Below are 42414 nucleotides of genomic sequence, written 5' to 3' on the forward strand. Positions count from 1 at the left end.
ACTAAAAACTGTAACAAACTATACAATTCAGGAGGCGTTTTTTTTGTCACAATCTTTTTATAATGAATCAAATGATGCAACAACACCTAACCAACAACAAAGCCTAAATCATGGTGGCCACGAAGTTATGGACATGCATGAAACAATTGGCGAAATTATCGCTGGACTAAACCTATCCATTATTTTACGTCCGCAAGTAAAAGATCCAGAACTACTTAGCATTTTGGATAATCAATATAATTTCACGCTCGGTATGTACAATACGATTGTGGAATCTTTTAAAACAGGGCATGATCCTTCAGTTCCAACTGGTCGCTATGAAATGCAGACAGGGAACAACTTCCAATATGGCATTAAGCCCTCTCAGCCGAAAAAGCCAATGCAAAATGCAAGTGAGATAAATGATGAAGTTATTTCCGGCTTCTTACTTGGTGCACATAAAGGCTCAGCTAAATGTATGACTGCAGCAGCGACAGAAACAACAAATCCAGTTGTCCGCCGTGTTGTTGCTGATAGTATTCCCAACTGTATCGAGATGGCATACGAAGTATCTATTTACCAAAATAAGCATGGCTATTATCAAGTGCCACAATACACGCAACAAGATATGCGTGCAATGCTTGATGCCTATGCGACAACTACAAATCCCCTCCATTAAATGCAAAAAAACCATTCATCGCTTTCGCTTTGAATGGTTTTCCATTTTCATTATAGAACTTTTCCTAAAAAGGCTTTTGTACGCTCATTTTTCGGGTTACCAAAGATTTCTTCTGGCGTACCTTCTTCTACAATATAGCCACCATCCATAAACACAACACGATCCCCTACTTCTCGTGCAAAGCCCATTTCATGTGTCACGACAATCATTGTCATTCCTTCAGATGCTAGATTTTTCATAACATCTAAAACTTCTTTCACCATTTCTGGATCAAGTGCTGAAGTTGGTTCATCAAATAAAATAGCTTTAGGTTTCATCGCTAATGCTCTTGCAATCGCTACGCGTTGTTGTTGTCCACCTGAAAGCTGCTCAGGATAGTTGTAAGCCTTACTATCTAGACCGACTTTTTGCAGTAGCTCATGGCCTAGTTTCTCTGCATCCGCACGATTCATTTTACGAATTTGCATTGGAGCCATTGTTACATTATCAATTACATTCATGTGAGGGAACAAATTAAATTGTTGGAATACCATACCGACCTCTGCTCGTATAGCATTAATATTCGTTTTTGGGCCATTTACCTTCACATTCTCAATATAAATTGCACCATCAGTCACTTCTTCTAGCATATTAATGCAACGTAAAAAAGTACTTTTTCCCGATCCTGATGGTCCAATAACACAGACAACTTGCTTTTCGTGTATTTCATAATCGATACCCTTTAACACTTCTAATTTTCCAAAGTATTTGTGTAAGTTTTCAATTCTAATCATCTTGCTTCTCTCCCTTCTGCTTTACGAGGGATATAGCTATTGCTAAATCGTTTTTCGATAAATGCTACTACTTTTGTTACCACATATGTTAATACCAAGTATAGTAATGCGGCTACAATATACGGTTCCCAGAAACGGAAGCTCGCACCTGCCACAACTTTACTTGCATATAAAATATCTGGCGCTGCAATAACCGTTACTAAAGAAGAGTCTTTTAATAATGCAATGAATTCATTACCAAGCGGCGGAATCATCCGTCTAAAAGCCTGTGGTAAAATAACTTTTTTCATCGCTTGATTGTGTGTTAGGCCAAGCGAACGCGCTGCTTCCATTTGTCCCTTATCAATGCTTTGAATGCCCGCACGGAATATTTCTGCATTATAGGCTGCACAGTTTAGTACAAGTGCGGTAATACCTGACACCATATAGCCTAATGAATGACCAAAAATCGTTGGAATAACCGCTAAATGAATTAATAAAATTTGCACTAGCATTGGTGTCCCACGGAATAAATCTACATATAGTTTACATGGCCAGTAAATAAACTTATTTTTAGATACTTTCCCTAAACCTAATAGTAAGCCTAAAATAATACCACCAAAATAACCACTGAGCGTTAAGATGATTGTTATACCAATACCACGAATAAACATATCACGGTAGTTCCAAACTATGTCCCAGCGTAAATCAAAGATGTCCATTAGAACCCCTACTTTCCCTATCAATTTCTCTACTAAATACGCTAATAAATCAAATGAGCCGCTAGCATGATTAGGCTAACGGCATCATCCATTACTTAAAGTCCTTACCAGTAATTTCTTTTAATTTACCATTGTCTTTAATTTTTTGTAGACCTTCGTTTAATAGGTTTAATAATTCGGTATTGCCTTTTTTCACCATAAAGCCGTAGTATTCTTTTTCAAATGCATCATCTTCAATTACTTTAAGTTTTGCTTTTGGGTTAGCTTTAATATATTCGTAAATAACTGCATTATCGCCAATTGTTGCATCAACGTTACCGTTTAACATTTCTTGAATAGCAACAGGTTGGCTTTCGAATGCCATAATGTTTGTGCTTGCATCACCTTGTAATTTTTTTGCAGCCATATGACCAGTTGCATTTATTTGTACTGAAATCTTTTTATCTTTTAAATCTGCTAATGACGTAATATCTGAATCCTCTTTAACTACGATTAATAATTGAGATTCATAATATGGCTCTGTAAAATCAAATGAAGCCTTACGTTCTTCATTAATCGTAATCCCCGATGCACCGATGTGTGTTTCACCATTTTTTATTGTTTGGAATACAGGCTCCCAACCAATGTTTTCCCATTCCACTTTAATGCCCATTTCGTCTGCAATCGCTTGCAAAATATCGACATCTAACCCTACAATATTCCCTTTATCGTCAATCGATTCAAATGGTGCAAAAGTAGCCTCTGTACCTACCTTATAAACTTTATCCTTCCCGCCGCCACCAGAACCTGCGTCGCCAGATGATGCATCATCTTTTGCACCACAGCCAACTAGCACAAGCGTAAATGCTGCTACAATCATCAATAACGTCCAAAAACGTTTTTTCATAGTTTTTCCCCCTATACAATTAATATTTTCCGACTAATTCAATTTTATTAATTCGGAAATGTTAGACTATTAGGTCAATTATAGTGTCAATAGAGGTGATATACAATACGATTTCGTATAAAAGTGATTATTTTTTCATAATAATGAATTTTACGATACAGAACGTAGAGAAATTATGTAATAAAAACAATATCCGTGTCGAAAAATGTATACTTATGCAATTCTAAGATGATTTTTATGCTAATTTTAGATATTTTTGCCCACAAAAAAAGAATCCCCTCAGATGGGATTCTTCTTTTGGGCTAGCATGCTAGCCTCACGATCAGTATGTTCACTAAAAAACTTTTTGGAGTTATTGCTTTTGATGGTTTAGAAAGGAATAATTATGGGAATAATGCCTACGGGGCAGATTTCCACCATATTCCTCTCTTTCTCCACTAAGAAGGCTGCTAAGCTACTTATTAGGAGAATCGAGCTATAAAAATAAATCAATAAATCAGTAAATGGCGCCCTCGGAGGGAATCGAACCCCCAGTGCAAGAACCGGAATCTTACGTGTTATCCATTACACCACGAGGGCAATTGAACATAAAAAAAAAGTACTCACTCTTAGGCTTTACGGTAAAGCATCATGTAGATAATCCTCATTGTAGAAGCATACCTGCAAAATAGTGTACTGTACTTAAACATGCGACCTTTCTATTATACAAACGTATTACCCATAATTCAACTATAAATATTAATTTTTATGATGGATTTAATTTCTTAATATCAGCGTTAATATTTGACCTTCCCTGACTATAATGTGTATGATAAGGTTACAACTGAAATATAATGGATGATTTCAGTAAAAGTATTCGAATTTAGCTTTTTAAGGAGGATTTAACATGAATTTAATTCCTACAGTTATTGAACAAACAAGTCGTGGTGAGCGTGCTTATGACATTTATTCACGACTACTAAAAGACCGTATTATCCTATTAGGAAGTGCAATTGATGACAACGTTGCAAACTCAATCGTTGCGCAGCTTCTATTTTTAGAAGCAGAAGATCCGGATAAAGACATTTCTCTTTACATTAACTCACCAGGTGGTTCTATTACAGCTGGTATGGCAATCTACGATACAATGCAATTCATCAAGCCAAAAGTACAAACAATTTGTATTGGTATGGCTGCATCAATGGGTGCTTTCCTACTTGCTGCTGGTGAACCTGGTAAGCGCTATGCATTACCAAATGCAGAAGTAATGATTCACCAACCACTTGGTGGTGCACAAGGTCAAGCGACTGAAATTGAAATTGCTGCAAAACGCATTTTATTCCTTCGTGAAAAATTAAATGGTATTTTATCTGAGCGTACTGGTCAGCCACTAGAAGTCATCTCAAGAGATACTGACCGTGATAACTTCATGACAGCTGAACGCGCAAAAGAATACGGCTTAATCGACCATATTTTTGTACGTAACGAACGCTAATTAGAAAAAACCGTTAAGTCCATGCGACTTAGCGGTTTTTTTATGGGTGCCAGGCACTCAAACAATTCAGAATATTTTAAATTAAACTAGTGCCAGGCACTCAAATAAAGGCACTCAAATAATTGTGCTGAGCGGAAAGCGACGGCGATAATGATAAAAAACCTCTAAGTCCAGGTGACTTAGAGGTCTTTTAATTTAGTCTTCCTTTTCAATAAGAGCAGCTAATGATGTAACCGCTTGCTCTGCATCGCTACCTTCACTGCTTAAAACAACCTTTGTACCTTTAGCAATAGCTAAGCTCATTACACCCATAATGGATTTGGCATTTACTTTTTTCTCGTCTTTTTCAAGAAAAATATCAGCACTAAAACGATTTGCTTCCTGTACAAATAACGCTGCTTGTCTAGCTTGTAGTCCTAATTTTAATTTTACCTGGACTGTTTTCTCAGTCATTCGCAATTCTCTCCTTCACTACCGTTCATCTATTAGTTTTATATTACCGCACTTAGCAGTAGAAGAACAATAAGCGATTGCACTAGCTTTCTGTCTTTTGTATGAAAGCTTAACCGCCTATTTTTTCACCTCTTCTTAATGCATCTGCTATTTCGTCTATTTTACGCAATCTATGGTTAACTCCTGATTTACTAACCGTTCCACTTGATACCATTTCACCAAGTTCTTTTAACGTTACATCTTGATATTCCACACGTAAGCGTGCAATTTCACGAAGCTTTTCAGGCAGCTGATCCAGCCCTATTGAATTTTCGATAAAGCGAATATTTTCTACCTGGCGTAGTGCAGCGCCTATCGTTTTATTCAAGTTTGCTGTTTCACAGTTTACAATACGATTAACACTATTTCGCATATCGCGTAATATACGAACATCTTCAAATTTCATCATTGCTTGATGAGCTCCAACAATGTTTAAAAAATCGGAAATCTTTTCCGCTTCTTTTAAGTATGTCACAAAGCCCTTCTTTCGTTCAATTGTTTTTGCATTTAACTCGAATTCATTCATCAAATCCATTAATGCTTCACCGTGTTCTTTATACAAAGAATAAATTTCTAAGTGATAGGCAGACGTTTCTGGGTTATTTACCGAGCCACCTGCTAAAAATGCTCCACGTAAGTAAGCTCTTTTATGGCCACTCTTTTTAATAAGCTCTTTAGAAATCGTGTGATTGAATTGGAAATCATCCGAAATTATCGCTAAATCAATGAGTAACTCACGCGCCCCTTCTCGCACACGACATATATAAACGTTGTTCTTTTTCAAACGCATTTTTTTACGTACAAGTAGCTCGACGTTATAGGGATACAACTTCTTCATAATTGTGTAAAGCCTTCTAGCGATTGCAGCATTTTCTGTCTGCACGTCTAAACTAAGTTGCTTGTTAGCAAAAGATAATGAACCATTCATACGAATTAAAGCAGATACTTCTGCTTTCATACAATAATCGTCCGCTTCTACTTGCGTTAGCTCTTTTTTCGTTTCTGAAGCAAATGACATATTACGCCCTCCTTTCGACCTTTATTTCTATGTATATGTTCATCTTACCATATACAACAAGCATTCTTTAGGACTCTATTGTAGGCTCCCTTACTTTTTCGGTAAGATTTTTGCATAATCCACAAGCCATTGTGCTACATTTGCAGAATTATGGCGAACTGTCCCATCTGGTCGAATGGTTGCAATATCACGTTTAATAACCTCTAATCCCATACTTTCCAGCTTACCAACATCAAATGTTACGGGCTCCGCACATTCTTCTTTATATAGCTCTTTAACAGGGTGCGGAAGCTGTTCATCATTTACTAAAATAGCATCAATAAAAGAATCTCCAACATGCTTGTGAATAGCCTCAACATGGTCACCTGCTGTATAAGAAATCGTTTCACCTTTTTGGGTCATTAAATTACATACATAAATTTTTCGTCCTTTGGCTCTTACGACAGCTTCTCCAATTTCTTTTACTAGCAAATTAGGAATAATACTCGTATATAAGCTTCCAGGTCCAATTAAAATATAGTCAGCTCGATTAATTGCTCGTATTGCCTCCGGTAGCGGTTGCACATTGTCAGGCACTAAAAAAACGCGGTTAATGCGCTTTCCAGCAGTTGGGATTTTCGACTCGCCTTCAATAACTATCCCATCTTCTAACTCGGCATTTAAAGTAATTTTTTTATTAGCCGCTGGAATTACTCGACCATGTACTTTTAAAACTTTTCCCATTTCGCTAATAGCATGGCTAAAATCCCCGGTAATATCTGTTAATGCCGTTAACATTAAATTGCCAAGAGAATGACCATTTAAATCCTCTGATACTGAAAAACGATATTGAAACATTTGCTCAACGAGTGGCTCCACATCCGATAATGCAGCGATGACATTGCGAACATCACCAGGCGGAGGGATATCGTAATCATCACGTAAACGTCCTGAGGAACCACCATCATCCGCAACTGTTACGATTGCAGTGATATCAAACGGGTGATGCTTTAAACCACGTAGTAACGTAGAAAGGCCAGTACCACCACCTATTACAACTAGCCTTGTATGCTTTTTCCCCATTCACTCAATCCTTTCTTCGATTGATGTCACGGTGCGATATCACAGCATTTTCTTTTTTGGCTAAGCAAGCGCCAAAATATTCTGCTAAAGTCACCGAACGATGCTGTCCTCCTGTACAACCAAAAGCAATGACAAGTTGTGATTTCCCCTCTTGTTTATAAAGCGGTATCATAAATTCAAACAAATCCGTTAGTTTTTGAATAAGGATTTGTGTATCCTCTAACGCTAATACATAAGAAGAGACTTCAGTTTGCAAACCAGTTTTAGGGCGCAATTCCTCTACATAATAAGGATTTTTTAAAAAGCGCACATCAAATACTAAGTCTGCATCTATTGGCATACCGTGTTTATATCCAAAGGACATAATATTAATTGAAAAAGTATGATCTGCATCACTTGCAAATTCTTTAACGATTTTCTCGCGTAGCTCTTTTGGTTTCATGTTAGACGTATTATAAACAAAATTAGCGCGACCTTTTACTTCTGATAGAAGTACGCGTTCTTGTTTAATACCATCTAGCGGTAAACCAGTTACAGCTAATGGATGTGCACGTCTTGTTTCCTTATAACGTCTTACAAGCGTTGCATCATCTGCATCTAAAAATAAAATGCGGACAATGATGTCGCCTTCTTTTAATATTTGGTCAAGCGCACCAATAAGCGAATCAAAAAAGTTGCCGCCACGCATATCCATGACAGCTGCAATACGTGTAATATTTTTACCTGAATCCCTAAGTAAAGTTAAAAAAGTCGTGAGTAACGCTGGTGGTAAATTATCAATACAGTAATACCCTAAATCCTCAAAGCTTTGAATAGCTACGGTCTTCCCAGCTCCAGACATTCCTGTAATAATGACCAATTCATGTGTACATTGTTGACTTTCAACCACCACTGTCATGCAGCTCCTTTATTGTTCTATTGATATTTGTATTTTCTCATGAAGCAATTCAAAATCCTTCGTGTATTCGAATGTGCCGTACTGAATGCCTGATTGCGAAACAGCAAATTGTAAATTTGTTCGATCACCTTCAGCCATCGGCAAATGTTTTAAATCCCCAACTGGGTGCCATGCAAGCTTACCTTCTCTTGTTTCTTCGAATGGTACTCCTTCTATATCTTTCGCCATAAAAGTATAGAGCATCCATTCATCCACCTTAACGTTATCTTCTTTAATTATCATCGTATATACACCCTTTAGATGCGCGTTCAATGGTATAACATTTGTTTCTTCCTGAAACTCACGTAAAGCAGCCTCATAAATCGACTCACCGCTCTCCATTTTTCCGCCTGGTGCTACATACCAGCCCCGTCTCGGCTTTTGAAGTAATAATACTTTGCCGTCTTTTACGGCAATTAAGTTTGCAATTCTTTGCATAGACACACCTCTAATCTCTTTTGCATTATATTTTTTATTATAGCAAGACCTATCAGAGTTTGTCCTCATTTCACAACTATGGTATCTTGCGCAAAAAATTGATTATATTAGATCATCATTTAGGGTTTTTGTTTCTTTTGCATAAAGGCTCGTCGTACTCCCAATGACAGTTATTTTACACGAATCATCATACTTATAGTATACAGTTTTCTATCGTTAGACATGACACATTCAAAAATAATAAGCCTAAACGTCAGGCTTATTATTGCATAAAACTCCACTTCGCTTTCCGTACAACAAACGTTAACCGCAACTGTCGCTATCGCACGGTTGTTAGTTGCCCCTTACTTTTTGTACTGTTGCTGTAGGAATTTACATGGAGCGATTCACTTAAATTCAGAATTGTTTTAGTGACTGGTACTGGCACAACTCATAAGAATTCTGAATTGTTTTAGTGACTGGCACTAAAACAAATATCAAAAATAGGTTGCTCCCACCTAATTAGGCGGAAACAACCTACTAAAAAAATAAAAGGGGGATTGCTAATTACACTCTAAATAATACACCTTTTATATGTCATTCAAGTTACAGCAATATTAAAACCGTATTAAAAAATTGTATTTTTTTCCGGTAATAACGGCCAATAGCAATCAGCTTTTTGTCGCTGAACGCTGGCATTCGATACGAACTGTTTTTTTAGGCCTATTATGCGTTAATTTTTTCTAATAATTCTTCCACATAATGTTGTGCTGCTTGTGCTGCAATACTACCGTCACCAGTCGCAGTTACGATTTGGCGAAGTGTTTTTTCACGTACATCTCCTGCAGCAAAAATACCTGGTACTTTAGTTTCCATATTATCTTTTGTCACAATATAACCAGCTTCATTTAAAATTCCTAATGCTTCAAAAGGTTTTGTTAATGGAAGCATACCAATATAGATAAACACGCCATCAGCATTAAATTCTGATTCAGTGCCGTCAACAGTTGATTGTAATGTAACGCTGCCTACTTTACCGTTAGCTTCGTTAATTTCTGTTACTGTTGAATTCCAAATGAAATCGATTTTATCGTTTGCAAATGCACGATCTTGTAGAATTTTTTGAGCACGTAGTTTATCACGACGGTGAACAATTGTTACTTTATCAGCAAAACGTGTTAAATAAACACCTTCTTCAACAGCTGAATCCCCACCACCTACGACAACGAGATTTTTTTGTTTAAAGAATGCACCATCACATACTGCACAATAGCTGACACCGCGTCCACCAAGCTCTTTTTCACCTGGTACACCCATTTTTTTATATTCTGCACCTGTAGAAAGGATAATTGCTCGTGTTTTATATTCTTTAGCACCAGATTTAATGATTTTGTATTCTTCTCCATCGATGATTTCTGAAACATCACCGTATGCATACTCAGCGCCAAATTTTTTCGCATGGTCGAACATTTTAGTAGATAGCTCAGGCCCTAAAATAGTATCAAACCCTGGATAATTTTCTACTTCTTCTGTATTCGCCATTTGTCCGCCAGGAATACCACGCTCAATCATTAGCGTTGAAAGGTTTGCACGTGATGTATAAACAGCCGCAGTCATGCCGGCAGGTCCTGCTCCGATAATTACAACATCATAAATTTTTTCTTCTGACATACATACTTCCTCCTAAACTTGTAAAACTTTTTTATAATAACGTTAGTATGTTCATCGTATGTGAAAGCATTAAGTTATTCAACTATGTTGCTCACAACCTAAATTTAACTCGTTGGTAAAAACGTTAACATTTCTTCAATATATTTAGATAATGTAGACACAGATATCCCATACTGCTCTGCAATTTCCTTTTTCGTCACCTTCAACATGCGAGATGAGCGGAATAAGAAATCATTTGCACCTGCAATTGCTGCTGGATTTGTAAAGCGATAATTTTCACTAAGTGCTTGTTCACAAAGCACAAACCACATTTGAAACATCGGTGCAACTAATGTTGTCATTTTCCCATATTGCTCTAATAATATCTCTGATACACGGACGGCTCTTAAAAAGCTTGCCTCGACTTTGTTTTTCTCATCAAACTGATGACCAAGTGCATAAGCTAAAAAAAGCTTTTCAAAAGCATCAAATTGTTCAACATCTATCCATTTAGGATGAGCAATGATTTCCTGTTTATGCGCTGTACCTTTTAGTAAAAACAAACCGAATAGGCGATCACTTATATATTCACTTTCAAGTTTAGCTACAATGAAATCACGATCATGTTCTAATGCGTCAAGCTCATATGTATTTTCATGCTGACGCCAAGGTTCAAATCCCTCTTTCTCTGGATCAAGCTCAAGCAACTGCTCCCAAGCACCCTTTGAAATTTCATCATAACCAGAGAAATATGCCGCATGCGATAACCAAAAGTAAAATCCTGGATCACCTAAATAGCCACGTTTTTGCATGCTTCGTAGCCATTTAAAGGCTATTTCATATTGACCAATAAGTGCAAGCGTTGCACCTAGTTTATAACGATGATCCCAAGCATAAGGCTGTATTTTCACCAATACTTCTAACAGGGCATTTAATTCTTCATCATTTTTCTCATAATACGCAATAACCGTTAAATTGCATAACGCATGTAAATTTCCTTTATTTTCTCGCAGTACAGTGTTTAAGATTGCTTTTGCCTGCTCTGCTTCACCGACATAAAAATAAGCCAAAGCTAAATTATTGTATGCAGACCAAAATTCTGGTCTATCTTCTACTAGTTGTTCTAAAATGTTTATCGCTTCTGGAAAATCTCCCTTTTCCATACAACGACGAGCTTGCTCCTGACGATATAAATCCTCGCCACTGCCTTCAAGCTCTTCATAATCATCTTGTTCAAAAGCTACAAACTCCAATATTTCCGCCGCTTCATCTGCATAAGCACCCTCAGGTTCCATTTCTAAGTACTGCTCCGCAAAGCGTTTGGCATCTTGAATAATGCCGACACACCCAGACACTTCCGCCATATAAAATATAATTTCCGGCTCATTTGGATCTAATTGATAGGCACGACGAAGTAAATCATAGGCTTCTTCAAAACCTTGACCTTCTAATTCTACAATCGCTAATTGCAATAAAATCATTGGATCATCTGGACTTAAATCAACAGCACGCTGTAAATATTTATAGGCTTTATCCATCTGTCCGCTATTCATCGCTTGAATTGATTTTTTATAATAATAGTCGCCTGTTGGAATGAACGATACGACATTCGTTTGCTTCTCTTTTTGACGTTTCTTTTCCAAAATATTTCCTCCGAAACAAGAAATAAGGAACGCATCATACGTTCCTTTTTACAGTAACTTATATTATACCATACAATAAGCGATATGCTGTTATTTCTCCTCGTGACGTTTTTCCAACACATGCAATACATCAAAAACATTTACTTTTTGTTCTTGTAGTAAAACTAATAGATGGTAAATTAAATCTGCCGCTTCCCATTTTACCTCTTCTGCATCACGATTTTTTGCACCGATGACAACCTCTGTTGCTTCTTCTCCAACTTTTTTACAAATTTTATCGATGCCTTTATCGAATAAATATGTAGTGTATGCTCCCTCTGGCATTTCTTGCTCACGCTTTTCAATTACTTTGACTAGTTCAGGGATAATACCAACAGAGCCAACTTTAGCGTTTTCCTGAAGTACATTAGTAAAGCAAGAAGTCGTTCCATTGTGGCATGCTGGGCCAGCAGGAAGTACTTCTACAACTAATGCATCGCCATCACAATCGGCTTTAATAGATACTACCTTTTGTACGTTTCCACTTGTAGCTCCTTTATGCCATAGCTCTTCGCGAGAACGTGAGTAAAACCATGTTTCGCCAGTTTCCAATGTTTTTTCTAATGACTCTTTTTTCATATAAGCTACTGTTAATACTTCTTTTGTATTGGCATCTTGCACAACAGCTGTCACAAGACCTTTATCGTCAAATTTAATGTTATCAATCATCGAACTGCCACTCCTTTTTCACGTAGGTATTGTTTTACTTGCGCTACTCTCGTTTCCTTGTAATGAAAAATGGATGCTGCAAGTGCTGCATCTGCATCTACATCATCTGCTAATACTTCGTAAAAATGTTCGGCATTCCCTGCACCACCACTTGCAATGACGGGGACTGTCACGGAATCTCTTACCGCCTTTGTTAACGCTAAATCAAAGCCAGATTTTTCTCCGTCCTGATTCATACTTGTTAATAAAATCTCACCAGCACCTAAGCGAACAGCTTCTTTTGCCCACTCTATCACTCGCCATGATGTTTTGTTGCGGCCTCCGTGCGTATACACCATCCACGTACCGTCTTCTTCACTGTAGCGGGCATCGATCGCAACCACTACACACTGAGCACCGAAGAAGTCAGAACCTTCCTTAATAAGCTCTGGACGTTCTAAAGCAGATGTATTAACGGATACTTTATCGGCACCTGCTCGTAAAATACGTTTCATATCCTCTAACGAGCGAATACCACCGCCAACGGTAAATGGAATAGCTAATGTCGCCGCTGTTTGACGCACCACATCGACCATTGTTTCGCGACCTTCATGCGATGCAGATATATCTAGAAATACAAGCTCATCTGCCCCTTGCTCATCATAAAACTTTGCAAGCTCTACCGGATCTCCTGCATCGCGCAATGAAACGAACTGTACACCTTTGACAACACGCCCATTCTTTACATCAAGACACGGAATAATACGTTTTGTTAGCACGCCGCCACCCCTTTTAACCATTGTTCTAATAAGTACACGCCTAACTCACCCGACTTTTCAGGATGGAACTGCATACCTGTAATAGAGCCGTTTGCAACTATTCCTGGCACTTCAATACCATGATAGTCTGCATAAGCCACAAGCTCTGTTGTATCAATATTTGTCGCATAAAATGAATGGACAAAATAAACATGCTCAGCAGTTGCTTCATCTTTTAACCATGCAGGGCGATTCGTCACAATCAGTTCATTCCAACCCATATGAGGTACTCGATATGATTGTTTCCCTTGAACACCACTAAAGCGCTGAATACTCCCTTTGAAGAACCCAAGCCCCTTCGTTAACGTCACTTCTGCACTTTCCTCAAATAGTAACTGCATCCCTAAACAAATACCGAGCAATGGTCGATTTTCTGCCTTTACTTTTTGTAGATAGTTATCTAATTTTGTTTCCGCTAAGCGTTTCATAGCATCTGGAAAAGCACCCACACCTGGCAGTAAAAGTGCATCGACTGCATCTAGCTCGTTTTCATCTGCTGTTACAACGACCTCACAGCCAAGGCGTTTTAATGCTTCCTCGACACTAAATAAATTGCCCATCCCATAGTCGATTACACCGATTTTCACGTTAACAGCCCCTTTGTTGAAGGTACACCTTTAACACGAGGATCAATCTCAACTGCCGCATCAATCGCACGGGCTAACGCCTTAAAGATAGCTTCAATTATATGGTGCGTATTATGACCATATGGGACAATTACATGCACATTCATTCTTGCTTCAAGTGCGAATTTCCATAAAAACTCATGCACTAATTCTGTGTCAAAAGTGCCTACCTTTTCTTTTAGCTCGGGCACGCGATATTCTAAATGCGGACGATTTGAGCAATCGACCACGACTTGAGCAAGTGCATCATCCATTGGGACAAAGGCGTTACCGTAACGTTTAATGCCTTTCTTATCACCAAGTGCTTCACGAATTGCTTGTCCTAACACAATGCCAAGGTCTTCTGTCGTGTGGTGATCATCAATGTGCGTATCACCGTTCGCTTGTATTGTGCCATTAAAAAGACCGTGTTTAATAAATAAATCCAACATGTGGTCCATAAAACCAACACCTGTTTGTATATCCGCTTTGCCCTCACCATCTAAATCAATGGCTACTGATATTTGCGTTTCATTAGTTGTCCGTTCAATCTTTGCGTAGCGTTTCTGTTCTGTCATCGTTTTACTCCTTTTCCCATCCACGAGATTCGACTGCACGAGCATGTCCCTCTAGGCCTTCCATGCGAGCTAATCGTGCAATTTTTGGGGCATTAGCGGCCCAAGTTTTTTCAGTATAATAAACGATGCTCGATTTTTTTACGAAGTCATCTACATTTAAACCACTTGCAAAACGAGCTGTGCTGTTTGTCGGTAATACATGGTTTGTGCCTGCAAAATAATCACCAACAGGCTCCGAGCTATATCGCCCGATAAAGATACCGCCGGCGTGACGTACTTGCTCTGACACAGCTTCCGCATTTTTTGTAACAATTTCTAAATGTTCCGGAGCTAATGAGTTAATTGCGTCTACTGCATCTGACATCGTTTCAGCAAGATAAATCGCACCATAATTTTCTATTGATGCACGTGCTACCTCTTCACGTGGTAAAGTGGCTAATTGCTTTTCCACTTCAAGTGCTACGTTATTAGCAAGTTGCTCAGATGTTGTCACCAAAATGGCACAAGCCATCTTATCATGCTCTGCCTGTGATAAAAGATCTGCAGCAACCTCATCTGCAAAGGCTGTTTCATCTGCAATTACTGCAATTTCACTTGGTCCCGCAATCATATCAATTGCGACTTCACCAAATACTTCACGTTTAGCAAGTGCAACAAAAATATTACCAGGGCCTGTAATTTTATCGACCGCTTGAATCGTTTCCGTTCCGTAGGCAAGTGCCGCAATTGCCTGTGCACCACCAATTTTATATACTTCTTCTACTCCTAAAATATGAGCAGCAGTAAGCACGCCAGCAGGTAATTTACCATCACGACCAGCAGGTGATGTAATAACAATTCGCCTAACACCAGCTACTTGTGCAGGAATTACGTTCATCAATACGGAGGAGGGATATGCAGCTGTCCCCCCTGGAACGTAAAGACCTACTGCATCGAGCGCAGTAATACGTTGTCCAAGCCAGGAGCCATCTGCTAATTCCATGCGATAGCCAGAACGCCTTTGTTGCTCATGATAGAGACGTATATTTTGTGCAGCTTCCGTTAAATCAGCAAATAGTTGTGCATCTATCGCGTTTACGCCCTCTGCAATTTCTTCCTTTGTGACACGTAAATTATCAGGAGCAAAGCCATCCCATTTTTCTGTATATGTACGTACTGCGATGTCACCTTGTGCTCGGACATCCGCCAATACTTGTCGTACAACCTTTAATTGTTCTTCGTTGCCACCTTCAAGTGGTCGTTTCAAGGAAATACCTTTTGCTAACTTTGTTATTTTCATGAAAAAAGTCCCCTTTGATTTCTAGCAATTCGTGCAGTGCTCTTTTGCAACTAATTTATAAGTAGAAGCACGTGACATTTTATTAGTCGACGCAATTTTTCAAGCGTTTTACCAGGTCAATGATGCGATCACCTTTCATCCGATAGCTCACTGGATTGGCGATTAAGCGTGAGGATACATCTGTAATAAACTCATACTCCACTAAGCCATTTTCTTTGAGGGTACGTCCTGTCGACACAATATCGACAATGCGGTCCGCTAAGCCTATCATCGGTGCAAGTTCAATCGACCCATTTAATTCAATAATTTCTACTTGCTCGCCAATACCTTTATAGTACTTCATCGCAATGTTCGGATATTTTGTCGCAATGCGTGGCGCGATTTCATTCATCGTCGTATTAGGTAAGCCTGCTGATGCGATATAGCATGTACTTATTCTTAAATCAAGAAGCTCATGGACGACTCGCTGTTGTTCCAGTAAGACATCTTTTCCGGCAATACCTATATCTGCAACACCGTGCTCGACATACACAGGAACATCCATAGGTTTTGCTAGTATAAAACGAATTTTTTCTTCAGGAATTTCTATCATTAATTTACGCGTCATCTCAACCTCTTCTGGTAAATTAAAGCCTGCTTCGATCAGCATTTGGTATGCCTCTTCAAAAATGCGCCCTTTTGGCATAGCAATTGTTAATTCATTCACCGCGAACTTCCTCCTGTCCAACAACAACTACCTCAGTAAAATGCGTTAAAAAGGCTGCTTCATCGACTAAACTACTTCTTAACTGTAAGGTCGCTTGTTTTCCTGCTGCTCGTAAAGCTTGTATCTTTTCAAGAGCTACCTCAAAGTTTGCTTCCTCAAATAGTACAACGACAGCTTCTTCCTTTTTCAAAGCTTGCGCTGTTATCGTTTCTAATAGTCTGTCTACACGAATACTAAAGCCTGTAGCCCCAACTTTTGAGCCAAATACTTCAAGTAATCCATCATAACGTCCACCATTTCCTAAAGGGAAACCGCTGCCTGATGCAAACACTTCAAATAACATGCCTGTGTAATAGCTCATATGGCTTGATAGGGTAAAATCAAACGCAACATATTGAGCTAAGTCCGCAACTTCTAACAATTTTGCAAGCTGTTGCATATATTCTAATGCGTCATTTTTCCGCACATATTTTTCGATATCTCGAATTTCCTTTAAAGTCATTGCCTCTTCAATAAATTGTAACAATGCATCTGATTTTGTTTTTGGTAAATCAAATGATGCCACTGCCTCTTCAAAGCCTACGTAGTTACGCTGCACAAGCAAAGTGCGTAGTGCATCTTCTTGTTCGATACTTTCTGTATAGTCCTGTAAAATACAATTTAAGACACCTGCATGTCCAATCGTTACTTTGAAATTTTCTATGCCAAACTGCTTTAACAGTTCCATTGCTGTAGCGATTACCTCAGCATCCGCAAATACCGAATGATCACCGATTAGCTCAACACCCATTTGCTCAAATTCTGCTGGCCGTCCACCTTCTGTTTCCTGTGCACGGAATACACTAGCAAAGTAAGCTAAGCGGAGCGGTATCATTTCTTTTAATAATTTCGAAGTGGCTACTCGAGCAATCGGCGTTGTCATATCAGGACGTAGGACGAGCGTATTGCCCTGACTATCTACAAGCTTGAATAGATGCGCATCGGAAATTGCAGATGCTTTACCTACTGTATCGAAATACTCTACTGTAGGCGTTTTTATAAATTCATAGCCTCTTGAGCGTAAAAAGCTTCGACCTGTATGTCTTACAGCTTCTACTTTTTCATAAATTTGCGGAAATTTATCGCGCATACCAAGTGGCTTTTCAAACATTTTAATCGCTGACATGTTGACACTTCCTTACGTTTCACTTTAATTCACTAGAGTACTAGAGAATTAGAATATGAAAGTATTTTAACGCATTCCTTTTATTCAGTCAATATATTACGCACTGAATTATCTAAAAATTTCATTACTTATTATTCAGTTAATTATACACCTATTTATATAAAGTGGAACTTTTATAGAGCCTAATAGCATAGCGCATGTAAACCTAAAATAAAATTTAGCAAATCGTGATAGTATGAGTTAATGTTAGCGAAGGCTGCGACTCCTACAGGTACAGCACATAAAGTTAGACACTGGCATTCTGCGCATTGGCGAAGGTTGCGGCTTACGGTGTGCCCGCAAAAAGTTGCCCCCGGAGCGAATAATAACGGCATAATAAATTTTTAAAGATGTAGAATATTTCCTCAATGCAAAATGAAAACTGGCAATAGATAAAATTTAGCAGATAGCACTAGTTGATGGTAGCGAAGGCGGTGACTCCTGCGGGAACGCACGCAGCGTAAGACGCGGGCATTCCGCGCGTTAGCGAGGGTTGCGGCTTACAATGTGCCCGCGGAAAGCACCGCCGTAGCGGACATCAACGGCATAATAAAAAAGTGTTAGATTGACTGCAGTCAATCTAACACTTTTTTACTTTTTCGGCGTACACCATTGCACAACTTCCTTCTGTTTGCGCTCGGCCATCTGTTCTGCTGTATAAATAATTTGCATCGGGTTACCACCTGCCAGACAGCCTGCAGGTACATCCTTATGTACTAGTGTTGCGGCTGACACGATGGCTCCGTCACCTATCGTCACTCCAGGTAAAATAGTTGAATTAGCACCTACCATCACTTCATTGCCAATATGGACATCCCCTAGACGATATTCTTCAATTAAGTATTCATGCGCTAAAATTGTCGTATTAAAGCCAATGACTGTATTATTTCCGACATGAATACGCTCCGGAAACATCGTATCTGGCATAACCATTAAAGCTATAGATGTTTGGTCACCGATTTTCATTTTTAAAAAAGTGCGATACAGCCAGTTCTTCACGCGTAAAAAAGGTGTGAAGCGTCCAATTTGAATGACAATGAAGCACTTCATCACCTTCCAAAAGGACACCGTATCATATACATTCCATAGCGAGTTTGCTCCCTCGACACGATATCTTTCTGTTTTACGCGCCATGCATTTACCCCTCTTTCACAATATCAAGTAAATCCTTCATATGTTGCAATATATATTCTGGGTTAAACTGCTGTAAATATTGTTCCCCTTTTATTGACCATGCAACACCTGCAGCTCTTACACCCGCATTATGTCCAGCTTCAATATCATGAGAATTATCACCAATCATAATGGCGTCTTCCTTTGCTGCACCTAGACGAGATAAAGCAAGTAAAACTGGCTCTGGATCTGGCTTCACATTTTGCACATCATCTGTCCCTATTATCACATCGAATAGATGACTAGCACCTAGAATGTTCAAGCCTCGATCAATCATAGCATTGCGCTTTGTTGAGACAATGGCTAATTTAATACCCATCGACTTTAATTGCTCTAAAGTTGACACAACATCAGGGAACTCGGTTACAAGCTCATCATGATGCGGTTCATTCCAAGCGCGATATTTTGCCATCATTTCGTCTTCTTCGCCTGGCGTTAAATCACTAAATGTCTGTTTTAATGACGGACCCATGAATTTCAGGCAATCTTTTGGCGAATATTGCCCGGGAAATCTCTCTTCTAAAACGTGCATAAATGATTGAATGATTAAGTCATTTGTATTTAATAGCGTACCATCAAAATCAAAAAGCAATGCTTTTACAGCCATCCTTTACACTCCTTACTTATTGTCCAAATATTTCACTGCGGGCTTTACTTTCAATCTTCGGTAAATAATTGCCCCAAGCCCTACGACAATACCAATAATTGAAACAACCTGCGCTGATCGTATGTCACCAATTAAATATAGACTATCTGTACGTAAACCTTCTATATAGAAACGACCGATTGAGTACCAAATTAAATAGCTAAAGAATATTTCCCCACGATTTAAATTCACTTTACGTAATGCCAGTAAAATTAATAAGCCGACAAAATTCCATGCAGATTCATATAAAAACGTAGGATGTACATATGTGCCTAGTTCTTCGATGTACATTTGATTAATAATCCAATCTGGTAGCATAAGGTTTTCTAAAAATGAACGTGACACTGGTCCACCAAATGCCTCTTGATTCATAAAATTGCCCCAACGGCCAATAATTTGACCAATTAAAAGACTTGGCGCTAGAATATCTGCCACGCGTAAAAAGCTTACCCCTTTTTTCCGAGTAAATATGTAAGCCGTCACAAATGCACCTATTAGCGCACCATGAATAGCAATACCGCCATTCCAAATTTGAATAATGCTACCTGGATTTTCACTATAATAATCCCAACGCATAGAAACATAATAGATGCGCGCGCAGATGATAGAAATTGGTACTGCCCATAATAACAAGTCAGCTAAAAAATCTTCGGGCAATCCGCGTTTTACAGCCTCTCTTTGTCCAACAAAATATGCTAAAATAATCCCCGATACAATTAACAATCCGTACCAACGTACAGGAATCGGCCCTAAATGAAAGGCTACAGGGTTAATGTCTAAAAGTAATAAATCCATATTATGCTCCTCTCAATATTTAACGATCTGTTACCTATTAATCGTCTAATTCATCTGTTGAAGAAATGACTTCATCTAATCTTCTTGAAAACTCTTCAGCTGCATTGACACCCATTTTCTTTAAACGGTAATTCATTGCTGCCACTTCGATAATTACGGATACATTTCGTCCAGGTCGTACTGGAATTGTTAGTTTTGTCAGTTCTGTATCAATTATCTTCATTTTCTCTTCTTCTAAACCTAAACGATCATATACTTTGGTAGGATCCCATATTTCCAACTCAATAATTAAAGTTATACGCTTATAAGGTCGTACGGCACTTGCACCAAAGAGTGTCATAATATCGATAATACCAATACCTCGTATTTCCAGTAAATGCTCTAGAAGCGGTGGCGGACTACCTATTAAAAAATCCTCAGATTCCTGACGAATTTCCACACAATCATCCGCAACAAGTCGGTGCCCTTTTTTTACAAGTTCTAGCGCTGTTTCACTTTTCCCAACACCGCTTTTTCCGATAATGAGCACACCAATACCATATACATCGACCAACACGCCGTGCGCAGCTGTCATAGGTGCTAAACGTCCCTCTAAATAATTGGTTAGTCTACTCGAAAATTTTGTTGTCGTCATATGTGTTTTAAATACGGGTACGTGCTTTTCGTTTGAAGCTTGAATAAGTTCTTCAGGCACTTCTAGGTCACGCGATATAATGATAGCCGGCGTATCCTGTGAACATAGTAAACGCATGCGTTCTAGTTTAACATTCGTTGGTAACATTTCGAAAAAGGAAAGCTCCGTTTTCCCTAGCAATTGTACTCGATTGGCAGGATAATGCGTAAAATATCCAGCCATCTCTAACCCAGGTCTAGAAATATCACTTGTAGTAATAGTTCGTCCAATACCTTCCTCGCCGCCTAATAGTTCTAACTTAAATTTTTCCATTACGTCCCTTGTCAATACTACGACCAATGTTTGCAGCCTCCATTCAAACGAATTGAATATTGTTTTATTTTAGCATGCCTATGTATAAAAGAAATGAAATTACACTTGTTTGCATGTTTATTTAGTAACACTATTATACTTACTTCTAGACAGCGGTGTAACATACAAGTGCAAAATAACGAGAGAGATACCATTTACATGTAACAAATAGAAAAACTAGCGGTCTCCAGAACCGCTAGTTTTTGTCATTTATTTATTTTTGAGTCGCTAACCATTTAGCAACAGCTTCAGCGTCTGCACCTTTAATAAGTCCAGCTGGCATAGCCCCACGACCATTGTTAATTACATCTAGAATTTCTTTTTCAGATAAGCGAGAACCTACATTGTTTAGTGCAGGTGTATTACCCATACCTTGTAGCTCACCACCGTGACAAGAAACACATGACTTCATTGCGATAGCTTTACCGTCTGGTTCAGCAGCCGTATTGTTATTACCTGTAGCATTATTTTTTTCTCCGCCGCCACCACATGCAGCTAAGAAAATTGCTGAACCGAACACTAATGTTAACATTGCTTTTTTCATTAGTACCCCTCCTAAGTAAATGAATATCTTACCATTGCTATTATACCAAATTTATGCACGTTTGAAACCTTCACCTAACACCTCGTAAGCATCAGAAACGATGACAAACGCAGATGGATCAACGCTTTTAATGAGTTGTTTCAGCTTTGTGAACTCTGTTTGATAGACAACAACCATTAAAACTGGTCGTGCTTCTCCGGTATAACCACCAATTGCAGGCAATTTTGTCACACCACGATCAATTTCAGCATATATCGCATCACGCACTTCATCTTGTTTCAACGTAATAATATACACCATTTTAGATTGACTAAATCCAAGCTGAATAATATCAATCGTTTTTGTTGTGACATAAAGGCCGATTAAGGCATAGAGTCCTTTTTCTAAGTCAAAAACTATTGCTGCACTAATTGCGATAATGCCATCAATTAATAGTACACTTGTACCAAGCGAAAATCCGGTATACTTTGTAATAATTTGAGCTAGTAAATCAGTGCCACCAGTAGAAGCATTCCCCTTAAAGACTAGACCTATTCCTAATCCGACAACAATTCCGCCAAAAAGTGCACCAAGTAAAGGGTTATCAGTCCAAGGTTCCCAATTATTCGTTAATAAGACGATAAACGGTAACGTTATTGTACCAACAAAAGACTTTACGCCAAATTTTTTACCAAGTATTAGAACTCCAGCTAAAAACAACGGGATATTAAATGCATATTGTACTAGTCCAGGATTCCAGCCAAATAAGCCATGTAAAATGGTACTTATACCGCTAACGCCTCCTGAAGCTACTTGATTTGGTAGTAAAAATACATTAAAACCAATTGCCACTACTGCGGCACCAACAATTACATACACATATTCCAGAATACTTGCCTTTACATCTTGTGATTGATTCATTTTCTCACGCCCACTTCAACTATCAGAATTTTTCTAAAGACGACATGATTATAGCAAATAGTTTTGACGTTGAGAACTTCATCTTGATGAAGAGAAACTCGACCTAACAAACAAAAAAAGCTACCTTGTGAACATCGGTAGCTTATTTTCTGTAGTTTTTCCTTAATTATAATGATGTTTCTGCCCATTCTAAAGCTTCATTATATAAAACATCAATACTTGCCATTTCAATATTTATTTGAGGTGCTAATTGCTCTAGACGTTCCCAATCTAGTTTACCTAGGGCAATACTAAACTCTAAATATGGTGTCATCTCGGTTTGTCCACCTAAAATTGTTTCCGTAATCGCCTCTGAAAAAGGTAATTGTTGCAAAATAGCATTCATCGGTCTTTGTAAGATCGTATCAATTAATGAAAACATCCCGACTAAAAAATACTCAGAAAAGTTTTGCTTATAGGATAGCTTTGCTAATTTTTCACAAACTTTTGCTCTAAACAAAGATGTACGCATTAATTCTTGAAAAAGATCTGAATCCGTTTTACCATCAAATTCACGCAAAGCTAATAAATAGATCCACTTACGTAGATTTGCTAAACCAAGTAATAAAATAGCTTGCTTAATTGAACGCACTTTAGATTTTGAACGTCTACTAGAATTATTAATCATTTTTAATAATTTATACGTTAACGATATATCTCGTTCGATATTTTCCGCTAACAGATGAACATTTGGCTCTTCTTCTTTTAAAAGCGAAATTATATGGAAATATTGAATAGCATTTGCAGGTATATCCATTGCTCTAATAATTTGAGGCTGCTCAAAAAAATAGCCTTGGAATAACTCATAGCCTGAATGCTTAGCTACTTTAACTTGTTTTTGTGTTTCCACTTTTTCAGCAAGCAATTTAATATGAGGGAAATTTTCTTTTACCATATTTTCAATTTCCATTCGTTCAAGCAAAGAGGATAATAAAAAATCCACTTTTATATAATCAATATGAGGGAAAAGTTTTTCATATATTTGTACATCTTCGTTTAAAATAAAATCATCTAAAGCCATTGTAAATCCATGCGCCTTCAGCTCAATGACACGCTCAACCAATTTGGGTGTTAGTGGTACATCCTCTAAAATCTCAATAACAATTTGCGAAGGATTTAAAAATTCTTCGATTGAACTCATAAGCAAGTTTTCCGTAAAATTAACAAAACAAGGCTTCCCTTTCGTCACCTCGTCAATACCTATTGATAAAAATGAGTTCACTAACACATCCACAGTTGCAGCATCTGAGTCGACATTAGGAAATGAATTTTCATTTTTATTTCGATACAACAATTCATACGCAACGACCTGTTCGTGAAGATTAAAAATTGGCTGTCTTCCGATAAATACTTCCATTTCGTTGCCTCCAATTCACCATTTTTTAGTAATTATTATAGCATCTTTCAGTACCTTACGCTTATTTTTTCAGCACTATATTATTTGTTTCTTACACTTCAACCAACATATACCTATATAATTGGCTATTTATTACTTATGTAACTGGAGTTGTCCTAAATAATACTTTTTTGATAAACATCCACTTTGCCACACAACATATCGTGTTTGTTATAAGCCTTTAATCGCATTATAAAATAAATCATAAGAAATCCATATACTGTTCAGAAAATAATTACATTAAACAATAAAATGAAATGGCATTTTCTATATTTGGAGTGGATATTAGCAACTCTATTTGGAACACAGAGCATAATTTGCGAGTAGCAATTCAAAATATATTTAAATAAAAAAGACTATAAACAAACTCGAAATTTTCAAGTTGTCTATAGTCTGAATACCTCAGAATCATTTCAGAGGCATCTATTTATTTCCCAAATTTAGATTTGAAAGCACCAATAACTGCTGGTACTACTGAGATAAATATAATTAAAATAAGAACTACCGAGAAATTATCTTTAATAATTGGGATATTACCAAAGAAATAACCAAGTAATGTACAGCTAAATACCCATAAAACTGCACCTACTATGTTGTACAGTAAAAAGTAACTATAATGCATCTTACTTGCCCCTGCAACAAATGGAATAAACGTACGAATGAATGGCATGAATCGAGCAATAACAATCGTTTTCCCACCATGTGTGTTGAAAAATTTCTCCGCAGCCTCCATACGTTCCTTTTTAACAATTCGGCCTAATAAGCTCTTAGGTGGAATCGAAGTACCAACTTTGTGACCTATATGATAATTCATTGTATCCCCTAAAATTGCTGCAGCCAAAAAGACAGGAATTAGAATCCATAAATCAAAGGCTCCCATTGCTGCTGTTAATGTACCACTAGCGAACAGTAATGAATCACCCGGTAAAAATGGAAAAATGACGACACCTGTTTCGACAAACACAATTGCAAATAGAATGAGATAACTCCAATTACCAAAATCACGAATAATTTCTTCCAAATGCACATCAATATGCATTATAAAACTAATTAACTCTTGAATGAGTCCTATCATTGTTTTTGTATGCTCTCTTTCAATTTAATTTTTCCTAAAAGCTTGGACGTTGTTACGCACAAAAGGGTTCCAAATCAATACAACATAGTATACAAGTTACTACTCCCCTACTATATGACAAGCCCTTTTAAAGTATGTAGTTTGCACATGACTGATTTTATCACTACGGCTCTATGCACTCAACTTATTTAGTCATATTTAAGTGCCAGGCACCCATACAATTAAAAATTTTCAAAAAAAAAGCCCACCACTGAACTTTCTGTGGTGGACATGAATTCTAGTAAAAATCTTATACTGTTGTCGCTTTTAAAGAACGACGCAAAATTTTACCTGTTGTATTTTTCGGTAGCTCTTCCAAGATTTCAACGACTTTCGGAACCTTGTATTTCACCATATGTTTTGCACAGTACTCTAATATATCATCTGCTGTAGTTGCCGTTACTTCTTTGAGCACAATATATGCATGAACTGCTTCACCGAAGTTAGGGTCTGGATAGCCCACTACTGCAGCCTCTACGATATTGTCATGAGCAAACAACACTTCCTCGACTTCTCTCGGGTATACGTTATAGCCCCCAACAATAATCATATCCTTTTTGCGATCAACGATATAAAAATATCCTTCGTCATCTACTTTTGCAAGATCCCCTGTATATAACCAACCATCACGGATGGCCATCGCAGTTTCTTCAGGCATTTTGTAGTAGCCTTTCATCACGTTTGGCCCATGAACGACTAACTCGCCAACCTCACCAACAGGAACTTCTCTTCCATTGATATCAACGACTCTATTTTCGACGTTGTTAATAGATGTACCGATGGAGCCTGCTTTCCGTTCTCTGTCTAAAGGATTGAAGCATGTTACAGGTGAAGCTTCTGATAAGCCATACCCTTCTGATACACGTACATTAAATTTCTGCTCGAAATTATGTAATAGTGCAACAGGTAAAGATGCGCCTCCTGAAATGGCTAAACGAATTGTCGAAAAATCTTCCGGCTTGCCTTCAGGTAATAAATGTAAAAAGTTATACATCGTTGGGACACCAGCAAAGACCGTTGCCTGTTGTTCCTTCGCCAATGCGAAAATTTCACTTGGACTGAATCGTGGTGCAAGCAAAACGGTTGCGCCACTGATTAAAGGTGCATTGACAACTACCGTTAACGCAAATACGTGGAAAACAGGTAATGTTGCAATAATGCGGTCATCAGCTCTATATCCTAAATAGGTAGAGACGTCACGCGCATTTGAATAGACATTTCCGTGGGACAGCATGGCACCCTTTGGATTCCCTGTTGTGCCCGATGTATATAATATAATAGCCGTATCATCATCTGCTACGTCCGCTGGTTCTAGTGAGCCAGATGCACGCGCAATGACTTGTGAAAATAAATGTGTTCTCGCCTTCGCCGCTTCCGATAAAGTAGCTACTTTTTCAGCTACATCTGGTGTTGTTTCACACACTACAAATGTCACGACTTCTGGAAAGGCTTGTACACCTACTTCTACTAATGGAAGCAATGCATCGAGCGCAATTACCGCCTTGACATCTCCATTACGTAAAATATAAGAAATCTCATCTGGCGTATAAATTGGATTTACAGGAATTGCTGTAGCTCCTAATCGCATCGTTGCATATAAAGCAATTAAATAATGTGGCGTATTGCCGAGTAAAAACGCCACATGGTCCCCTTTTTGTACCCCTAAATCTTGTAATCCCTGTGCAAAGCGACCAATCGTCTGTTCAAATTCCCCATACGTCGTATCTTTCCCCATAAAATGATACGCAATTTTTTCCGGTTGCTCTGCTGCTTGTTGACGAACACATGAAACTAAATTCAATTACACCATCCCCTTATCGTATAAAATGAATCATTATTCAGTAATATTATATAAGAAATGTATCTAAAAGACAATGAGTCTTTTTACTTCATGTCATTATTACCGTCAAAAAATTCATTTTTTTCTCTTTTGTACAAGTTTTCAAGAACGGATATGTGAGATATATCGCCAACGGATTAAGTAAAAATAAATTACTTGAATAACAACAAAAAAACCAAAAGCAAAGAAAACTTCTTTAACAATTGAAATATTAGCAATATCCTTTAAAATACCTTGAACCATAAAAAAGGCAAAGGCACTGTGCATCATGGCAACACTCCACGGTAAGAAAAATTGCGGGAATAGATGGCGATTGACCAGCTTTTTCAACTCTATATCTGTTAACCCCATTCGCTTTAAGACATCAAATTTCCGCTTCTCTCGTTCAAGTGAAGTATGCAGTTTAAAGTAAATGAAGCTACCAGCCGCTAGTAAAAATACAGTCGCTACTAAAACACCAACTAATGTAAATAATGAGTACGTAGCTAGTATATAAGAATAATTTAATCCTGCATTTTCAAAGTAAAATGGACTATGCTTGCCCTTCTTAATATTATAAAAATATTCGGTTGATGCCATTTCAATTATGTCCTTACCAATTTCCTTTGTCTCCATCCATTGAGGAATATCAAAAGTAAAAAGATGATAGCTTGGCTGCACAACACCCTTACTTGTAATTGGCTTCACAAGGTTCACAAAGTCTTCATCGCTAATGACAATAGAATTCACACTAACTATTGATCCTGGGAATACTATTTTAGGGTATACACTATCTATCGTAATAGGTATAGAGTTTTCTTCTAAAACCGTTTGAACTTCTTTATTTTTAAGCTTTTTTAAAGACTCTTCCGAATATGGTATGAATACTGCCTCTCCAGATTCTAGATTAATCAATGGATAGTTAAAAGAGGATAACAAGACGTTCATATCTGATTCTCGGAATACCTCGACCTCATTATGTGTATATGAGGAAGTTTGCTTTACAACTACAAAGCGGGATAAATGATAGGATAAGCCCTTCTCCTCTAATTGGATGCGTAGAGAATTAATGTGCGTAGCTTCATATGGGTTATCACTATCTCCTTTATAGATAAGGCCTAGTGGATTTAAACGATCGTATTGTGTCGTATAGGAGGACATCGTAGCCAATACTCCGACAGATAAAAATGCCATTGTCGATACCATCGTTACGACGAAAAACATTTTCACATTATCCCTCATAATATGTGTTTGTTCAGCTAAAGATAAGAGGCGATAGCGTTGCCAATTAAATTTACGTTTTCCACGTGCAATTTGTAAAAAGAATGGCACTGAATCACTAAAAAAATAGTAAGTTCCAAAAGTTGCTGAGAACGGTATTAATAACGTAAGACCAATCATTGTCGTATGTGAAACGATAAATGCCAGCACATAGGTTGCTAAAATTAAAGCAATGCCATATGTTGCACGAACTTTTGAATAGCTAGTCTCGCTATTTATATAATCATTTCCTTTGATAAGATCGCGAAGTTTTCTCTCACGAGTAAAATATACGCTTATGAAAGAAATAACGACAAAGGCACTAGTAAAAACACCGAGTGTCAGTAAGAAAGGTTGCCAAGAAACATAGAGCGGTAAATCCTCTAAATGCAAAATTTCTCGAACAATCATGAAGAAAAACTTCGAAAATGAAAAGCCGAAAATAATGCCCACAATAATAGAGCCCGCACCGATAATCATTGTTTCTAAAAAGACTAGCTTGTTCATTTGACGTTTTTCCATTCCAAGATGCAATAAAATAGCAAACTCATGTGATCTCGCCTCTAAAAAAGCACTCATGGAATAATATAAAAAGAACAATGTAAAGAGGACAAGTACGATTTCTGCACCAATCATGCCGACTAACGATACTTCTCCTAAAATGCCACGTTCAATATCTGGATGAAACATCAGCATTGAATAGATAAAAAATACAGCTACAGAAAAAAAGCTCGCCATAAAAAAGGCCCCGTATATACGGCTGTTCCGTACGACATTATGGTAAGCGAATTGTCGAAAGGTCACCTACTTGCCCTCCTCCTAGTAAGCTCAATACATTTAAAATACGTTGGAAAAACATTTGACGTCGGTCATCTCGATAAATCTCATTGAAAAATTCCCCGTCCTTAATAAATAGCACGCGATCACAATAACTAGCTGCGATCGGGTCATGGGTCACCATCACGATTGTCGTTTGTTTTTCCTTATTAATTTTTGTTAATAGTTCTAGTACATCACGCGAAGAATTAGAATCCAAATTTCCCGTCGGTTCATCTGCTAAAATAAGGCTTGGGTTATGAATCAATGCCCGTCCTATCGCTGTTCTCTGTGCTTGTCCACCTGAAATTTCATTTGGACGTTTTTGCAAAAAGGAAGCTAAATCAAGCTTTTCTATAATATCTGCAAGACGCTCTTCCATTACTTCTAATGGCTGTTGATCAAGCGTTAATGGCAACACGATATTTTCCTCGACAGTGAGCATATGCAATAAATTGAAATCCTGAAAAACAAAGCCCAGCTGTCTTCTTCTAAAATAAGCAAGTTCAGTAGCATTAAGCTTATGAGGGTTCATGCCATCTAAAATGATCTCTCCACTTGTTGGTTCGTCAATTGTAGAAATAATATTTAATAACGTAGTTTTACCACTTCCCGATGGGCCCATTACTGCTAAAAACTCACCTTCTTCGACCTCAAAGCTCAATTGATTGAGTGCACGATGTGTAACCTTTCCCTCATATACTTTTGTAACATCTTTTATTTGTAAAATAGGCATGCCTTGTCCACCTTATTTCTCGATTAATTCCATAGATTCTGGTAATAGCCATTTTAATACCACCTCAAAGCCAATTTGAAACTGTGGCTCTAAAATGGCTGAAGGTATGTTCTCTTCATCTTGAACTAGACTAAAGCAATGCTCCCCTACGATCATATCCCAACCATCTAATTCACCTTCTATTATTTCGCCACAAACTGAGTAGTGCCCACTATACATGACTTTCTCGCCTTCTACTGGAAAAGCATTCAGTTGGCATGGTTTATGTAAGTTTAGCCCAAGTGCATTGCAAAAATGCATTACCTCATCTTGAAGTAATAGGCTAGCCTGACGGAAATTTTCACAAAACAAACAGTCACAAACTTCTAGCTGTAAGTCATACAGATTTTTTGTCTTTTCTAATTCAATATTTAATACCCAGTCATCAATACATACTTCTCCCATTTTTGCTCCCCCTAATTTGTAAATGTCACGGTGACAATCGTACCTTTACCTACTTCAGATGTAATGTCTAATTGATGCCCTAGTTTTTCACAGATTTCCTTTGCTAAATATAAGCCCATACCTGTGGATTCCCCAGTTTTACGCCCATTCTCTCCCGTAAAAAAGGCTTTAGTCACACGTGAAAGGTCAGAAGCAGGAATTCCAATTCCTTCATCACAAATTGCTAACTGAATATAATCATCTTTTTTAATGGCAGACATCACGATTTTTTTATTTTCTTCAAACGTATATTTCACTGCATTTGTAACGAATTGCCCAATAATAAAGCGAAGCCATTTTGAATCACTCGCTACGATCATGTCATCCTCTATATGAATTTCTGGGAAAACTCTATTTGTTATAAATAAACGTTTATTTTCATTAACAGTTGCAGTGACAATCGCTTTTAACTGAATCTGTTCTACTTGCATATCCTCTTCAAAGTTTTCGAGTCGCGCATTGACAAGCACCATATCCAATCCTCTACGTAAGCGATCAATTTCCTCTTGAACATTCTTTTTATCGAGAGGGCGCTCATCCTGTAATAGCATCTCGATGACTGAAATAGGGGTTTTCATTTGGTGTACCCATTGATTCATAAATTGATCGTGTCGCTTTTGACTAGCATATAACGAATGCAGCTCGTGCTGATAAAGACGATAGAGTTCATGCATATATTTTTCTACTTGCATCGCCTCTGGTGTCTTGGCATTTTTTTGTAGTACATCCTCCATTGATTTTGGAAGATGCAATAATTTGCTCAAATAACTTTGACGCATTAAATAGCGAATAAGTAAAAATGAGCATAGCAATACCAAACTAATACTTACAGAGTAAATAGCCGTATCGACGTTACGAAAACCGTCGAGCCAATACAACACCATGATAAAACCAACTAAAATTAGCTGAAAGATAAAAAATGTTGCATAATCTCGCAAAAATAATTTCCAACCCATTACAGCTCACCTGCACTTAATATAAAGCGATAACCTGCTCCGCGGACTGTCTCAATTGTTGATGAAATATTATAATCTGCTAGCTTTTTACGCACACGCGTCATATTAACATTCAACGTATTTTCGTCGACAAATGCTTGATCGTCCCATAGCTCTTCTAACAGTTGCTCGCGCGTAACAACTTTTGGTGCTTGGCCCATTAACAGCTCTAAAATGATACATTCTTTTTTCTGTAATGGAATTTCTAAATCATTTTTGTGCAACTCCATACGCTCTAAATGCAATATAAGCTGCCCTTGCTTAATCGTCCGTTCTTCTTGTCTAGCCGCATATTCGCCATATGTACGACGCAAGTGACTACGGATTTTAGCCAAAACAATTTCATAATTGAATGGCTTTGTAATAAAATCGTCACCTCCATTTTCAAGCGCAAAAATTTGATCCATTTCCCCAGATCGTGCTGAAATGAAAATGATTGGACATGTTGTATGTTGACGTAACTGACGACACCAATAATAGCCGTCATACGCTGGTAAATTTATATCAAGCAATACCATATGTGGATTAAACGTTGTAAACTCTTCAATTAGATGATCAAATTCTTGGATTGTTTCCACTTCGTATTGATATTTTCTAAGTGTTTCTGCAAGCAATGATGCAATCTTTACATCATCCTCGACAATAAATATTCGATGCTTTTCCATATCGACACTCCTTTCTATCGTATATTGTACCAAAAAAAGGCCACGCGCCATAATTGCGCGTGCCCTTTTCTATCATGAGTACGGAAGTAGCTTCGAATTTCCCTTACTAAGGAGTTTAGCATGTTTCGACTCATAATGTTTCCAGTAGCATAACCATTCTATGGTCTAAGTATAGGCTAAAAATATCTTTCTTATCGAAAGGCATTTGCCAACTACTTTTTTGTCTACTGTTAATAAATTAATTGTAAAAACTCTTCTGTTGGGACACCACCAAAGTAGGTTGGTACGTCGATATCTGCTAAAGCCTTTGCAATCGCTACACGGTCATAGTTTGTCCCAACTAGACGTTGCTCTACATCAGCCATATCGCCTACACCGAAGAAATCACCGAAAATATGTGCTTCTTCAATAACACCATGCTTCACCTCTAAACGGATATCAATTCCACCTGAAGGGAAGCGATGTGTTTTTTGAATATTAAAGCGTGGCGATTTACCATAGTTCCATTCCCATGTTTGATAGCGTTCAGCAGATAATTTATGAATATTTGCCCAATCTTCGTCCGTTAGCTCATAATAGCGAATATTTTCTTCACCACCGAAAATGGACTTTAAAATTTCTATGCGGAATTCTTCTATAGTCATTTTATCCTTTAAAAATTCCGAAATATTTGCTACGCGTGAACGAATCGATTTAATGCCCTTTGATTCGATTTTATCTTTCTTTACCTTTAATGCAGATACAACAGCATCAATTTCTGTATTAAACATTAATGTCCCGTGACTAAACATACGGCCTTTAGTAGAAAACTGAGCGTTCCCAGATACTTTACGTCCTTCTGCTAAAATATCGTTACGACCTGACAGCTCAGCGTTAACGCCCATTTTTGCAAGGGCATCTACAACCGGCTGAGTGAATTTTTTATAATTCATAAAGCTATCGCCATCGTCGTTTGTAATAAAACTAAAGTTTAGGTTTCCAAGATCATGATACACCGCACCACCACCAGAGAGACGGCGCACAACGATAATACCGTTATCCTCCACATAGTCTGTATTAATTTCTTCTATCGTATTTTGGTTCTTTCCAATAATGATGGATGGCTGATTTATGTAAAATAACAGCACTGGCTCCTTCTCAACGTCCATTGTCTTTAATAAATACTCCTCAATGGCAAGGTTAATGCGTGGATCATGTATCCCTTTATTATCAACGAAAATCATAGTCGTTTCCTCCTTCACAAAATATCCATATTTTATTTTAACGCAAATTAGGCATTTTGTGTTGACGAAACGCATCTGTTATAATACACTAGAAAATAATAAAACAGTAATAGTACAGATGAACTTAAAGGAGGAGTCCACAATGTTAGAAAACGTAGTTGAATTTTTCAAGAACTTACCTGCAAAACAATGCACGGAATGCGGTGAAAAGATCGAAGAACAAAGCGAATGCTACAGCAACACTTGTGAAAAATGTAACTGCCTATAAGCATTTGCCTATTCTGTAAGTCATTTCGTGCCCCACACGAACTAATAATGACACCCCTCATCATACATTTATGGTGAACCATTAATTAAATCTCTTACACTTACACAAAACAGCAGCTGATACGCTCATATCAGCTGCTGTTTCTGTTTTACTTTGTAAATTGTATGAGTGCCTGACACTCTTCCCACTGAGGACGGGTGCCTGGCACTCATACAATTTCGTTTGCTAGTCATATATTTTAGGACGAACAAAGTAAAAATCCATGTAGACTCCTGCGGGAACAGCACTAGTTGTAAGATGCAACAAGCCGCGCGACAGCGAGGGTTGCGGCTTACATGGTGCCCGCGGAAAGCGCAGTGGATTTTTACGTTTTAGGATCCGATACTTTGCTAGTTGACTAATTGTTTGGGTGCCTGGCACTTACAAAAAAACACCCACCAAGTAAATGGTGGGTGCATGGTGTTTTTTAATCTTCTGCTACTTTTGAGTAGCGTCTTGTGTGTAATAACATGAAATAACCAAAAGTAATGGCTAAGAACACAATTAAGTATCCAAATAATACACCGTAGTTTTGCCATAAATAAGACATGTCGCCTGTTGAAATGCTTGCTTTAAACGCTTGAACAGTATAAGTCATTGGCAATAATTTATTGAACACTTGTAATGGTGATGGAATAAGCTCAAGTGGGAATGTACCCGCGCTTGTTGTAAGTTGTAAAATTAGTACAACAATCGCTACGAAGCGACCTGGATCACCGAAAATAGATACTAACATTTGAATTAATGCTAAGAACACATAGCTTGTTATTAAAGCTGTTAGAACAAAGTAGCCTAAATTTTGTACTTCAAGACCTAAGCCCCATTTTACAATTGCTACTGTTAGTAAAGCTTGAACAAGACCGACAAATGCAAGCACTGTCACTTTACTTGTAAACCATGTTGCACCATTTTTCGGACGAATAGCTGGTTCAACAAGTGGGAATACAATCGAGATTAGTAGTGCCCCAACAAATAATCCAAGTGAAATAAAGTAAGGTGCGAAACCTGTACCATAGTTTGGAACATGGTTAACTGATTCTTTTTCTACTTCTACTGGATTACCTACCATATCATACGTATCATCATTCGCATGTACTTCGTTCGCTTTTTCACTAGCTTCACCTAATTTGCTAGATAATGTAGCTGTACCATCTGCAAGTTCAGTCGAACCATCTGCAAGTGTTGCAGAGCCATCTGCTAACTCACCAGATTTTGAAGCAAGTGTTGATGTGCCCTCGTTCAATGTTGTTGTACCACTAGCTAAGTCATTTAATCCTGAAGCTAATGTTTGTGAACCAGTAACAGCTGTGTTAACGCCAGCATGTAATTCACCAAGTTTATCAGCTAATGTGGCATTACCAGCTTGTAGGCTTTGTGCACCTTTAACTAATTCATTGCTTTTTGCTGATAATGCATTTGCACCAGCTAAAACATCTTTTTGACCAGCTGCAATTTGTGTTGCACCACCGCTTACTTGGTTGGCACCACCTTGTAATTTTTCAGCACCTGCTGCTAATGAATTTAAACCATTATGCACACTTGCACTTCCTGCTTGTAGCTCTGCTAACGTTTGTTTTAACGCTGCTGCTTGCTCTTCTGGCATTGATGCAATTGCATTTTGTAACTGTTCAGTTAGTGCTTTAATACCCGCTTCCACTTGTGCAGAACCATTTGATAATTGATTTGCTGAACTGTTTAATGTACCAGCATTTTCAGCCACTGATGCAGCACCAGAAGCTATTTGCTGTTGTTTTTCATTTAATGTTGTAAGACCAGCTTCTACCTTAGCTACACCTTGTGTGTATTGAGATAGACCTTGTTCAAGATTTGTTGCCCCAGCAGCTGCCTGCTGTGCACCTTGCTGTAACTGAACTGTACCATTTTCTAGTTTCACTAGCCCTGTTGACAGTTCGTTAGCACCAGATGCCGCTTGCCCTGCACCTTTTGTAATTTTATCTGTACCATCAGAAAGTTCAATCGTGCTAGAAGCTAGCTGCTCCAAATAACCTTTTAAATCTTTTGCTCCATTTGCTACTTTTTGTGCTCCTTCATCTAGCTTAACTGAACCGTCAGCAGCTTCTGTAAAGCCATCTCCAAGCGTTGCAATTGAATCAAATAATTTTTCTGCATATGTAGCAGAAACTTGTGAATTTACTTCTGCGCGTATGCGATCCATTGCTGTTTCACCAATTTGCGCACCTAGGAAGTTCAACCCTTCATTTGGGATATAGTTCATCACTAACTTAGAAGGTTTGTCATCAAGTAAAGTCGTAGCATGTTCTGAGAAATTTGCTGGTATTTCTAAGATCATGTAATAGTCTCTACTATTTAAACCTTTTTCTGCTTCTTCTTTTGACACTTCAATAAAGTCAAATTGCTTACTATCGACGAGTTTATCGACCAAGGTATCGCCTAAGTCTAACTTCACTTCATCCATTTCTGCTCCATTATCTTCATTGACAACCGCTACCGGCAAATTAGACATACCTGCATATGGATCCCAAAACGCCCATAAAAACATGCCTGCATACATGACAGGGATAAATAGGACGGCAATTATGGAAACAAGCATTTTTCTTGTTTTTAGGATTTTCAGCCATTCAGCTTTAATCATATTTTTCTCTCACTCCTATACTAATTGACCGTAATCGTCAATTGGTCATTTTTCTGCAAAAAAATCACAAACTTCACAGTGCGTAAAATTTGTAGATTCTTCTCTAAAGAACTAGTCCTCGAAAGATTGTTTCCTTGAAAAGATTTAGTATCTTTTCTTGTGGAATCATATCGCCATGAAGCTCATGCCAATCTACGACGAACGCTAAATACGCTTTTAACAACAGATAGCTTACTAACTCTGTATCACAATCTCGAATCTCACCTTTATCAATACGTCTTTGAATTAACGTTGCAACGTACGATAATATTTCAGACTCTATGCGAATTAATACTTGTTTTACTGCTGGCGTACGTAATTCTTTTTCTTCCTCTATTAACTTCGCAAATAAAAGATGCTTCTCACGGAACTGTAGCATTTTCATTAAAGCATTATGTGCATTATCCATGAAGCTAGCTGATGCATCCAACACTGCATCCGCTTCCGCTTTCATCTCTCGTACAAGTGACATCGCAATCTCTTGAAATAAAATTTCCTTATTTGCAAAGAATGTATAAATCGTTCCTTTACCGACATTAGCAATTTTCGCCACTTGTTCCATCGTCGTTGCCTTATAGCCAAACAATGTAAATGATTTTGCAGCTGCTTCAAGAATTTCCTGCCTACGATCCATATGTGACATCCTTTCCTGTTAAGTTATGTACATCCTTTGTACACAGAAATTAAAATGACCAGAAAACCATTTCGGTCATCTGGTCATTATAATATTCCTATTTTAAAAATAATGCAAGTATTTATTGAATATTTTTTTCGTTTTTATTAATGCTCAGTATCCTCTGATGAATCTTTACTATGATCCGACATGTTCATATTAGCTTTTTCATCTTCTTCGATTACTTGTGTCATATCAGGTGTTCCAGCCGTAATTTGCTGCTTCGGCATATTATGAATACCATTTGCTGTAGTATGAGCAAACATAAAGTATACGCCGTCATGATCAAATGTAGTTTGTGCTTTATAGACGCCATCTTTTTCTAATTTACCTTCAAGCATTTGTCCCTCATCGCGTTTACCTGATTCCCACACTTCAAATTCAACTATTGCATCATCGATATTTTTTTTACCTTGAATAACATGTGCAGCAAGTTCGATAGGATTATTTACCTCAACTTCTTTTGGTGTTAAAATTTCCACTTCTAACATTTGAGGCTCCTCCAATGTAGTAGATGTTGCAGGTTTTTCCTTTTCCCCACAACCTACTAGTAATGCGGGTACAGCTATCAATGTAAATAACCACTTCTTCATGTTCTATTCCTCCATTAATGGCATCGAAATTTTTACCTTTGTGCCTTTGTCTATTTCACTTTCTATTTCAATCTTGCCTTGTAACTGTTTTAATAATTGTTCAACAATGGATAGACCTAGGCCACTCCCACCATCTACTCGACTACGCGCTTTATTAACACGATAAAACCGCTCTGTAACATGTGATAAATCTTCCTGCGGTATACCGATGCCTTCATCCTTAATAGTAATGAGCGCGTTACCGTCGTGTTCAATTGCTACAATGTCAACTTTCGACTGCTCATAGGAGTAATTGATAGCATTTTCAATAATATTGATAAAAATTTGCTTTAGTTTCACTTCATCCGCTTTAACAATTAATTCATCATCTACATTCAGATGTAATGTAATATCCTTTTTCTGTGCTTGATGCGTTAAAATTTTCTGTACTTCACGTAATGTCTCTGCAAGTGGTATCGGATAGAGAGCGATGTCCTTTTGTTCATTTTCCATGCGAGCGAGTTGAAGAAGCTCATTTGTTAAACGCTCCATACGATTTGCTTCACGCACGATTAATTGAATTGCTTCCTCTTGTTGCTCTTCTGCAATAATTCCGTTTTGCATTGCTTCACTATAGCCTTTCACATAGCTAATAGGTGTACGCAACTCATGAGATACGGTTGCTAAAAAAGTCTTTTGTGCCTCATCTTCCCGTTGAATTGCCTCTGCCATATCGTTAAACGTGCTTGATAGTTTCCCTATCTCGTCACTCGATTTAACAGGTACACGTGTTTCATATTGTCCATAAGACATCTGCTCTACAGCAGTTTGTAAGTCACTTAATGGACGCATAATATGTTGAATACCTTTATAGACAAAAAAACTAGTAACAATCAAAAAGACAAATGCACTCAAAAATAAAAAAATGACTTCTTGACTTGCCAACTCACTAATTTTTGCTAATGGGAAGTAAATATAAATTATTCCCTCTAGCCTATTTTGATCTACTAAAGGTAGTACTACTGAAATAAGCTGCCGATCGAATCGAGGTTCATAGCCAATTTTTTGCACATATTTACCTTCCAGCAATTGTTGCCGTTCTTCAGCCCCTATCAATGTTTCATAATCAATATCAAAGGGGACACAGGCACTAAGTTCACGAGGGTTTCGAACAGCAAAAATATTTAAATTGGAATAATCATTATAATGTTCTATATTAGCAATAAATTCGTCTGTAACTTTACCACTCGTATACATTGTTTGTAGCTTTGTACCGATTTCAATCATATTGCTTTCCGTATCTTCCACATAAAGCTGTTCATATAAAAAATCTGTCAGTACATACATAAAAACAACTGTAATAATCAAAAATGCGAAAATGAGTAGCCAAATACGTGTTGAAATCTTTTTCATTCTCCTGGATCAAAGCGGTAACCTACTCCCCAGACGGTTTGTATATAGCCTGCCGCTTCCTTTCCAAGTTTCAATCGCAAAGTTTTAATATGAGTATCAACCGTTCTTGTTCCACCTAAATAATCAATATCCCAAATGCGCTCTAGTAACTGCTCACGTGAATATGCATTACCTGGATTTTTCATAAATAAATGCAATAATTCAAATTCCTTTAAAGTTAATGGAATAACCTTCCCCTCAACTGAAACTTTACGTGCAATTTCATCTAATTTAATTGGCCCAAAGACAACATTTTTTTGCTCAAACTCTGCTATATTAGCGCCACTTCTTCTCAATACAGCATGCATTCGTGCCACTAGTTCATCATTTGTAAACGGTTTGACGATATAATCATCTCCACCGAGTGTTAGACCCTTTACTTTATCCTCATTAGCATCTCGTGCCGTTAAGAATATTACGGGCACATTAGACATCGCTCGAATACTTTGACAAACCGCAAAACCATCTTCATGTGGCATCATTACATCTAATAAAACTAAGTCGATTTGCTCACGAACAATAATATCGTATGCCTCAGTTCCACATGCAGCCGTAAAGGTCTCGAAATTGGAGTTATTGAGCATCATCTCGATTAAATTACGCATATCTTGCTCATCATCTACAATTAATACCGTTGTCACTTTTCTTCCTCCCTTACTAACAGCTGAAATGCACCTTTGCCAACATCAACTGTTTTTTGTACTTGACCATCTTTTATAAAATATAATGTATGGTCGTCATAACCAGCCACAACAATATAGTCCTTAAACTGATTCACAACAAATGGATTTGCTCCTACTTCTTTTTCCCATAAAACATTTCCTTTAAAGTCGACAACATATAATTCATTATGTCCATGGCTAACGACTAACACTTTATCCTTCGTCTTTGTTAAACCTACGGGCATTAAAGGCATTTCTATACTGCCACGCACTACACCCGTTTCAAGATCAAATCGCTTAACTGAACTATTCGGCTTGCTTCCTTCACCATGTCCGCCGACCCAAAGCTCATTTGTCTCTTCAATTATTACAATGCCATGCGATGATTTTCCTATTGGCCATTCCTGCTCTATTGTCAAATCCTTAATGGATAACACCGATAGTTTCGTATCTTTATAATTGACTACATAAAGCTTATCCTTATAAGTAGCCATCGACATCGGATAGTTACCAAGTCGCTGTGATGCCAATTCATTTCCTTCCACATCAAAGCTTGTCACTGTGTTCATCTTACTATTAGCGATAAAATATTGTTTAATATCTGGATCATAATACACATTCGTCGTGCCTAGCTCTACTTTTTTTGAATAAAGCTTTTTACCAGTTGAAAGTGTAAAGACAACTATTTCATCTAATTGATGTCCATATAATAATATTCGGTCATTATCTAATAATAATGCGCCTGTATATGCTTTATCGAATGACCATGTTGCAATCACATTCCCCAGCTCATCAATAAAATCAAGTGAAGGCTCTTGTATATTGATCGATGCAATAAAACTCTGGTTACGGTCAATTGGCTCAAACGATTTCTCGGTACACCCCGCCACCCAAATAACTTGTATAAAAGAAAAAATGAAGAATGCCCATTTTTTCATAATCATCACCTCTGCCCTTTAACTATACTTTACATTTGTGAAATCTGCGTGAAACTTGAAAGGTAAATTTATGACAAATTACCAAGTGATAACAGTGTGTTTACACAATAGGAAAGGGCAATCTGCCTCGCAAAAAAACTGACTTTACATATACTACAAAGATTATTGAAAGGAGGAATCACAATATGGTAACGATAAGTTTATGTATGATTGTGAAAAACGAAGAAGATGTTATCGCCAGATGCCTTGACTCAATAAGAGATTTAGTCGATGAGATAAATATAGTGGACACCGGTTCCACTGACAAGACAAAGGAAATTGTTAAACAGTTTACTGATCGTATTTTCGATTTTGAGTGGATTCATCATTTTGCTGATGCGCGTAATTTTTCCTTCCAGCAAGCAACATGTGACTACATCCTTTGGCTAGATGCAGATGACGTGTTAATGGCAGAAGATCAAGAAAAGTTTAGAGCTTTAAAGCAATCTTTAACTCCCGATATTGATGCCGTCTCGATGAATTATCATTTAAGCTTTGATAACGAAGGGAATGCCAATTCTCTTTTAAGAAGAAACCGACTAGTTAGAACGGATAAGCAATTTCGATGGATAGGAGCGGTACATGAATATTTAGAGGTTAGTGGTAATCTTTTTGAAAGTGATGTTGCAGTTAGCCATTTACCACTTCATCACGATTATCAGCGCAATATTACTATTTATAAGAAACTCCTTCAAACAGGAGAACCTCTCACACCACGCGACACATTTTATTATGCCAATGAATTACTGGATCATAATGAAATCGAGGATGCGGTATTCTACTATGAGCTTTTTTTAACAACTAAGCTAGGCTGGGTAGAAGATAATATTAATGCTTGTTTTAAGCTAGCTAATTGCTATTTGAAATTAAATGATAATGAAAATAACGTAAGCTCTATTTTAAGAAGCTTCGAATATGACACCCCGCGCCCTGAAGCATGCTGCAGGCTTGGCCATCATTTTATGGAACAAGCAAAAAATCATGAGGCCATCTTTTGGTATGAACAAGCACTAGCAATGAAACCTAAACCAAACGCCCCTTTCCAAAATAAAACCTTTACTACTTGGTTGCCCCATTTACAACTTTGCGTCCTCTATGACCGTTTACAACAATACGAATTAGCCAATACCCATAATGAATTAGCCCGTGTCTACTTACCTAATGATCCGAAAATCTTACACAATAAAAGCTACTTTGATCGGATGTTTAAAAAACCCAAGGATAAACATTGAATCACCTAATTTAAAAATGATTTAGACTCTTGTAAAAGCGGCTCCCTTCTTCTCTCAATCCTATCGCCTTCCCCCTATGGTAATTTAACTAATTATAATCACTATATGGTTTACAAATTATCATATAAACATTAAAAGTAGTTAACCGTCCACCTCCTCTATCATTTTTATGAATAGGATACTTGAGAGAGGAGGTGAATAAATGAACTTCGAAGATTATTTTTTAAATAATGTTTGCAGTAAATGTAGGACATTCCCTTGTGGTTGTAGAAGAATACCCGAACATCATAGCTGTATTTGGCCAGTTAAACCTACAGGTTGTACAGGCGCAATAGGACCGACTGGGGCTACTGGTAACACCGGGCCAACGGGTCCTACTGGCGTAACAGGTGATCCTGGTGCGACTGGACCTACTGGGCCAACGGGCAGCACTGGCGCGACTGGTTTACTTGGACCTACCGGGCTTACCGGGGCGACTGGCGCTACCGGGGAACTCGGGCCTACAGGACCTACTGGGGCAACAGGTCTTCTCGGACTTATAGGACCTACTGGAGCAACAGGACTTCTCGGACCTATGGGATCTACCGGTGCTACCGGCGAACTCGGGCCTACGGGACCTACTGGCGCTACTGGCACTACCGGGGAACTCGGGCCTATGGGACCTACCGGTGCGACTGGTTTACTCGGACCTACTGGGCCTACCGGTGCG

The 42414-nt window shown here is 37.9% G+C and carries 42 protein-coding genes, 1 tRNA gene and 1 pseudogene; 5 read left to right on the top strand and 39 right to left on the bottom strand.

Annotated elements, in window-relative coordinates:
- The first annotated feature begins 43 nt into the window (after nucleotides 1-43).
- Complete coding sequence (locus ACQKNX_RS20330; RefSeq protein WP_340822526.1) at nucleotides 44-658, top strand: spore coat protein; 615 nt, start codon at nucleotides 44-46, stop codon at nucleotides 656-658.
- A 50-nt stretch (nucleotides 659-708) separates the two neighbouring features.
- On the opposite strand, the gene ACQKNX_RS20335 is transcribed toward ACQKNX_RS20330, so the two are convergent.
- The 4 genes from ACQKNX_RS20335 to ACQKNX_RS20350 all read right to left on the bottom strand — a co-directional run bounded on the left by ACQKNX_RS20335 (nucleotide 709) and on the right by ACQKNX_RS20350 (nucleotide 3597).
- Complete coding sequence (locus ACQKNX_RS20335; protein ID WP_427430433.1) at nucleotides 709-1431, bottom strand: amino acid ABC transporter ATP-binding protein; 723 nt, start codon at nucleotides 1429-1431, stop codon at nucleotides 709-711.
- Complete coding sequence (locus ACQKNX_RS20340; protein ID WP_173479451.1) at nucleotides 1428-2132, bottom strand: amino acid ABC transporter permease; 705 nt, start codon at nucleotides 2130-2132, stop codon at nucleotides 1428-1430. The genes ACQKNX_RS20335 and ACQKNX_RS20340 overlap by 4 nt, the downstream gene beginning before the upstream one ends.
- A gap of 91 nt (nucleotides 2133-2223) precedes the next feature.
- A complete protein-coding gene (locus tag ACQKNX_RS20345; protein WP_427430434.1) occupies nucleotides 2224-3018 on the bottom strand; it encodes a basic amino acid ABC transporter substrate-binding protein in 795 nt (264 codons plus the stop codon).
- Nucleotides 3019-3522: 504 nt separating this feature from the next.
- Nucleotides 3523-3597 (bottom strand) — tRNA-Arg (locus tag ACQKNX_RS20350).
- 307 nt (nucleotides 3598-3904) lie between these two features.
- On the opposite strand from ACQKNX_RS20350, the gene clpP reads away from it, so the two are divergent.
- Nucleotides 3905-4492: an ATP-dependent Clp endopeptidase proteolytic subunit ClpP gene (gene clpP, locus ACQKNX_RS20355; RefSeq protein ID WP_024363901.1), complete on the top strand. Its 588-nt coding sequence runs from the start codon at nucleotides 3905-3907 to the stop codon at nucleotides 4490-4492.
- Between the two features lie 195 nt (nucleotides 4493-4687).
- Here clpP and ACQKNX_RS20360 read toward each other — a convergent pair whose 3' ends face one another.
- From ACQKNX_RS20360 to ACQKNX_RS20500, 29 genes are all read right to left on the bottom strand, one after another.
- Nucleotides 4688-4945, bottom strand: a complete 258-nt coding sequence (locus ACQKNX_RS20360) for an HPr family phosphocarrier protein (protein ID WP_173479449.1) — start codon at nucleotides 4943-4945, stop codon at nucleotides 4688-4690.
- Between the two features lie 109 nt (nucleotides 4946-5054).
- The gene (gene whiA / locus ACQKNX_RS20365; RefSeq protein ID WP_427430435.1) at nucleotides 5055-6002 is read right to left on the bottom strand and encodes a DNA-binding protein WhiA; all 948 of its coding nucleotides are present in this window, start codon (nucleotides 6000-6002) and stop codon (nucleotides 5055-5057) included.
- A 90-nt stretch (nucleotides 6003-6092) separates the two neighbouring features.
- Nucleotides 6093-7064 carry a gluconeogenesis factor YvcK family protein gene (locus ACQKNX_RS20370; protein ID WP_427430436.1) on the bottom strand — a complete coding sequence of 324 codons (972 nt, stop codon included), beginning with the start codon at nucleotides 7062-7064 and terminating at the stop codon, nucleotides 6093-6095.
- A gap of 4 nt (nucleotides 7065-7068) precedes the next feature.
- Nucleotides 7069-7962, bottom strand: coding sequence for an RNase adapter RapZ (gene rapZ / locus ACQKNX_RS20375; RefSeq protein WP_340822516.1), 894 nt, complete (start codon nucleotides 7960-7962; stop codon nucleotides 7069-7071).
- A gap of 9 nt (nucleotides 7963-7971) precedes the next feature.
- Complete coding sequence (locus ACQKNX_RS20380; RefSeq protein ID WP_340822515.1) at nucleotides 7972-8439, bottom strand: 8-oxo-dGTP diphosphatase; 468 nt, start codon at nucleotides 8437-8439, stop codon at nucleotides 7972-7974.
- A gap of 705 nt (nucleotides 8440-9144) precedes the next feature.
- Complete coding sequence (gene trxB / locus ACQKNX_RS20385; protein WP_427430437.1) at nucleotides 9145-10089, bottom strand: thioredoxin-disulfide reductase; 945 nt, start codon at nucleotides 10087-10089, stop codon at nucleotides 9145-9147.
- A gap of 104 nt (nucleotides 10090-10193) precedes the next feature.
- On the bottom strand, nucleotides 10194-11711 hold the full coding sequence (locus tag ACQKNX_RS20390; protein WP_427430438.1) for a tetratricopeptide repeat protein: 1518 nt from the start codon (nucleotides 11709-11711) through the stop codon (nucleotides 10194-10196).
- A 90-nt stretch (nucleotides 11712-11801) separates the two neighbouring features.
- Nucleotides 11802-12419: a bifunctional phosphoribosyl-AMP cyclohydrolase/phosphoribosyl-ATP diphosphatase HisIE gene (hisIE, locus tag ACQKNX_RS20395; protein ID WP_427430439.1), complete on the bottom strand. Its 618-nt coding sequence runs from the start codon at nucleotides 12417-12419 to the stop codon at nucleotides 11802-11804.
- On the bottom strand, nucleotides 12416-13177 hold the full coding sequence (hisF, locus tag ACQKNX_RS20400) for an imidazole glycerol phosphate synthase subunit HisF (protein WP_427430440.1): 762 nt from the start codon (nucleotides 13175-13177) through the stop codon (nucleotides 12416-12418). Before hisF ends, hisIE begins: the two co-directional genes overlap by 4 nt.
- The gene (hisH, locus tag ACQKNX_RS20405) at nucleotides 13171-13803 is read right to left on the bottom strand and encodes an imidazole glycerol phosphate synthase subunit HisH (protein ID WP_427430441.1); all 633 of its coding nucleotides are present in this window, start codon (nucleotides 13801-13803) and stop codon (nucleotides 13171-13173) included. Before hisH ends, hisF begins: the two co-directional genes overlap by 7 nt.
- The gene (hisB, locus tag ACQKNX_RS20410; protein ID WP_340822505.1) at nucleotides 13800-14399 is read right to left on the bottom strand and encodes an imidazoleglycerol-phosphate dehydratase HisB; all 600 of its coding nucleotides are present in this window, start codon (nucleotides 14397-14399) and stop codon (nucleotides 13800-13802) included. The genes hisH and hisB overlap by 4 nt, the downstream gene beginning before the upstream one ends.
- Before the next feature lie 4 nt (nucleotides 14400-14403).
- Nucleotides 14404-15678 (bottom strand): histidinol dehydrogenase, encoded by a 1275-nt coding sequence (gene hisD, locus ACQKNX_RS20415; protein ID WP_427430442.1) that lies wholly within the window; start codon nucleotides 15676-15678, stop codon nucleotides 14404-14406.
- 82 nt (nucleotides 15679-15760) lie between these two features.
- Entirely contained in the window at nucleotides 15761-16384 is a 624-nt protein-coding gene (gene hisG / locus ACQKNX_RS20420) for an ATP phosphoribosyltransferase (RefSeq protein ID WP_340822501.1), read from the bottom strand.
- Nucleotides 16377-17549 (bottom strand): ATP phosphoribosyltransferase regulatory subunit, encoded by a 1173-nt coding sequence (locus tag ACQKNX_RS20425; RefSeq protein ID WP_427430443.1) that lies wholly within the window; start codon nucleotides 17547-17549, stop codon nucleotides 16377-16379. Before ACQKNX_RS20425 ends, hisG begins: the two co-directional genes overlap by 8 nt.
- A gap of 630 nt (nucleotides 17550-18179) precedes the next feature.
- The gene (locus ACQKNX_RS20430) at nucleotides 18180-18722 is read right to left on the bottom strand and encodes an acyltransferase (RefSeq protein ID WP_340822498.1); all 543 of its coding nucleotides are present in this window, start codon (nucleotides 18720-18722) and stop codon (nucleotides 18180-18182) included.
- Nucleotides 18723-18726: 4 nt separating this feature from the next.
- On the bottom strand, nucleotides 18727-19368 hold the full coding sequence (ppaX, locus tag ACQKNX_RS20435; protein ID WP_427430444.1) for a pyrophosphatase PpaX: 642 nt from the start codon (nucleotides 19366-19368) through the stop codon (nucleotides 18727-18729).
- A 12-nt stretch (nucleotides 19369-19380) separates the two neighbouring features.
- Nucleotides 19381-20202 (bottom strand): prolipoprotein diacylglyceryl transferase, encoded by an 822-nt coding sequence (gene lgt / locus ACQKNX_RS20440; protein ID WP_427430445.1) that lies wholly within the window; start codon nucleotides 20200-20202, stop codon nucleotides 19381-19383.
- A gap of 37 nt (nucleotides 20203-20239) precedes the next feature.
- Nucleotides 20240-21175, bottom strand: a complete 936-nt coding sequence (gene hprK / locus ACQKNX_RS20445; protein WP_340822494.1) for an HPr(Ser) kinase/phosphatase — start codon at nucleotides 21173-21175, stop codon at nucleotides 20240-20242.
- Nucleotides 21176-21401: 226 nt separating this feature from the next.
- On the bottom strand, nucleotides 21402-21731 hold the full coding sequence (cccB, locus tag ACQKNX_RS20450) for a cytochrome c551 (RefSeq protein WP_427430446.1): 330 nt from the start codon (nucleotides 21729-21731) through the stop codon (nucleotides 21402-21404).
- A 51-nt stretch (nucleotides 21732-21782) separates the two neighbouring features.
- Nucleotides 21783-22631, bottom strand: a complete 849-nt coding sequence (locus ACQKNX_RS20455) for a YitT family protein (protein WP_401020032.1) — start codon at nucleotides 22629-22631, stop codon at nucleotides 21783-21785.
- Between the two features lie 166 nt (nucleotides 22632-22797).
- The gene (locus tag ACQKNX_RS20460; protein ID WP_427430447.1) at nucleotides 22798-24027 is read right to left on the bottom strand and encodes an EAL and HDOD domain-containing protein; all 1230 of its coding nucleotides are present in this window, start codon (nucleotides 24025-24027) and stop codon (nucleotides 22798-22800) included.
- A gap of 466 nt (nucleotides 24028-24493) precedes the next feature.
- Nucleotides 24494-25138, bottom strand: coding sequence for a VTT domain-containing protein (locus ACQKNX_RS20465; RefSeq protein ID WP_401014574.1), 645 nt, complete (start codon nucleotides 25136-25138; stop codon nucleotides 24494-24496).
- A 292-nt stretch (nucleotides 25139-25430) separates the two neighbouring features.
- Complete coding sequence (locus ACQKNX_RS20470) at nucleotides 25431-26981, bottom strand: fatty acid--CoA ligase family protein (RefSeq protein WP_427430448.1); 1551 nt, start codon at nucleotides 26979-26981, stop codon at nucleotides 25431-25433.
- A gap of 141 nt (nucleotides 26982-27122) precedes the next feature.
- Nucleotides 27123-29063 carry an FtsX-like permease family protein gene (locus ACQKNX_RS20475; protein WP_427430449.1) on the bottom strand — a complete coding sequence of 647 codons (1941 nt, stop codon included), beginning with the start codon at nucleotides 29061-29063 and terminating at the stop codon, nucleotides 27123-27125.
- On the bottom strand, nucleotides 29035-29811 hold the full coding sequence (locus ACQKNX_RS20480) for an ABC transporter ATP-binding protein (protein ID WP_340822484.1): 777 nt from the start codon (nucleotides 29809-29811) through the stop codon (nucleotides 29035-29037). The genes ACQKNX_RS20475 and ACQKNX_RS20480 overlap by 29 nt, the downstream gene beginning before the upstream one ends.
- Nucleotides 29812-29823: 12 nt before the next feature.
- Nucleotides 29824-30255 (bottom strand): hypothetical protein, encoded by a 432-nt coding sequence (locus tag ACQKNX_RS20485; protein ID WP_427430450.1) that lies wholly within the window; start codon nucleotides 30253-30255, stop codon nucleotides 29824-29826.
- 11 nt (nucleotides 30256-30266) lie between these two features.
- Nucleotides 30267-31250, bottom strand: coding sequence for a sensor histidine kinase (locus tag ACQKNX_RS20490; RefSeq protein WP_427430451.1), 984 nt, complete (start codon nucleotides 31248-31250; stop codon nucleotides 30267-30269).
- Nucleotides 31250-31954: a response regulator transcription factor gene (locus tag ACQKNX_RS20495; RefSeq protein ID WP_403055435.1), complete on the bottom strand. Its 705-nt coding sequence runs from the start codon at nucleotides 31952-31954 to the stop codon at nucleotides 31250-31252. Before ACQKNX_RS20495 ends, ACQKNX_RS20490 begins: the two co-directional genes overlap by 1 nt.
- 230 nt (nucleotides 31955-32184) lie before the next feature.
- Nucleotides 32185-33177 carry a lipoate--protein ligase gene (locus ACQKNX_RS20500; protein ID WP_427430453.1) on the bottom strand — a complete coding sequence of 331 codons (993 nt, stop codon included), beginning with the start codon at nucleotides 33175-33177 and terminating at the stop codon, nucleotides 32185-32187.
- 142 nt (nucleotides 33178-33319) lie between these two features.
- Between ACQKNX_RS20500 and yhfH the strand changes: the two genes are divergently transcribed.
- Nucleotides 33320-33445: a protein YhfH gene (gene yhfH, locus ACQKNX_RS20505; protein WP_069514604.1), complete on the top strand. Its 126-nt coding sequence runs from the start codon at nucleotides 33320-33322 to the stop codon at nucleotides 33443-33445.
- Nucleotides 33446-33911: 466 nt separating this feature from the next.
- Here the strand turns inward: yhfH and ACQKNX_RS20510 are convergent, their stop codons facing one another.
- The 6 genes from ACQKNX_RS20510 to ACQKNX_RS20535 form a co-directional block, all read right to left on the bottom strand.
- Nucleotides 33912-36098, bottom strand: coding sequence for a YhgE/Pip family protein (locus tag ACQKNX_RS20510; RefSeq protein WP_427430454.1), 2187 nt, complete (start codon nucleotides 36096-36098; stop codon nucleotides 33912-33914).
- A gap of 103 nt (nucleotides 36099-36201) precedes the next feature.
- A complete protein-coding gene (locus ACQKNX_RS20515) occupies nucleotides 36202-36771 on the bottom strand; it encodes a TetR/AcrR family transcriptional regulator (RefSeq protein ID WP_427430455.1) in 570 nt (189 codons plus the stop codon).
- A gap of 146 nt (nucleotides 36772-36917) precedes the next feature.
- Nucleotides 36918-37403 (bottom strand): FixH family protein, encoded by a 486-nt coding sequence (locus tag ACQKNX_RS20520; RefSeq protein WP_427430456.1) that lies wholly within the window; start codon nucleotides 37401-37403, stop codon nucleotides 36918-36920.
- 3 nt (nucleotides 37404-37406) lie between these two features.
- Nucleotides 37407-38795 (bottom strand): sensor histidine kinase, encoded by a 1389-nt coding sequence (locus ACQKNX_RS20525; protein WP_427430457.1) that lies wholly within the window; start codon nucleotides 38793-38795, stop codon nucleotides 37407-37409.
- Entirely contained in the window at nucleotides 38792-39475 is a 684-nt protein-coding gene (locus tag ACQKNX_RS20530) for a response regulator transcription factor (protein ID WP_427430458.1), read from the bottom strand. The genes ACQKNX_RS20525 and ACQKNX_RS20530 overlap by 4 nt, the downstream gene beginning before the upstream one ends.
- Complete coding sequence (locus tag ACQKNX_RS20535; RefSeq protein WP_427430459.1) at nucleotides 39472-40434, bottom strand: YncE family protein; 963 nt, start codon at nucleotides 40432-40434, stop codon at nucleotides 39472-39474. The genes ACQKNX_RS20530 and ACQKNX_RS20535 overlap by 4 nt, the downstream gene beginning before the upstream one ends.
- A 185-nt stretch (nucleotides 40435-40619) precedes the next feature.
- On the opposite strand from ACQKNX_RS20535, the gene ACQKNX_RS20540 reads away from it, so the two are divergent.
- Nucleotides 40620-41705 (top strand): glycosyltransferase, encoded by a 1086-nt coding sequence (locus ACQKNX_RS20540; protein ID WP_427430460.1) that lies wholly within the window; start codon nucleotides 40620-40622, stop codon nucleotides 41703-41705.
- A gap of 202 nt (nucleotides 41706-41907) precedes the next feature.
- Nucleotides 41908-42414 (top strand): annotated as a pseudogene (locus ACQKNX_RS20545) (hypothetical protein); the annotation flags it as partial.

The sequence above is a fragment of the Lysinibacillus sp. NPDC093712 genome (assembly GCF_050280025.1).
Classification (GTDB): Bacteria; Bacillota; Bacilli; order Bacillales_A; family Planococcaceae; genus Lysinibacillus.

Excerpts from the sequence above, each read along its gene's own strand:
- whiA (WP_427430435.1), bottom strand. The coding sequence starts at position 6,002 with ATGTCATTTGCTTCAGAAACGAAAAAAGAGCTAACGCAAGTAGAAGCG.
- ACQKNX_RS20430 (WP_340822498.1), bottom strand. The coding sequence starts at position 18,722 with ATGGCGCGTAAAACAGAAAGATATCGTGTCGAGGGAGCAAACTCGCTA.
- ACQKNX_RS20380 (WP_340822515.1), bottom strand. The coding sequence starts at position 8,439 with ATGCAAAGAATTGCAAACTTAATTGCCGTAAAAGACGGCAAAGTATTA.
- ACQKNX_RS20485 (WP_427430450.1), bottom strand. The coding sequence starts at position 30,255 with ATGGGAGAAGTATGTATTGATGACTGGGTATTAAATATTGAATTAGAA.
- ACQKNX_RS20510 (WP_427430454.1), bottom strand. The coding sequence starts at position 36,098 with ATGATTAAAGCTGAATGGCTGAAAATCCTAAAAACAAGAAAAATGCTT.
- ACQKNX_RS20515 (WP_427430455.1), bottom strand. The coding sequence starts at position 36,771 with ATGGATCGTAGGCAGGAAATTCTTGAAGCAGCTGCAAAATCATTTACA.
- ACQKNX_RS20520 (WP_427430456.1), bottom strand. The coding sequence starts at position 37,403 with ATGAAGAAGTGGTTATTTACATTGATAGCTGTACCCGCATTACTAGTA.
- ppaX (WP_427430444.1), bottom strand. The coding sequence starts at position 19,368 with ATGGCTGTAAAAGCATTGCTTTTTGATTTTGATGGTACGCTATTAAAT.
- ACQKNX_RS20525 (WP_427430457.1), bottom strand. The coding sequence starts at position 38,795 with ATGAAAAAGATTTCAACACGTATTTGGCTACTCATTTTCGCATTTTTG.
- ACQKNX_RS20540 (WP_427430460.1), top strand. The coding sequence starts at position 40,620 with ATGGTAACGATAAGTTTATGTATGATTGTGAAAAACGAAGAAGATGTT.
- lgt (WP_427430445.1), bottom strand. The coding sequence starts at position 20,202 with ATGGATTTATTACTTTTAGACATTAACCCTGTAGCCTTTCATTTAGGG.
- cccB (WP_427430446.1), bottom strand. The coding sequence starts at position 21,731 with ATGAAAAAAGCAATGTTAACATTAGTGTTCGGTTCAGCAATTTTCTTA.
- ACQKNX_RS20480 (WP_340822484.1), bottom strand. The coding sequence starts at position 29,811 with ATGCCTATTTTACAAATAAAAGATGTTACAAAAGTATATGAGGGAAAG.
- hisB (WP_340822505.1), bottom strand. The coding sequence starts at position 14,399 with ATGACAGAACAGAAACGCTACGCAAAGATTGAACGGACAACTAATGAA.
- ACQKNX_RS20345 (WP_427430434.1), bottom strand. The coding sequence starts at position 3,018 with ATGAAAAAACGTTTTTGGACGTTATTGATGATTGTAGCAGCATTTACG.
- ACQKNX_RS20370 (WP_427430436.1), bottom strand. The coding sequence starts at position 7,064 with ATGGGGAAAAAGCATACAAGGCTAGTTGTAATAGGTGGTGGTACTGGC.
- yhfH (WP_069514604.1), top strand. The coding sequence starts at position 33,320 with ATGTTAGAAAACGTAGTTGAATTTTTCAAGAACTTACCTGCAAAACAA.
- ACQKNX_RS20535 (WP_427430459.1), bottom strand. The coding sequence starts at position 40,434 with ATGAAAAAATGGGCATTCTTCATTTTTTCTTTTATACAAGTTATTTGG.
- hisD (WP_427430442.1), bottom strand. The coding sequence starts at position 15,678 with ATGAAAATAACAAAGTTAGCAAAAGGTATTTCCTTGAAACGACCACTT.
- ACQKNX_RS20425 (WP_427430443.1), bottom strand. The coding sequence starts at position 17,549 with ATGTCAGCGATTAAAATGTTTGAAAAGCCACTTGGTATGCGCGATAAA.
- hisIE (WP_427430439.1), bottom strand. The coding sequence starts at position 12,419 with ATGATTGATAACATTAAATTTGACGATAAAGGTCTTGTGACAGCTGTT.
- ACQKNX_RS20495 (WP_403055435.1), bottom strand. The coding sequence starts at position 31,954 with ATGGAAAAGCATCGAATATTTATTGTCGAGGATGATGTAAAGATTGCA.
- ACQKNX_RS20490 (WP_427430451.1), bottom strand. The coding sequence starts at position 31,250 with ATGGGTTGGAAATTATTTTTGCGAGATTATGCAACATTTTTTATCTTT.
- ACQKNX_RS20455 (WP_401020032.1), bottom strand. The coding sequence starts at position 22,631 with ATGAATCAATCACAAGATGTAAAGGCAAGTATTCTGGAATATGTGTAT.
- rapZ (WP_340822516.1), bottom strand. The coding sequence starts at position 7,962 with ATGACAGTGGTGGTTGAAAGTCAACAATGTACACATGAATTGGTCATT.
- trxB (WP_427430437.1), bottom strand. The coding sequence starts at position 10,089 with ATGTCAGAAGAAAAAATTTATGATGTTGTAATTATCGGAGCAGGACCT.
- ACQKNX_RS20360 (WP_173479449.1), bottom strand. The coding sequence starts at position 4,945 with ATGACTGAGAAAACAGTCCAGGTAAAATTAAAATTAGGACTACAAGCT.
- clpP (WP_024363901.1), top strand. The coding sequence starts at position 3,905 with ATGAATTTAATTCCTACAGTTATTGAACAAACAAGTCGTGGTGAGCGT.
- ACQKNX_RS20340 (WP_173479451.1), bottom strand. The coding sequence starts at position 2,132 with ATGGACATCTTTGATTTACGCTGGGACATAGTTTGGAACTACCGTGAT.
- ACQKNX_RS20500 (WP_427430453.1), bottom strand. The coding sequence starts at position 33,177 with ATGATTTTCGTTGATAATAAAGGGATACATGATCCACGCATTAACCTT.
- ACQKNX_RS20335 (WP_427430433.1), bottom strand. The coding sequence starts at position 1,431 with ATGATTAGAATTGAAAACTTACACAAATACTTTGGAAAATTAGAAGTG.
- ACQKNX_RS20460 (WP_427430447.1), bottom strand. The coding sequence starts at position 24,027 with ATGGAAGTATTTATCGGAAGACAGCCAATTTTTAATCTTCACGAACAG.